The 57,671-nt window shown below is 71.6% G+C and carries 45 protein-coding genes (2 of these 45 only partly in view); 26 read left to right on the top strand and 19 right to left on the bottom strand.

The annotated features are described in order from the left end of the window. Nucleotides 1-166 carry the end of a DUF998 domain-containing protein gene (locus ACQRWP_RS26135; RefSeq protein ID WP_430498469.1) on the top strand. 506 nt of this gene lie to the left of the window's left edge, so only the last 166 of its 672 coding nucleotides appear in the window; the start codon falls outside the window, past its left edge; it ends in the stop codon at nt 164-166. A 67-nt stretch (nt 167-233) separates the two neighbouring features. Next, nucleotides 234-878 (top strand): histidine phosphatase family protein, encoded by a 645-nt coding sequence (locus ACQRWP_RS26130; protein ID WP_430498467.1) that lies wholly within the window; start codon nt 234-236, stop codon nt 876-878. Here the strand turns inward: ACQRWP_RS26130 and ACQRWP_RS26125 are convergent. Further along, entirely contained in the window at nt 866-1,417 is a 552-nt protein-coding gene (locus tag ACQRWP_RS26125) for a hypothetical protein (protein ID WP_430498465.1), read from the bottom strand. The two genes, ACQRWP_RS26130 and ACQRWP_RS26125, sit on opposite strands and share 13 nt — an antisense overlap. A gap of 100 nt (nt 1,418-1,517) precedes the next feature. After that, nucleotides 1,518-2,543 carry an IS30 family transposase gene (locus ACQRWP_RS26120; RefSeq protein ID WP_430498463.1) on the bottom strand — a complete coding sequence of 342 codons (1,026 nt, stop codon included), beginning with the start codon at nt 2,541-2,543 and terminating at the stop codon, nt 1,518-1,520. A 254-nt stretch (nt 2,544-2,797) separates the two neighbouring features. Between ACQRWP_RS26120 and ACQRWP_RS26115 the strand changes: the two genes are divergently transcribed. The 3 genes from ACQRWP_RS26115 to ACQRWP_RS26105 all read left to right on the top strand — a co-directional run bounded on the left by ACQRWP_RS26115 (nt 2,798) and on the right by ACQRWP_RS26105 (nt 6,074). Next, the gene (locus tag ACQRWP_RS26115; RefSeq protein ID WP_430503294.1) at nt 2,798-3,511 is read left to right on the top strand and encodes an enoyl-CoA hydratase/isomerase family protein; all 714 of its coding nucleotides are present in this window, start codon (nt 2,798-2,800) and stop codon (nt 3,509-3,511) included. 89 nt (nt 3,512-3,600) lie between these two features. Next, the gene (locus tag ACQRWP_RS26110) at nt 3,601-4,218 is read left to right on the top strand and encodes a hypothetical protein (protein ID WP_430498461.1); all 618 of its coding nucleotides are present in this window, start codon (nt 3,601-3,603) and stop codon (nt 4,216-4,218) included. Between the two features lie 236 nt (nt 4,219-4,454). After that, nucleotides 4,455-6,074, top strand: a complete 1,620-nt coding sequence (locus tag ACQRWP_RS26105; protein ID WP_430498459.1) for a protein kinase domain-containing protein — start codon at nt 4,455-4,457, stop codon at nt 6,072-6,074. Between the two features lie 71 nt (nt 6,075-6,145). On the opposite strand, the gene ACQRWP_RS26100 is transcribed toward ACQRWP_RS26105, so the two are convergent. The 4 genes from ACQRWP_RS26100 to ACQRWP_RS26085 form a co-directional block, all read right to left on the bottom strand. After that, entirely contained in the window at nt 6,146-6,589 is a 444-nt protein-coding gene (locus tag ACQRWP_RS26100) for an HNH endonuclease (protein WP_091403053.1), read from the bottom strand. Nucleotides 6,590-6,852: 263 nt separating this feature from the next. Beyond that, nucleotides 6,853-8,061: a hypothetical protein gene (locus ACQRWP_RS26095; RefSeq protein WP_430498457.1), complete on the bottom strand. Its 1,209-nt coding sequence runs from the start codon at nt 8,059-8,061 to the stop codon at nt 6,853-6,855. Nucleotides 8,062-8,128: 67 nt separating this feature from the next. Then, nucleotides 8,129-9,682, bottom strand: a complete 1,554-nt coding sequence (locus ACQRWP_RS26090) for an FAD-dependent oxidoreductase (RefSeq protein ID WP_430498455.1) — start codon at nt 9,680-9,682, stop codon at nt 8,129-8,131. A 24-nt stretch (nt 9,683-9,706) separates the two neighbouring features. Next, complete coding sequence (locus tag ACQRWP_RS26085; protein WP_393219469.1) at nt 9,707-10,195, bottom strand: MSMEG_6728 family protein; 489 nt, start codon at nt 10,193-10,195, stop codon at nt 9,707-9,709. Nucleotides 10,196-10,290: 95 nt separating this feature from the next. On the opposite strand from ACQRWP_RS26085, the gene ACQRWP_RS26080 reads away from it, so the two are divergent. From ACQRWP_RS26080 to ACQRWP_RS26040, 9 genes are all read left to right on the top strand, one after another. Then, the gene (locus ACQRWP_RS26080; protein ID WP_430498453.1) at nt 10,291-12,261 is read left to right on the top strand and encodes a potassium channel family protein; all 1,971 of its coding nucleotides are present in this window, start codon (nt 10,291-10,293) and stop codon (nt 12,259-12,261) included. Nucleotides 12,262-12,321: 60 nt separating this feature from the next. Next, complete coding sequence (locus ACQRWP_RS26075; RefSeq protein WP_430498451.1) at nt 12,322-12,897, top strand: hypothetical protein; 576 nt, start codon at nt 12,322-12,324, stop codon at nt 12,895-12,897. Nucleotides 12,898-13,006: 109 nt separating this feature from the next. Next, nucleotides 13,007-24,610: a LamG-like jellyroll fold domain-containing protein gene (locus ACQRWP_RS26070; protein ID WP_430498449.1), complete on the top strand. Its 11,604-nt coding sequence runs from the start codon at nt 13,007-13,009 to the stop codon at nt 24,608-24,610. Further along, nucleotides 24,611-25,468: a hypothetical protein gene (locus tag ACQRWP_RS26065; protein WP_430498447.1), complete on the top strand. Its 858-nt coding sequence runs from the start codon at nt 24,611-24,613 to the stop codon at nt 25,466-25,468. It begins immediately after the preceding gene. 358 nt (nt 25,469-25,826) lie between these two features. After that, nucleotides 25,827-26,117 carry a DUF1778 domain-containing protein gene (locus ACQRWP_RS26060; RefSeq protein ID WP_430498445.1) on the top strand — a complete coding sequence of 97 codons (291 nt, stop codon included), beginning with the start codon at nt 25,827-25,829 and terminating at the stop codon, nt 26,115-26,117. Next, nucleotides 26,114-26,635 carry a GNAT family N-acetyltransferase gene (locus ACQRWP_RS26055; RefSeq protein ID WP_430498443.1) on the top strand — a complete coding sequence of 174 codons (522 nt, stop codon included), beginning with the start codon at nt 26,114-26,116 and terminating at the stop codon, nt 26,633-26,635. Before ACQRWP_RS26060 ends, ACQRWP_RS26055 begins: the two co-directional genes overlap by 4 nt. Nucleotides 26,636-26,704: 69 nt before the next feature. After that, complete coding sequence (locus tag ACQRWP_RS26050) at nt 26,705-29,557, top strand: BTAD domain-containing putative transcriptional regulator (RefSeq protein ID WP_430498441.1); 2,853 nt, start codon at nt 26,705-26,707, stop codon at nt 29,555-29,557. A 30-nt stretch (nt 29,558-29,587) separates the two neighbouring features. Next, nucleotides 29,588-30,577: an ATP-binding cassette domain-containing protein gene (locus tag ACQRWP_RS26045; protein ID WP_430498439.1), complete on the top strand. Its 990-nt coding sequence runs from the start codon at nt 29,588-29,590 to the stop codon at nt 30,575-30,577. Continuing rightward, nucleotides 30,574-31,359: an ABC transporter permease gene (locus ACQRWP_RS26040; protein ID WP_430498437.1), complete on the top strand. Its 786-nt coding sequence runs from the start codon at nt 30,574-30,576 to the stop codon at nt 31,357-31,359. The genes ACQRWP_RS26045 and ACQRWP_RS26040 overlap by 4 nt, the downstream gene beginning before the upstream one ends. Before the next feature lie 19 nt (nt 31,360-31,378). Here the strand turns inward: ACQRWP_RS26040 and ACQRWP_RS26035 are convergent, their stop codons facing one another. Continuing rightward, complete coding sequence (locus ACQRWP_RS26035; protein WP_430498435.1) at nt 31,379-32,614, bottom strand: APC family permease; 1,236 nt, start codon at nt 32,612-32,614, stop codon at nt 31,379-31,381. Nucleotides 32,615-32,624: 10 nt separating this feature from the next. Beyond that, a complete protein-coding gene (locus tag ACQRWP_RS26030; protein WP_430503293.1) occupies nt 32,625-33,362 on the bottom strand; it encodes a phosphatase PAP2 family protein in 738 nt (245 codons plus the stop codon). 119 nt (nt 33,363-33,481) lie between these two features. On the opposite strand from ACQRWP_RS26030, the gene ACQRWP_RS26025 reads away from it, so the two are divergent. Next, nucleotides 33,482-34,705, top strand: coding sequence for a DUF4032 domain-containing protein (locus ACQRWP_RS26025; protein WP_430498433.1), 1,224 nt, complete (start codon nt 33,482-33,484; stop codon nt 34,703-34,705). A gap of 6 nt (nt 34,706-34,711) precedes the next feature. Here ACQRWP_RS26025 and nagA read toward each other — a convergent pair whose 3' ends face one another. Genes nagA through ACQRWP_RS26010 form a run of 3 tightly spaced genes read right to left on the bottom strand, consistent with a single transcriptional unit; the run spans nt 34,712 to nt 37,753 of the window. Continuing rightward, nucleotides 34,712-35,821: an N-acetylglucosamine-6-phosphate deacetylase gene (nagA, locus tag ACQRWP_RS26020; RefSeq protein ID WP_430498431.1), complete on the bottom strand. Its 1,110-nt coding sequence runs from the start codon at nt 35,819-35,821 to the stop codon at nt 34,712-34,714. After that, a complete protein-coding gene (locus tag ACQRWP_RS26015) occupies nt 35,818-36,768 on the bottom strand; it encodes an ROK family protein (protein WP_430498429.1) in 951 nt (316 codons plus the stop codon). Before ACQRWP_RS26015 ends, nagA begins: the two co-directional genes overlap by 4 nt. Before the next feature lie 55 nt (nt 36,769-36,823). Next, nucleotides 36,824-37,753, bottom strand: coding sequence for an SIS domain-containing protein (locus ACQRWP_RS26010; protein ID WP_430498427.1), 930 nt, complete (start codon nt 37,751-37,753; stop codon nt 36,824-36,826). A 201-nt stretch (nt 37,754-37,954) separates the two neighbouring features. Between ACQRWP_RS26010 and ACQRWP_RS26005 the strand changes: the two genes are divergently transcribed. From ACQRWP_RS26005 to ACQRWP_RS25965, 9 genes are all read left to right on the top strand, one after another. After that, on the top strand, nt 37,955-38,740 hold the full coding sequence (locus tag ACQRWP_RS26005) for a DeoR/GlpR family DNA-binding transcription regulator (RefSeq protein WP_285796959.1): 786 nt from the start codon (nt 37,955-37,957) through the stop codon (nt 38,738-38,740). A gap of 121 nt (nt 38,741-38,861) precedes the next feature. Then, on the top strand, nt 38,862-39,872 hold the full coding sequence (locus ACQRWP_RS26000; RefSeq protein ID WP_430498425.1) for an ABC transporter ATP-binding protein: 1,011 nt from the start codon (nt 38,862-38,864) through the stop codon (nt 39,870-39,872). Next, complete coding sequence (locus ACQRWP_RS25995) at nt 39,869-40,885, top strand: ABC transporter permease subunit (RefSeq protein WP_410822390.1); 1,017 nt, start codon at nt 39,869-39,871, stop codon at nt 40,883-40,885. Before ACQRWP_RS26000 ends, ACQRWP_RS25995 begins: the two co-directional genes overlap by 4 nt. 110 nt (nt 40,886-40,995) lie before the next feature. After that, a complete protein-coding gene (locus tag ACQRWP_RS25990) occupies nt 40,996-41,394 on the top strand; it encodes a DUF3263 domain-containing protein (protein WP_430498423.1) in 399 nt (132 codons plus the stop codon). Nucleotides 41,395-41,587: 193 nt separating this feature from the next. Continuing rightward, nucleotides 41,588-42,226, top strand: a complete 639-nt coding sequence (locus ACQRWP_RS25985; protein ID WP_430498421.1) for a hypothetical protein — start codon at nt 41,588-41,590, stop codon at nt 42,224-42,226. Continuing rightward, nucleotides 42,223-42,618, top strand: a complete 396-nt coding sequence (locus ACQRWP_RS25980) for a phage holin family protein (protein WP_354940370.1) — start codon at nt 42,223-42,225, stop codon at nt 42,616-42,618. Before ACQRWP_RS25985 ends, ACQRWP_RS25980 begins: the two co-directional genes overlap by 4 nt. A 22-nt stretch (nt 42,619-42,640) precedes the next feature. Further along, on the top strand, nt 42,641-43,240 hold the full coding sequence (locus ACQRWP_RS25975) for a DUF3618 domain-containing protein (protein WP_410822393.1): 600 nt from the start codon (nt 42,641-42,643) through the stop codon (nt 43,238-43,240). Next, nucleotides 43,209-44,096 (top strand): hypothetical protein, encoded by an 888-nt coding sequence (locus ACQRWP_RS25970; protein ID WP_430498419.1) that lies wholly within the window; start codon nt 43,209-43,211, stop codon nt 44,094-44,096. The genes ACQRWP_RS25975 and ACQRWP_RS25970 overlap by 32 nt, the downstream gene beginning before the upstream one ends. Nucleotides 44,097-44,245: 149 nt before the next feature. Further along, nucleotides 44,246-44,755: a GNAT family N-acetyltransferase gene (locus ACQRWP_RS25965; protein WP_430498417.1), complete on the top strand. Its 510-nt coding sequence runs from the start codon at nt 44,246-44,248 to the stop codon at nt 44,753-44,755. A 52-nt stretch (nt 44,756-44,807) separates the two neighbouring features. On the opposite strand, the gene ACQRWP_RS25960 is transcribed toward ACQRWP_RS25965, so the two are convergent. From ACQRWP_RS25960 to ACQRWP_RS25925, 8 genes are all read right to left on the bottom strand, one after another. Beyond that, nucleotides 44,808-45,704, bottom strand: coding sequence for an SMP-30/gluconolactonase/LRE family protein (locus ACQRWP_RS25960; RefSeq protein ID WP_430498415.1), 897 nt, complete (start codon nt 45,702-45,704; stop codon nt 44,808-44,810). A 129-nt stretch (nt 45,705-45,833) separates the two neighbouring features. Then, nucleotides 45,834-48,047: an AAA family ATPase gene (locus tag ACQRWP_RS25955; RefSeq protein WP_430498413.1), complete on the bottom strand. Its 2,214-nt coding sequence runs from the start codon at nt 48,045-48,047 to the stop codon at nt 45,834-45,836. A 36-nt stretch (nt 48,048-48,083) separates the two neighbouring features. Further along, entirely contained in the window at nt 48,084-48,584 is a 501-nt protein-coding gene (locus ACQRWP_RS25950; protein ID WP_430498411.1) for a hypothetical protein, read from the bottom strand. 38 nt (nt 48,585-48,622) lie between these two features. Next, a complete protein-coding gene (locus tag ACQRWP_RS25945) occupies nt 48,623-49,378 on the bottom strand; it encodes a GTP-binding protein (RefSeq protein ID WP_430498409.1) in 756 nt (251 codons plus the stop codon). Beyond that, the gene (locus tag ACQRWP_RS25940) at nt 49,356-49,844 is read right to left on the bottom strand and encodes a DUF742 domain-containing protein (protein WP_430498407.1); all 489 of its coding nucleotides are present in this window, start codon (nt 49,842-49,844) and stop codon (nt 49,356-49,358) included. Before ACQRWP_RS25940 ends, ACQRWP_RS25945 begins: the two co-directional genes overlap by 23 nt. Then, complete coding sequence (locus ACQRWP_RS25935) at nt 49,841-50,314, bottom strand: roadblock/LC7 domain-containing protein (RefSeq protein ID WP_091402960.1); 474 nt, start codon at nt 50,312-50,314, stop codon at nt 49,841-49,843. Before ACQRWP_RS25935 ends, ACQRWP_RS25940 begins: the two co-directional genes overlap by 4 nt. After that, complete coding sequence (locus ACQRWP_RS25930; protein WP_430498405.1) at nt 50,311-52,929, bottom strand: nitrate- and nitrite sensing domain-containing protein; 2,619 nt, start codon at nt 52,927-52,929, stop codon at nt 50,311-50,313. Before ACQRWP_RS25930 ends, ACQRWP_RS25935 begins: the two co-directional genes overlap by 4 nt. Then, entirely contained in the window at nt 52,916-54,094 is a 1,179-nt protein-coding gene (locus ACQRWP_RS25925; RefSeq protein WP_430498404.1) for a hypothetical protein, read from the bottom strand. Before ACQRWP_RS25925 ends, ACQRWP_RS25930 begins: the two co-directional genes overlap by 14 nt. A 372-nt stretch (nt 54,095-54,466) precedes the next feature. On the opposite strand from ACQRWP_RS25925, the gene ACQRWP_RS25920 reads away from it, so the two are divergent. Next, the gene (locus tag ACQRWP_RS25920) at nt 54,467-57,331 is read left to right on the top strand and encodes an alpha/beta fold hydrolase (protein WP_430498402.1); all 2,865 of its coding nucleotides are present in this window, start codon (nt 54,467-54,469) and stop codon (nt 57,329-57,331) included. After that, nucleotides 57,331-57,671, top strand: partial view of an ABC transporter permease gene (locus ACQRWP_RS25915; protein ID WP_357279966.1) — the 5' portion only. It continues 526 nt past the right edge of the window; only the first 341 of its 867 coding nucleotides appear in the window; its start codon is at nt 57,331-57,333; its stop codon lies off the right edge, out of view. Before ACQRWP_RS25920 ends, ACQRWP_RS25915 begins: the two co-directional genes overlap by 1 nt.

Raw genomic sequence — 57,671 nt, 5'->3', positions numbered from 1 at the left:
AGCCGCGTACAGCCTGGTGACCGGGATGTTCTTCGCGGTGGCCTGGGTGACGCTGATCGTCCGGCCGGCACCGGCCGTGATGGTGGCGTTCGGCCTGGCGGTGACGGCCGGCTGGCTGTGGGTGTCGGTCACCTTCGCGCGGGCGGCGTCCGGTCGGGCCGACTGAGCCGACGGCCGCAGGACCGGGAGGTACGGGTCGAACTCGTACCTCCCGGTGTGTTGAGGTGAGGGCCATGGTTACCCGATTGCTGTACCTGACCCGACACGCCGAACAGGATCTGTCCGAGCCGAGTGGACCGGACGCCGGCGAACCGGATACCGGCCTGTCGGAGCGCGGCCGTCGGCAGGCCACCCTGCTGGGCGAACGCCTGCGAGCCCAGCGGTTCGCCGCCATCCATCACGGGCCGCTGCGCCGGGCCGCGCAGACCGCCGAGCTGGTCGCCAAGTCGCTGCCCGACGTTCCGGTGTACGAGACGGAGCTGGCCGGCGACCACCTCCCACACGACACCGATCCGGCTGGCCTGCCGCCCGCGTACGCGGAATTCCTGACGCAGTTCTCGGCGGCCGAGCGGGTCGACGGGCCGCGAGTGACGGCGGACGCGGTGCGGCGCTTCGCCGGCCCGGTCGCCGAGGGGCCCGCCGGCGGCGAACCGGTCCGCGAGCTGGTCGTGACGCACAGCTTCCTGATCGCCTGGCTGGTGCGGCACGCCCTCGACGCGCCGGAGTGGCGGTGGCTGGGCTTGAACACGCACAACGCGGGGTTGACCGTCATCCGGTACAGCGCGGCCGGCCCGCCGAATCTGGTCGCCGTCAACGACGTGGCCCACCTACCGCCGGAGCTGCGGGGTACCGGCCTGCCCCCGGACTATCTGACGTAAGTCTCGGTGGTCCGCAGGAGCAGCTTGACCACCGACTGGGTGGCCGGCGGCGGGGTCCCGTCGTCCGGGCAGGTGGTGTACCCGGTGTCGTTGCTGGCAACGGTGAGGCGGTAGAGCATCACGTCCGAGCAGTTGGTCGCGGTGGTCGGCCGCCGCGCCTCGGTGGCGAGCCGGGGGTCGGAGGCCAGCCCCGCCAGGATGCCCTGATCGGCAGGGGTGAGCCGACCGTTGCGCCGGCCACCGGCCCGGTCCGTCACTGTCCACTGACCGTCGGGCTCGACGACGATGGATTCACCGCGCCCGGCGAAGCCACCTGAGATTCGCAACGTCACTCGGGGGGCCACACCGCTGGCCCCGGCGCTGACCGTGGGGGCGGTGGTCGGCTGCGCGGTGTCGCTGGCCGGGGCGGCCGGGTTGGTAGCGGTGGTGGCCGAGGGCTGGGTCGGAGTGGTGGTGGGGGCTCGGTCGACGCCTGTGCAACCGGTCAGGAGCGCGGCCAGGAGCGCGACCGTGACGGCGGTCGTCGATGCGGGTCTCATCTCCGTCGGACGCGCGACCCCAACCGTTGGTTCCCGATCCGACCGGAAGCGGTCCGCGCCGTTCTGGCAATCTTGGACAGTTTCCGTTCCGTGGGCGGGCTCAACCGGTGGTTGCAACACCTAGAAGTTGGGTCATCTTCTCACCTGGGGTGGCCCAGCCCAGGGTCATGCGGGGGCGGTCGTTGAGTTCGTCGGCGACGTGGTCGAGGCCGGTTTGGTCGATGGTGGTGAAGTCGAATTGGCCTTTGGGGAAGTACTGGCGGAGCAGCCCGTTGGTGTTCTCGTTGCTGCCACGCTGCCAGGGGCTGTGTGGGTCGCAGAAGTAGACCGGGCAGTCGGTGGCGATGGTGAAGTCACGGTGCCGAGCCATCTCGACGCCCTGGTCCCAGGTCAGCGAGGCCCTCAACCGCTGCGGGAGCCAGCTCATCGCCGCGGCCAACTGGGACACGACGTGGTCGGAGACCTTGCCCTCAGGCAGTCCGACCAGGATCACGAACCGGGTAGCGCGTTCGACCAGCGTGGCGATCGCGGAACCACCGCGCCCACCCCGACGGACGCCCTCGAGGAGATCACCCTCCCAATGACCGGGCACCGCCCGGTCAGCGACCTCAGCCGGCCGGTCAGCGATACGCAGGTCGACCCACGGCCGAGCCGAGCGCACCGCCCCGCCCGGCGCGGCCCGACGGCGACGAGCGGCCCGCCCCGATCGCAACGCCACCTGCCGCGTCAACTCCGCGCGGAGGTTGCCCCGCGCCTGCAAGTAGATCGCCTGGTAAATCGTCTCGTGCGACACCCACATCTCCGGCGTGTCCGGGAACTGCACCCGCAGCCGAGCACTGACCTGCTGCGGCGAACGGCGTCGCCGCAGCATATCCAGCACCACCTGACGCAACGGCCCGCCGTCAGCCAACCGCGGCACCCGCCCGGACCGGTTATGCCGCAGAAACGACGCCCACTGCGCCATCAACGGCTGATACCGCTGCCCATAACGCTCGAACCGACCCACCTCCCGCGAGATCGTCGACGCCGACCGCTCCAACCTTCGCGCGATCGACCGCAACGACTCACCCGCAGCCCGACCCAACCCGATCTGCTCCCGCTCCAGCGGACTCAACCTCGACGCCATAGCCACCCCAACGAAAATCACCGAAGGGTGTTGCAACCACCGGTTGAGCCCGCCGTGCTGACGGAAACTGTCCAAGATTGCTTCAGTGGTGCGCCTGCGCCGGGCCTGACCGGTCGTCTTCGCTATGGTCGCCGCACCGGCGCGCGACGCCGGCGGGCAGATTGGCGGCGTCGCTCCAGGTGGCGCGGGAAGGAGCGGACGTGTCGGACGCGGAGTTGACCGTCGAGGTGGCCGGGCCGGTCGCCACCGTGGTGATGCACAATCCGGCTCGGCGCAACGCGATGACCGCGGCCATGTGGCGTCAGCTCCCCGAACTGCTCGACCGGCTGGAGCCCGACCCCGACGTACGGGCGTTGGTGCTCACCGGCGCAGGCGACGCCTTCTGCGCGGGTGCCGACCTCGGTGACCTGGCCGATCTGCTGGACGCCGGTGACGCCAGCATCGCGGTGGCCGCCGAGGAACGGCTGGCCCGGTTCGCCAAGCCGACGATCGCGGCCATCCGGGGCGCCTGCGTCGGCGGTGGGGCTCAACTCGCGGTCGCCTGCGACCTGCGGATCGCTGCGGACGACGCCCGTTTCGGCGTACCGCCGGCCCGACTCGGGCTGGTCTATCCGGCACCGACGACGCGCCGGCTCGCCCGGCTGGTCGGCCCGTCCGTCGCCAAGCTTCTGCTGTTCACCGCCGAGCTGATCGACGCCGAGCGCGCCCTGCGGATCGGCCTGGTCGACGAGGTGCTGCCGGCCGACCGGCTCGCCGCACGGGTGGACGAACTGACCGCGACCATCGCCCAGCGTTCGCCACTGAGCATCGCCGCTGCGAAGGAGATCATCGACGATCGGGCCGAGCCCGCGCGGATCGCCTGGTGGCACCGGAAGGTGGCGACCACCGGCGAAGCCCGGGAGGGAGTCGCGGCGATCGCCGAACGCCGACAGCCCCGCTTCGCCTGGCGGCCACCGACCGACGCCTGAGCGCCTCGGCTGCTGCGGGCCAGAGCCACCCGAAATCCTGCCGGGCCCGAGGCGCCCGGCAGCTGATCGCGTTTGTCGTACGACCATCGATGGGTATCCCGGGACCAAACAGGGGCGGGGGCCTACATGGAGATGTCGACTGCACCGCGAAGCCCGATCGTCGGCGGCTGATGCTCGTAGTGCTGCTGTCGATTCTGGCGGCAGCCATCATCGTCGGTGCGGTCGTGGTTGGCCGCGACACCGGCATCGTCGACGGCGACCCGCCGGCCTGGGCGACCGCTATCGGCGGCGTCCTGCAACTCGCCGGGCTCGCCCTGACGATCGCCACCATCGTCTGGCTGGTGCGCAGCGGCCGGTTCCGCGCCGACCGCGAGTCGCCGCTGCGGCGGCTGCACCCGTCGGACACCCGAAGCCTGCAGCAACAGGTCAGGCGGGGCGCGCCGCAGGACGATGCGGACTTCGGACTACTCCGGGCCGCCGCGCGGACGATGATCAACCAAAGTTGGTATTCACTGATGCTCGTCGGCTTCGTGATCTCGAGCTTTGGTCAGGTGCTGCTGAAGTTCACACCGCTGTTCGCCGGTCTCTTCGCCGTCATGGCGACGCTGGGCGTCGGTGCCGTCGCGTTCTCCTTCCGTGATGCCCGTCGGGCCAAGGCATTCCTCTGCGCCCACCCGGAGCCGGAAGGGCAGGAGTCGCACGACTGACGCGACTCATCGCAGCATTCGGCAATCCCGATACCCGACCGGCGGTTGGCAAGCGTTTTGGCCGCCATCGTCGATGGGTAGATTCCGCTCCACGCGGTGATCGGGGGAGCCGGGGCGAGGCGTTCCTGCGCGCGCACCCGGATCTGAGCGGACGGTAGCCGCAAGCCGGTCCCACTCATCGCGATATCTCGATCCCGGGTGCCCGGTTCTCAGGCCGGTACGGCAGGCTGTCCGTCGTGCAGCGTGATCAGTTGCTTGCGGGCCGCTACCGGCTCCTGGAGCGCCTCGGCAGTGGCGGCATGTCGGCGGTGCACCGGGCGTACGACGAGGTGCTCGAACGGGACGTGGCGGTGAAGGTGCTGGTCGCCTCGGACACCAACGCCCGACAGCGGATCCGGGGCGAGGCCAAGGCCGCCGCCCGGCTGTCGCATCCGCACGTCACAGGCGTCTACGACTACGGCGAGTCGGTGCTGGACGGCGCCGAGGTCCCGTTCGTGGTGATGGAGTTGCTCGGCGGTCACACCCTCGAACACCGGTTGGTGGTCGGGCCGTTGCCACCGCGCGCCGGTCTGCGGGTGTGCGCCGAGGTGGCTTCGGCGCTCGCCGCCGCGCACGAGCAGGGGTTGGTGCACCGCGACATCAAGCCGGGCAACGTGATGCTCACACCGACCGGCGCGAAGGTGCTCGACTTCGGCATCGCGGCAGCCGCCGGCGCGCCGGAGATCGACTTCGAGGGGCGGCTGCTGGGTACGCCGGCTTACCTGGCGCCGGAGCGGTTGCAGGCCGGCGAGGTGCTGCCGGCCAGCGACGTGTACGCCCTCGGCCTGCTGCTGTACCGGGTGCTCACCAGCCGGTTGCCGTGGCCCGCCGAAGCGCAGAGCGGGATGCTCCGCGCGCACACGCACGTCGAGCCGGATCCGCTGCCCCCGATCGACGGCGTACCGCCGGAGGTGCACCGGCTCTACCGCTGGTGCCTGGCCGGCGACCCCGCCGACCGGCCGTCGGCCGCCGACGCGACCCGCATATTGCTCGCCGCAGCCAGTGGGGCCGCCCCTGAGGCGGCTGCCGTTGCCGCCGACCCGGCGGCAAACGTCGCCGAGCCGACTGGCACCGAGCCGACTGGCACCGAGCCGACTGGCACCGGGTCGACCGGCAACGGGCATACCGGCACCGAGCCGACCGACAAAGAATTAGTCGGCGCCGGGTCGACCGGCAAGGGACCGACCGGCAAGGGGCCGACCGGCACCGGGCCGGCCGGCGATTCGGCGGGGCCGATGAGGCGCGGGCAGTGGCGTCGGGGGCGGGCCATTCTGACGGTCGGCGGTGCCGTGATCGCCGCGGTGGCGCTGGCCGGGTCGCTCGGCGACTTCAGCAATCGTCGACAAGGACAGAGCGCCGTTCCGACCGGTAGCGGCCCGGGCACCACCACGGTGGGGATGCCCCGCGCCGAGGAGCCGACCGACGCGGCCGATGCCGGACCGTCCGCCGTACCGCCGACCAGGAACACGGCGCCCGCTACCCGGACCAGCCCTCCGACCGGTCCGGGCGGGGCAGAGACCCCGGGCCCGACAACCACCACTGCAAGGCCGACCCCGACCGGGGCCGCGCCGACTGCCACCTCTGCCGCCGGCGTACCCGTCGACGCGCGCGGCGGGACGGTCACCGCTCGCTGCGTGGGGAAGTCGGTCCAAGTGCTCACGGTGGTGCTCGCGCCCGACTTCCGGGCCGAGGATTACGACCCGGGGCCGGCGCAGCAGATCGTGGTCGAGCTGACCTCCGCGGAGCACAGCAGCGAGATCCGGGTGCAGTGCCCCAACGGCCAACTGAAGTCGAAGGTCAAGGAACGCGCCGCCTGATCGGGGGCCGGCGGGTGCCGCGCCCGGGACGTACCCGGGACGCGGCCCCCCGTTCCCGCCGGCCCGGTCCGTCACCGCCCGGCCAGCGCCGCCCAGCCGGGGTTCACCGGCTCCCGGCGCAGCGGCATGCCCGCCTCCGCCGGCGTCCGGTCCCCCTTGCGCTGGTTGCAGGCGTAGCAGGCGGCGGTGGTGTTTCGCCAGGTGTTCCGGCCGCCGCGCGAGCGGGGCAGGATGTGGTCGATGGTGGAGGCCGGGCCGCCGCAGTACGCGCAGCACCTGTCGTCGCGGCGCAGCACACCGGCCCGCGACCAGGCCGGCCCGGAGTTGAACCTCCACCGGGTGACCACGAAGCGGACCAGCCGCACCACCCGGGGCATCGGGAAGACCCCGATCACCCGGTCCGGCTCGGCCTCATGGATTTCGGCCACCCGACGGCAGAGCATGCGGACGGCGTGTTGAACGGTGACCCGGTGCAGCGGGCCGAGGTCGGCGTTGATGACGAGGACGGCGTCCACCGGGATCTCCCTCCGTGCTGATGACGAACAAGGCGACGACGAACAAAGGCGATGACGAACAAGGCGATGGGGGACGGACAGCAAGAAGCCGCCCGGTCCGGCTGTCGGACGGGGCGGCTCAGCGCGTACGGGTACGCGTCAGTCGGGCCGGCCCGCCCGGGGACCTTCCGCTCGGTAACCGTCACCGGGCAGCGTCGACAGCACGGTGCTGACGTGCCACATCGTCATGAGCTGCTCCCGCGGTGGTGGTTGACCTTGCGCGCTCACGGTAGGTCGACGCGGGAGACACGGGCAACGTATTTCGATCGGCCAGCCTCCTCGGGACGCCGCTGGCGGCGTGTGCGGGGAGCTGATTTCGCCGAGACCTGGGCGGTGGTCAGCGGCCGGTTCAGCCGCAGAGCCATCCGCGCGGTGAGTTCGCTGTCCAGCAGCGGCCGGTTGACCTCACCGGCGACGGCCAGCGCGGGCCCGGAGACCGACCGCCAGATCGCGGCCAGCCCGGCGCCGAGGCCCACCAGGGCGACGGTGGCCCGGGTGGTCGGTGAGCCGGCGGCTGCGGCGGCACTCACCCCGACGACCGCGAAGAGCACCAACAGCAGGGGTACGAGCACCGGCCAGAAGATCCCCCGGGCTGCCTGCGCCACCAGTCGTCGGTCCCGGATGATCAGGTTCTTGGCGATCACCGCGTAGTCCTCCTCGTCGAGCAGGTCGCGCGGGTGCAGGCCGCCGGTGAGCACGTCGCGCCAGAGGTCACCCTGGCCGCGCAGCGCCCGGCTCAGGGTGGCGGGCGTCGGCTCGGTCGGGTCCCCGTGGCCGGCGCGGTCGACAGCGCTCGCCCAGGCGGCCAGGGAGCGCCGCACCACTGCGGCCGAGTACGGCGGCAGCACGCTGGCCAGCTCGTCCAACCACCTGCTGATCTGGACCTGCCGGCCGCCGAACTGCCGCAGCAACTGCGTGACGTCGCCGGCCCGGACGGTGTCGGCCACTGATCGGCCCAGTCGGTAGGCCAGCCCGACCCGGTGGTTGGCGGCCATCGCCCAGCGCAGCACCTCCACGTTGAGGTCGTCGAGGGCGAGCAGCAACGGCACCGGGTCGGCGGGGTCGGGCTGACCCAGGTCGGGGAGCAGGGCTCGGGCGGCCGACGTGTCGGGTACCGGCCTGGTGTGCCGGGTGAGGTCGGCGATCTGGGCCAGGGCGACGTCCACCCCGTCGAGGTACATCCGCATCCGCCGGTGGGCGGACATCTCGGTGAGGTTGGAGAGTTTGGCCGGCGGTACGGCCGGGCGGGCCTCGACGAAGGCGCGGGGCTCCGCGTGCTGCCCGTGGTGGTAGGCGTCCGCCATCCACCAACCCAGCCGGAGCGCGGTGACGATGCAGGCGCGCTCGTCGCGGATCAGCGGGTACGCGTCGTCGTGGCCGATCTCGTCGATCGACGGACCGTTCTCCGCGCCGGCGCGGTGCAGTGGTGACATCTCCCGCTGCCCTCCCGCCCGGCCGATCGACGGTTGATCATTCGAGCGTACGGCAGCGTACCGTGGCTTATGTTGTGTTTTGTCGATTTGGCCTGGCGCGACCGGCCAGCAGCCCGCGCGGTCGGACCGAGCGCACCGGCTCGGCCGCGCCACCCTCGGCGCGCAGGATGTGGTTCGCGGCGATGATCCCGGTCGCGGCCGAGCGTTCCATCAACGCGCTCGGGAAGTCCGTGGCGATGCCGTCGCCGGCCAGGTAGAGGCCGTTCGCGTCGGTGCGTACCCCCGGTCGCCAGGCGTGGCTGCCCGGCGTGAACGCCGGCGCCTGCGCCTCCACCCGGGCCCGCAGCTCGCGGACCCGCAGGTCGCCGGCCTCCGGCCAGAGCGCGACCAGCTCGCGGCGCATCCGCTCGGCCAGCTCCTCGGCCGGCACGCCGGGCTCGCAGGCGTACGCGTGCAGCTCGATGACCGACCCGCCGGTCTGCCGCGCCCAGCGCCGCGGCTCGTTCTCCAACCGGTGGTAGAGCGTCACCGAGTCCAGCGTGGGCTGGCGGGACACGCCGCTGAACACCGCCCGCTCGGCGGCCACGTCCCCGTCACACCAGTACCGCGCCACCGCGTACGGCGGGCCGGGGGTGCCGAAGGCCGGCATCCGTGCGGCCAGCTCGGGTGCCTGCTCGGCCAGGTCCGGGGAGGCCGCGACCAGCGCGGCGAGCGCCGGCGGGTCGACGGCGAGCACGACGTGACCCGCCGGATGGCTACCGCCGTCGGTGGTCGTCACCCGCCAGCCCTCGGCGTCGCGGTGCACCCCGGTGGCGGCGCAGCTGGTCAGGACCCGGCCGCCGTGCTTCTCCACGTGCCGGGTCAGCGGCTCCCAGATCGCCGTGGCGTAGTCCTCGTCGGGGCAGTCGAAGGCCAGCCCTTCCGGGTTGCCGAGCAGGTAGAAGTGGAACTGGGCGACCATCTCGGCGGCCGACATCTCCGCCTCGTGGTTGAAGAACGAGTGCGAGAAGACCTCGAACAGCATCGCCCGCGCCCGGTCCGGCAGTCGCAGCGACGCCAGCAACTCGTCGGCGGTGGTGTCGTCCAGGTCGGCGTAGGTGCGCACCGGGTCGTAGCTGAGCAGCGGCAGCGCCGCGTCCCGGTCCATCAGTCGCAGATCGGCAAGGCGCAGGCTGGGGCTGCGCAGCAGCAGCGCCAGCAGGTTCGCCGGCGGCGCCGGCGGCAACTTGCCGAACTCCTCGGTCGGCCACTGCTCACTGAGGATCGGGTAGCCCGGAATAGGCTTGAGGAAACCCAGTTCAGGGTCGATCCGGCGGAGGATGGACCGCCAGTTGTAGTACTGCCGGAAGAACGCGTGGAACCCGTGCTCGTTCTGCTGGCTGCCGTCGGCGAGCGCCTCCGGCCAGGCGCCCAGCCGACCGCCGAGGGTGGGTGCCGCCTCCAGCACCGTGACCGCCACGCCCCGCTCGGCCAGCACCACCGCCGCCGACATCCCGGCGATGCCGCCACCCACCACCAGCGCCGTGGTCGGTCGCGGCACCCGGTCGGCGCCACCGCCGCCCGGGTCCACCTGGTGCTGCCGTACGCCGATCAGCCGACCTACCACTTGCGACAGCGCCATGGGCTCAGTCTGCCCCAGCTCGGCTCAGTCGGCCGGTAGGCAGCGGCGGGGGCGGTCGGAGGCCGGCCAGACGTACTCCAGGTCCTCCGGCACGTCGTCGCCGAACAGCGGGCGGTAGTGCGCCGGGTCCTTGCGCAGCAGCGACGAGCGGTGGCTCAGGTGCAGGTCGTCGCGGCCCAACCACGGTGGCAGCTCACCGGCTCGGGCCAGCTCGTCCTGGGTCCGTACGACGCCGGCCCCGCAGGCGTCGGCGAGGTCGACGGTCATCGTGGTGGCGCAGGTGTCGGCCCGCCCCGGTTCGGTCCAGACCGCGCACATGTCCAACCCGTAACGGACGAGCGCCTCCTCGTACCCGGCCCACATCTTCACGGCCGGGTGGTTGCGCCAGCCGTACCCGGGTCGGGTGAGCCCGCGCAGCACCTGGATGGCCTCCACCCGCTGCTTGCCCAGCCGCTTCTGATCCAGCGTGCGGGCGCTGGCCAGAAAGCCCGGGTACGGGAGGAACGTCTGCATGCCGCTGCTCTACCCGTCGTCGGGGCGGACATACCTGGTCACGGGATGATCCGGACGGGGTCGCCCACCGTGGCCGTGCTGATTACGATCCGGGCATGGCGGAGCCGTGGCGGGACCGGGCGCGACGGGCGGTCGAGTGGAACTGGCGGCTGCGGTCCGTCGGTGATCCGCGCCCGCACTACGTGATCTGCGGGAAGGACGCGCTCGCCTACTACGTGGCCCGGGCGATGCTCGAATCCGAGCTGCCGGCGGTTGGGGCCCGGGTGACAGTCGTGGTGCCGGAGCGTTACCGCAGCAACGGGCCGGACGTGGCCGGGCTGCGCGGGGTCCGGGTGGTCCGCTCGGACCGGCTGGACGTGGCCACCTTCGAGGCCGCCGGGCTGGCCGGCGCGACCGGGCTGGCCCTGCTGCACCAGGACGACGTGGGCAACCTGCACGCCGCGCTCTGCGCCCAGGCCGTCGACCAGCGGGTCCGTCAGGTGCTGCGGATGTTCAACGGCACCCTCGCCGACGGCGTACGCAAGCTGCTCAAGGCCCCGGTCGAGGTGCTCTCCGACGCCGAGATGGCCGCGCCGGCCTTCGTGGCCGCCGCACTCAACGAGGTCGACCCGAGTTCCTTCCAACATCGGGACAAGACGCTGCGGGTGGCGCGGCGGGCCGACGTCCGACCGCAGGACGTGGTCTGCGCGTTGGCGCACCTCAGCGAGGCACAGGGGGTTGAGCTGCTGCCGGCCGATCAGGCCGGCGCCGACCTGGTGCTCGCTGAGGCGACCGGTCAGCCACCGGGCACCGAGGTCGCCGCCCGTCGGTTGGTCCGGGCGCGTCGTAGGCGTCGTCCGGTAGCGGTGGTGATGGGGGCGGTACGCGGCTTCGCCACCCGCAAGATCGGCATTGCGGTGATGGCGGTGCTCGCGCTGATAGCGGTGCTGGGGGCGCTGATCTCCCGGGCCGAGGACGTCTCTCCGCTGGAGGCGCTGTACCTGACGCTGGTCACCACGCTCAGCGGCGCCGACCCGGACACCACCAAGGCGGCGGACGCCCAGATCATGCAGGTGGTGCTCAACCTGGCCGGGTTGGCGTTGATCCCGCTGATCACCGCCGTCGTGGTGGACGGCATCGTCAACGCCCGGCTGGCCCTGCACACCGGCCGCCTGCAACCCCCGCGGGTCGGGCACGTGGTGGTGATCGGCCTGGGCAACGTCGGCACCCGGGTAATGGCGCAACTGCGCGAGTACGACGTCGAGGTGGTCGCGATCGACAAGGATCCGGAGCCGCGCGGCGCCGCCCTGGCCCGCCAACTGGAGGTGCCGCTGATCGTCGGCGACGCCGCGCTGCCGGAGACGCTGGTCGCCGCCTCGGTGGCCGACTGCCAGGCGCTGGTGGTGGCGTCCACCGACGACGTGGCCAACCTGGAGGCGGCGCTCGCTGCCCGCGACCTCCGCGCCGACCTGCGCGTCGTGCTTCGGCTCTTCGACGGTGACTTCGCCGAACGGGTGGAGGAGACCTTCGCGCTCGGGGTGTCCCGCTCGGTCTCCTACCTGGCCGCCCCGGCCTTCATCGGGGCGCTCACCGAACGCGCCGTGATCAGCACCATCCCGGTCGACCGGCACGCGCTGCCGGTCGCCGAGGTGCCGGTCGCCGCCGGCTCCGAGCTGGACGGCCGACCGCTGGACGTGGTCAACCGGGACGGGCAGGTCCGGCTGATCGCCCGCACCCCGGCGGGCGGTGCCAGGACGATCTGGTGGAAGGACCTCGACCCCCGGCAGGTGATCTTCGCCGGTGACCGGCTGACCGTGGTCGCCCGGCGGCGTGGGTTGGACTGGCTGACGCGGCAGTGCGCCCCGCCGGCCCATCCGGGCCCGGTCCTCCGGCCGGCCGGGTCGGTCCACGACGGAGTGCACGCCCCAGCGGCGGCGCCCCCGCCGGTGCCGGGCCAGACGGGTTCGGGAGTTGGCGCGGCACATCCCGTTCCGCCCGCCGGAGGCGTGCCCTCGACTACCAACGGCGGCCAACCTGACGAACTCGAGCTGACCCGCCGGCATGACGGGCCTGGCGAGGTGAGCTGACGCCACCTGGGGCGGCCGGTGCGGCACCCACCGGTGGAGACGGCCGAGTATGGTGCGCCCGTGCTTGGTGGTGGGGTGGGTCGACGAGCCCGCGACGCGCAACGACCGCGACGCGACGCGGCGGTCGTACGGTGGCTGCGGGCTCGGCCCAGGTGGTGGCCGCTCGCGGCGGCCGGTCTGATCGTGGTGGTGGTCGTCGGCTGGGCGCTGTGGCCCAAGGCCGAGCCGGAGCCGCGCCAGCGTGAGTACCGGGCCGAGACGGCGTGCCTGCTCACCGGCACAGCGGGCGTGGCGGCTCCCGAGGCCCGTCCGGTGTGGACGGGGATGCAGGAAGCCTCACTCGCGACGCAGGTCAAGGTGCAGTTCCTTGAGGTCGACGGCCCCCAGACCGGCGAGAACGCCGAAACCTTCCTCGCCAGCCTGGTGCAGAGCCGCTGTGGGGTGATCCTCGCCGTCGGCGAGGCGCCGGTGCGGGGAGTGGGCCCCACCGCCGCGCGGTTCCCCGCCGCGAAATTCGTCGCCTTCGGTGCCGCGACCCCGGGGCCCAATGTGGTCGTCGAGGACGCCACCGACCCGGAAACGGTGCAGCGTAAGGCACGCGACCTCGTTGCCGCGCTCGCCTCCGTCAAGGACTGACGCTCCAAGGTTTCTCTCAGGATTGGCCGTTCGGACAGCTTGTGCCGAAGATCGACGAGCCCTCACACTCCGCGTTGGTAATTTCACTTCACGGGGGAGGGGACCGGCCATGCGCCGATCCGTTACCACTGGCGCGCGCCGCGCGGCATTCGTGGTCGCCGTTGTCTTCGGGCTGACGGTCTCCATACCGGCCGACGTGGTGCGGCCGGGCGGCGAGTTTCCACTGACGTGGCTGACCTGGTTCGCGCAGCGTCCCGCCTGGTCGGCGACCGCGGCGTTCGTGGGCCTCCCCGTGCAGCAGAAGGGGAAGCCGGTCACGGTCGACCCGCACGTGCCGGCTTCGGCGACCGATGCCGGCACGGGTGCGGGCCGCGCACCCCAGCCCGCGCCCGGCACCCTGGAGGCGTACCAGCCGCACCAGCTGGCCACCACCCCCGAGGTCACGGATGTGGCCGAGCCGGGTTTCGACGCCCGGACCAGCACCCGGGACGCCCGCAAGTCGAGTGCGCGCTCGGACATCTTCGCGAACGCCGACGGCTCGTTCACCAAGCGCACCTACAACCGCCCGGTCAACTACCGCGCGACGGACGGCAGCTGGCAGAAGATCAACTCGAACCTCACCCGCCGCTCCGACGGCCGTCTGCACGTCACGGCGAACCGGCTCGGTGTGTCGGTGGCCGATGGCACCCCGGGTGCGACCGGGCGCGCCACCACCTCGGCCCCCGCCGGCGACCTGGCCCAGCTCACCCTGCCCGGCGGCGAGAGCGTCGGTTACCGGCTCGAGGGTGGCACCGTCAACGCGCCCGAGGTGACCGGGCCGACCGCTCGCTACCGGGACGTTCTCCCGCACACCGACCTGGAGCTGACCACCTTCGACGCCGGCATCAAGGAAACTCTGGTGCTGCGCTCACCGGAGGCGGCATCGACCTGGGTGTTCCCGCTGCGGCTCACCGGCCTGACCCCACGACTCACCACCGCGGGCTCGGTGGAACTGCTCAACGCCGACGGCAAGGCCGTGGCCTGGTTCCCGCACGGCTCGATGCAGGACTCGAAGGTCGACCCCCGCTCCGGAGCCCCGGCCGAGTCCGACGCCGTCACGTTCGAGATCGTCACGGTCGACGGCGCGCCCGCGCTGAAGGTCGTGGCCGACCCGGCCTGGCTGCGGGACCCGGCCCGCCAGTACCCGGTGCGGGTGGACCCCACCACGACCACCGGCACCACCGGCGACGTCTACGTCGACAGCGACAGCGAGACCACCGACCAGAACGGTGACAACCTGCCGGTCGGCACGTACAACGGTGGTGACGTCAAGGCGCGCTCGTTCATCCACTTCGACGAGTTCACCAGCGACGGCCTCGCCGGCAAGCGGTTCAGCGCGGCCAAGCTGCGCCTGTACCACACCTGGTCGTTCAACTGCACCTCGCACAAGGCGTTCGACGTGCACCGGGTGACGCAGGCGTGGACGGTCGCCGGCCTGACCGCCGGTGCGCACCCCGGGCCGACCATCTCCCCCTCGATCGGCTCGCTGACCATCACCGACAACTACCCGGCCTGCACCAACAACCCACCCAACCGGAGCACCGGCAAATGGGTCACCGTGCCCCTCGCCGTCGACACGTTCAACGACTGGTCGACCGGTGGCATGAACGAGGGTCTGGCGCTGACCGCCTCGGAGACGGACTCGACGGCCTGGAAGCGGTTCACCGCGGCCAACTACTCGGACGGCAGCTACAAGCCGTACCTGGAGCTGACGTACACCAACAACGTCGCGCCGCAGGTCAACGTCCGCTACCCGACGAACAACGCGGTCGTGCAGACCCTCACCCCGGAGCTGCACTCCCGGGCGGTCGACCCGGACAAGTGGCCGAACAAGGGATTCACCTACAACTACGTGGTGGCGGACGCCGGGACCGGCGCGGTGGTGGCCAACTCGGGCTGGGTCGCGACGGCGAGTTGGACCGTCCCGGCAGGCAAGCTGACCTGGAACAAGAGCTACCTCTACACCGTCCAGGTCAACGACAAGGCCGGCTCCAGCGCGGTCTATCCGGCGTACGCGTTCACCACGTCGGTGCCGCAGCCGCTGCTCACCGGGAGCCTGACGCAGAACTCCGGCAAGGGCTACGACCCCGGCATCGGCAACTACACCACCTCGGCCACCGACGCCAGCGTTGCCACTGTCGGCCCGTCGCTGGCGATCACCCGTAGCTACAACAGCCTGGATGCCCGGCGCAACAACGCCTTCGGCGCCGGCTGGTCCAGCATGCTCGACACCCGCGCCACCCAGGTGCGCGACGTGGCGGGTCAGGTGCAGTCGGTCCTCATCACGTACCCGACCGGCCAGGACGTGGCACTCGGCCGCAACGCCGACGGAACGTTCACCCCGGCCTCCGGCCGATTCTCCATCCTGAAGGAGAACAAGGACGTCAGCGGTGCCGTCACCGGTTACACACTGACCGACAAGGACGCCTCTCTCTACGTCTTCGCCCAGTCCGCCGGTAGCGGAGTCTTCAAGATCACCAGTGTCACCGACGCCAACGGTCGGACGATGACGTTCACGTACGACTCCAGCTCGAACGTGACGAAGGTGACCTCCGCCTCCGGCCGGTCCCTGTACGTCACCTGGTCGACCCCGGCCGGCTCGACGTACGTCCACCCGGCGACGGTGTCGACCGACCCGGCCGTCCCGGGCGACGCGAGCACCTCGACGACCTGGCAGTACACCTACGGCACGAACGACCAACTGGCGAAGGTGTGCCCTCCGACGAGCGCCACGGCCTGCACCACCTACCAGCACGACACCACCTCGCAGTACGCCAACGCGACGCTGAACGCCGCGCCGTACTCGTACTGGCGGCTGACCGAGGCTGCCGGCGCCACCACGGCGGCGAGTTCGGTGCTGGGCAACGCGGGCGTGGACAACGCCCGTTACAACAACGTCGCGCTGGGCCAGGCGGCGGCGCTGCCCGGCTCCACAGCGACCACCGCCGGCTTCAACGGCACCAGTTCCCACGTGCAGCTACCGGGCAACCTGGTCAGCGACGGCCAGTACCAGTCGGTCAGCATGTGGTTCAAGACCACCACCCCGAACGGGGTGCTGTTCAGCTACCAGGCCGACGCGATCACCAAGGGCACCACTGCCGCCAACTACACCCCGTCGATCTACATCGGCAATGACGGCAAGCTGCGTGGCTCGTTCTGGAACGGCTTCCCGTCCCCGATCAACACGAACGTGACGGTCACCGACGGCGCGTGGCACCACGTGGTGCTGGCCGGTGCCGGGGACACCCAGAAGATCTACCTGGACGGGGTCGACCGGGGAACCCTCGACGGCACCGTCGCCCAGGTCCCAGGCGGGTCGGCGAACGTGCTGGTCGGTGCCGGGTTCGTGGGCGGTGGCTGGCCGAGCCACGTCAACAGCGGCGTCACGCCCGCCCGGGCCACCTACTTCACCGGCTCGATCGCCGAGGTGTCGTTCTTCAACCAGGCGCTCACCGGCACCACGGTCACCGCGCTGCACAACTCCGGCCGAACCGCTCACCCGGTGCTCACCAAGGTGGTCCGCCCCTCCGGCGGGGTCACCGCCCAGGTCGGCTACGACAAGGGCTCCGGTCGGGTGTCCGCCGTCACCGACGAGAACGGCGGCGTCTGGACGATGGGCGCGCCCACCGTCTCGGGCAGCAGTGACGTCTACGCGGCCTCGGTGCTCGGCGGCAAGCCGGCCGACTACTGGCGGCTCGGCGATGTCGAGGCGACGGACGCCGCCAATGAGGTGCAGGGAGGCGTCGCCACCTACAGTTCCGCCACCCTGGGCGTCGCCGGCCCGTTCACCGACAGTCGAGCCGCGTCGTTCAACGGCACGACGTCGTACCTCCAACTCCCGCCCGAGGACATACCGACTACCGGGCCCAACTCGATCGAGTTGTGGTTCAAGATGCCGGCGGGCAACACCGCGGGCGGTGTGCTCTACGGCTACCAGGCCAGCCCGCTGGCGGATCCGGCCGTCGCCGGTACCTGGACCCCGGCGCTCTACGTCGGCACGGACGGCAAGCTGCGGGGCGGGTTCTGGACCGGTAGCGCCACCCGGGTCATCACCAGCGCGGGCGCGGTCAACGACAACAAGTGGCACCACGTGGTGCTCTCGGCGGCTACCACCACCCAGTCGCTCTACCTGGACGGCGCCGCCGTCGGCAAGCTCGACAACGCGCTGGTCGCCACCGACGGAGTGAACGCGTACGTCGGCGCGGGCAAGTGGGCCGGCGCCTGGCCGATGCACGGCACCCGCGATGTCGGGTACTTCCCGGGATCGATCGCCGAGGTCGCCTTCTACCGTTCGCAGCTCTCCGCCGACCAGGTCGGCGCGCACTTCCAGGCGTCGAAGCAGACCGCACCGGTCGCGGTAACCATGGTCAACGGTGTCGCCAGCGCAATCGCGATGCCCGTCTCCACCGTCGCGGTGACCGGGCCGTCGGGTGAGAAGATCTCCTACAGCTACGACCTGGTCAACGGCAGCCGGATGGTCGCCCAGACCGATGGGCTGGGCAACACCACCAAGTTCGGGTACGACGTGGGCGGCTACGGCAACCTGACGTACGACCCGCGCGGGGTCTGGTCCCAGGAACTCCAGGACGCCCGGGGCAACACGAAACAGGTCATCACCTGTCAGGACCAGTCGGCCAGCAAGTGCTCGTCGGTCTACTACACCTACTACGCCAACTCGGCCGAGCCCCTGAATTGGGCGGCCGCCGCGCTGCCGACGATGTTCGAGGACTTCAGCGGTGACGGGGCCCCGGACGTGGTCTACCGGGCCGCCGACAACACCATCCAGATGGTGCAGGGCAACGGTGCCGGCGGTTGGCTGACCAGCCTGCCGACCCCGACCGGGGCCAGCCTGGCCGCGGCGAACATGGCAGTGGCGGCGAAGGACTTCTCCGGCGACGGCAAGCCTGACCTCCTGTGGCGCAACGCCTCCGACGGCAACCTCTACATGCTCAACGGCAACGGAGCGGGCGGCTGGGTGTCGAGCACCCCGGTCAAGATCGGCCCGATTGTCAGCGCCGCGGACCTGATGGTCTACTCCAAGGACTTCAGCGGTGACGGCAAACCCGACATCATCTACCGCAACTCCACCGACAAGAACCTCTACCTGCTGAAGGGCAACGGCTCGGGTGGCTGGTTGAGCGCCACCCCGACCCTCATCGGCCCGAACGTGAGCGCCGCGAACCTGCTCGTCTCGCCGGGCGACTTCGACGGCGACGGCAAGGCCGACGTGATCTACCGCAGCAGCGCGGACAACAACCTCTACATGCTGCGGGGCAACGGCTCGGGTGGCTGGTTGAGCACCACCGCCACCCGGATCGTCACCGGGTGGAGCAGCGCCAAGGCCCTGCTCAGCGCGGGGGACTTCGACGGCGACAAGTTGGCCGACCTCCTCTACCTCAAGAGCACCGACAACGACATGTACCTGGTGTCGGGCAACGGGACCGGTGGTTGGGCGACCGGCAGCTCCATCAAGATCGGTGGTACGCCCGACCCACGCAACGACGTCATCCTGACCATGCGAGACGGCCGATCGTCATCGGCCACTGACAACCGGTACCTGACCAGCTACGGCTACGACGGCAAGGGCAACCAGACCAGCATCACGGACCCGCTGGGCCGGGTCACCCGTACCACCTTCACAGACGGCACCACCGTCGCGGCGAAGGACGGCGGGTTCGCCCCGGCCGGCCTGCCCGCGGCGGTGACCACCCCCGGTGGGCAGACGCAGACCATCACCTACTACGCCAGCGGCGACGTCGCCGAGATGGTCGAGCCGGGCGGCAAGGTCACCCGCTACACGTACGACGGGCTGGGTCGCCTGCTCACCGAGAGCGAGCTGACCACCAGCTACCCCGCAGGGCTCACCACCCGTCACGAGTACGACCGGCTGGGCCGCGAGATCGCCGAGACCGAGCCGGGAGTCACCAACCGGGTCACCGGCGCGATCCACACCGCCCGCACCACCACCGTCCACGACGACGACGGCAACATCACCGAGGTCACGGTCAGCGACCTGACCGGCGGCGACGCGTCCCGGACCGAGCGGCACACCTACAACTCGTACGGGCAGGAGTCGACGACCACCAACGGCGTCAACGAGACCACCGCCTTCGAGTACGACCGGTACGGCCGGGTGGTGAAGGAGACCGCCCAAGACGGAGGGGTGACCACCAGCACCTACGACGTCGAGGGCAACCTGCTCACGTCGACGGTGCAGGGCTACACGGGTGACCCGAACAACCCGTCCGCCCCCCGCGACCTGGTGACCACCGCCCGGGCGTACGACCCGGCGGGCCGGCTGGCCAGCGAGACCGACGCGATGGGCTGGACCACCAGCTACACGTACACCGACAACGGTCTGGAGGCGAAGGTCAGCCGGACCGACGGCACCCGGACCTTCGTGGTGGAGGAGAACCTCTACGACGCCGCCGGCAACGCGGTCAGCGAGATCACCAACAACGGTCACACAGTCACCGCCACGGAGTACGACGCGGCGGGCCGGACGACGGCGTCGGTCGTCGACCCCAACGGCCTGAAGCGCCGCACCGCGTTGACCTACGATGCCGACGACAATGTCATCTCCACCGTGTCGTCCGGGCCGGACGGCACCGTCACCAGCGTCTCCGACGCGCTCTACGACAGCGCCGGCCGCGCCATCGCCGAGACGGAGTACCCGTCGGCGTCACTGACCCCGGTCGCGCGCTGGAAGCTCGACGAGACCAGCGGCACGAAGGCCGCCGACGCCACCGGCAACAGCCCGGCCACCGCGATCGGCAACGTCACCTGGTCCACCGACCGGGGCGGCTCGGCTGCTCTCGATGGCGCGGGCGCGTACCTGAAGACCGGCCCGGTCGTGGACACCAAGCGTGCGTTCACGGTCTCTGCCTGGGTCAAGCTCAAGTCCGGCGGCCCGGATACCGACCAACTCGTCATCGCGGCGCCCGGCTCGAACGGCAGCTCCGCTCTGAAGTTGTACTACGCGCCGGCCCAGAGCCGCTGGTTCTTCGCGATGGCAGTGCGTAAGGCCGATGGCACCGTCACCTGGCTCGGGGGCGGCGGTCCGACCGGCTCCGCGGTCGTCGACGCGTGGACTCACCTGTCGCTCGTCATGGACCCGGTCGCGAAGACGGGCAAGCTCTACGCCGATGGCAGCCTCCAGGCCACGGTGGCCACCACCGAGGCCTTCAACAACACCGCGACCGGCTTCACCATCGGCGGTGCGGACGGCTTCGGCTGGTTCCCTGGCGGCATCGACGACGTGCAGGTCTACCAAAAGGCCTTGACCGACGCGGAGGTCTCGCAGGTCAAGGCGGGAACCGCCCCGGCGGCGGACGCGCACGTCATCCGTACCTCGCAGGTGCTGGACTCCGACGATCTGCCCACCTCGGTCACCGACCCGAACGGCAACACCACCCACTACGGGTACGACGAGGAGGGCAGGGCGGTGAAGACCACCGCCCCCGCGGCGATGACCGAACAGCCCGGTCAGGTTCCGGCCCTGGCCAACGCGGTGAGCCTGGTCGGGTTCAACACCTTCGACGAGCCGACCGACACCCGGGACGCGAACGGCAACTGGTCGGTGGTGGAGTACGACGCGGTCGGCCGGACGGTGTCGGAGAAGGCACCCGCGTACACCCCGCCCGGAACGGCGACGCCGATCGTGCCGGAGACCCGGCAGAGCTACGACGAGAGCGGCCAACTGGAGGCGGTCACCGACCCGCTGGGCAAGGTGACCCGCTACGAGTACGACCAGCTCGGCCGGGTGTCAAAGGAGATCGCGCCGAACGACGGCGCCACCACCTACACCTACGACGACGCGGGCAACGTGTTGTCGTCGACCGACCCGACCGGTGCGGTGAGCGCCGCGACCTACGACTACCTGGGCCGCACGCTCACCTCGACGGAGGTGGTGCGGCAGGAGGGCAAGAGCCACACCACCAACTACACGTACAACGCGCAGGGCTGGCCGTCGCAGGTCACCACGGCCGCCGGCGTGAACGGCTCGACGACGTACAACGTGCTCGGTGATCCGCTGACGGTCACCGACGGCGCCAACAACGTGAGCCGCTACGAGTACGACTCCGAGGGTCGGACCACGAAGACGATCCGCCCGGACGGCTCGTACGCCTCGGTCACCTACGACAGGGCGGATCGGGCCACCCGCACCGCCGAGTACAGCCCGACCGGGACGTTGCTGTCGGAGCAGTCGGCCCGCTACGACCGGGCCGGCAACATGGTGGCCAGCACCGACGCCCGCCGCACCACCGTGACCTACGAGTACGACGCGACAGGTGTGGTCACCAAGGAGACGCAGCCGATCTCCGCGTCGGACTCCATCGTCACCACGTTCGGCTACGACCTGGAGGGCAACCGCACGCGGTTCACCGACGGTCGGGGCAACGCCTTCCACACCAGGTACAACTCGTGGGGGCTGCCGGAGGCGATGATCGAACCGGCAACCGCCGCGCACCCGGACCCGGCGGACCGGACCTTCACCCTGTCGTACGACAAGTCCGGTCGCCCGGCTAAGCAGACCATGCCGGGCGGGGTCGCGGTCACCAACGAGTACGACGATCTGGGTCAACTGGTCCGGCAGTCGGGCGCGGGGGCCGAGGTCGCCACGGAGGACCGGACCTTCGGCTACGACGTCGCCGGCCGGATGACCTCACTGTCCGGCTCGGGTGGCACGAACACCATCGCGTACGACGACCGGGGCCTGCCGAGGTCGGTGACCGGCCCGTCGGGGAACTCGACGTTCGGCTACGACCCGGACGGCCGGCTGGCCTCCCGGCAGGACGCGGCCGGCACGACCTCCTACGCCTACGACGGCGCGGGTCGGCTCTCGACGCTGGCCAACTCGTCGGCCGGTGTGCAGATGGCCTACACCTACAACACGCTCTCCCAGGTCAAGAAGATCACGTACGGGTCGAACGGCAACACCCGCGACTTCACCTTCGACCCGCTGCGGCGGCTCACCGGCGACGAGTTGAAGTCGTCCGCGGGGGCGTCGCTCGCGAAGATCACGTACGGCTGGGACGAGAACAGCAACATCACCTCGAAGTCGACGACGGGCTTCGCCGGTTCGGCCGCGAACACCTACACCTACGACCTGGCCGACCGGCTGACGTCCTGGAACAACGGCACCAACACCACGGCGTACGCCTACGACAAGTCCGGCAACCGCGTGCAGAACGGCTCCAAGCTGTTCACCTACGACCAGCGGAGCCGGCTGCTCACCGCCGACGGAGCGAGCTACACCTACACGGCCCGGGGCACCCTGGCCGACGCCGGCGGCAACATCACCCGCACCGACGCCTTCGGGCAGGTGGTGTCGCAGCAGTCGGCGGGCGGTACGCAGACCTACACGTACGACGGTCTGGGTCGGGCGATCCGCCCCGGCCACTCGTACACCGGTCTGGGTAACGACCTGGCGGCGGACTCCAGCGCAAGCTACGTGCGGGGGCCGTCCGGCGAGGTGGTCGGGACCACCGGCGGCGGTAACCAGCGGATGGTCTGGACGGACCTGCACTCCGACGTGGTCGGGCAGTTCACCCCGACCGGGACGGCGCTGGCCGGCTCGGTGACCTACGACCCGCTGGGCAAGGCGCTCAACACCAGCGGGCTGCTCGGTCAGCTCGGCTACCAGTCGGAGTGGACCGACGCGCTGACCAACCGGGTGAACATGCACGCCCGCTGGTACAACACGGACACCGGCCAGTTCGACACCCGGGACCCGGCGAGCAACAGCCCGCTGCCGGACTCGATCAACGCCAACCGTTACCAGTACGGCGACGCGAACCCGCTGACCGTCACCGACCCGAGCGGACACTTCGGCCTGGGCAGTCTGAAGAGGTCCTTCTCCCGCGCGGTCAGCTCGGTCACCTCAAGCGTCCGCTCGTACGCGTCGTCCGCCTACTCGTATGCGTCGTCGGCCTACTCGTACGCGTCTTCGGCCTACAGCGCCGCGAAGTCGACCGTGAAGAAGACCGCCTCGCGGGCGAAGGCGGCGGTGAAAAAGAAGTATCACCAGGCCAAGAAGAAGTACAACCAGGTCAAAAAGCAGGTCAAGAAGAAGTACAACCAGGCCAAACGGGCGGTCAAGAAGAAGTACAACCAGGCCAAGAAATACGTCGCCAAGAAGGTGGCGGCGGTCAAGAAACGCGCCAAACAGGCCGCGGCGAAACTGAAGCAGGCCGGTAAGAAGATCGCCGCCAAGGCACATCGGGTGGTCAAGAAGGCCACCACCGCCGTACGCGACGCGGCGAACGCGACGACCAAGTGGGTCAAGGAACACAAGGACGTCCTGCTGGAAGTCGCCGCGATCGGCGGCGCGATCCTCGCGGGTATCGCCTGCACGGCGGTGACCGCCGGTGTGGGTGCGATCGCCTGCATGGCCGGTGCCGGTGCGCTGATCAGCCTGGCCAAGGACGCCGCGCAGGGCGACATCCACAGCATCGGCGACGCGCTGGGCTCTTTGGGCACCGGTGCGGTCACCGGACTGATCGGCGGTGCGGGCGGTGCCGTCGCGGCGCGGGTCGGTGCGGCAGTGGCGAAGAAGGTCGGCACCGGCCTGGTGGGTCGCCTGGCGACCGAGGCCGCCGAGAACGGAATCGAGGACGCGGTCGGGCAGCTGGCCACGTCGGGCACCTACAACCCGCGGGCTGCCGCGGAGAACATGGTGCCGGGGCTCGGTGGGTTGAGCCGCAAGGGCGGTGGGGGCGCGCGTTCCGGTGGGGCTTCTTCGGGAGGCTCTGGTGGTGGTGGGTTCAACCCGCTCGGACTTGCGGTCGGTGGCGGTGGTGGCGGCTGTAAGGGCAGTCGGCACAGCTTCGATCCGAAAACCCGGGTCCTCATGGCGGACGGCAGCAGCCGGCCGATCGAGGACGTCAACGTCGGCGACAAGGTCATGGCCACCGACCCGGTGGCGGGTAAGTCGGAGCCGAAGCAGGTCACCCAACTGCACCGGAACACCGACAAGGACCTGACCGACCTGACCGTCCGCGACCAGGACGGCAAGGTGACGAAGGTTGAGACGACCTGGCACCACCCGTTCTGGAACAACTCAGAGCGCAAGTGGGACGACGCCAAGGACCTGAAGCCGGGGACCAAGCTGCTGGTCAAGGGCAAGGGCGCCGTCACCGTCGTCGCGGTGCTCAACAAGCTCGGCGTCGAGGAGATGCGCGACCTCACCGTCGCTGACATCCACACGTACTACGTGTACGCGAACGATGACGCCGTTCTGGTACACAATGTCAACGGACCGCCCGTTACGGGTGCCTGCGCTGTCACCGGCGGGCCGTACCGGGGTGGCCAGCATAAGGACCTGCACGCCAAGGAAGGGGTAATCGAGCGCAACCACATCCCTGCCAATCAGGCGATGCAGGAGGTGTTCGGCATCTCTGAGGGCCAGGGCCTGGCGATCCAGATGGACAAGGCCGATCATCACAATACTGACAGCTGGGGAAGTAGTCATGCCGGCAAGCAGCATCGGGCGCACCAGATGTACTTGTTGAATCAGGGCAACCTGACCGCAGCTATGGATCTCGACATCAATCAAATTAAGCGAGATTTCCCAGGGCGGTATGATAATGCGATTGAAGAGATGCGCGGCTCGATGCCCCAACTTCTTGGGGCAATAGCGAGGGCGGGAAAGTTTAAGAGAGGGATTGTTTAGATGATCTCGGAGGACTTGGAGATCGTCCCGCTCGTTCGTGTTAGCCAGATCAGGTTTGGCGCCAGTCGAGCGGAGGTTCGCTCGTTGGCAGGCGGAGCCTCAGGAGTTGGACGCCGCAGCGAATGGGCTCGCAGCCTGATGGACGAATTCGAATACCGATGGCTTCGCGTGGACTACTCGGACGAGGACCGAGTCGAGTTCGTCGAGGTAATCGATGGCAGGTCGCGAGTCCACCTGAACGGAGTGCAGTTGATGCCGTCTCCGGTACGGGAGGCACTGCAACGGCTTGATGAAGCTGGCATGACCTATCACGCGGTTGACGGTGGCTTCGCAATCGACGGAACAGGGGTTGAGCTGTACGCTCCCGGAACCACTCCTGACTCGTCCGTCGAAGCGGTCTCAGCCTGGCCATATATCGAAACCGACCCCGAGATCACGTTCTTCGAGGGGGCGGCTGAGCCGCTCGCGGAGTGGAATGTTGAATCTGGCGCGATCGCTGGAATTGGGATCGGTGAATCACGCGCTTCGGTGCGCGATCGTCTAGGTTCAGGTATGGCAAGCACTCTCGGTCCCGACGAAAGCATGGATCGCTACTGGGGTGAGGGACTGATCGTCAGGTATGATTCGGCGGGTAGGTCTTCGGAGGTTGTAGCCGTCGATCCGGCACTACCGTCATTGAACGGGATTGGTCTGCTAGGGCGAACCTATGCAGACGTGCGAGCGGATTTGACCAATGCCAGTATTCATTACGAAGCGAGAGCGGCAGAGATCAGGATTCCGGGGTTGAAGGCCCACGTCCTGTGGAAGAAGCCTGCCGAATCAGCGTTGGCTGTTGCTGTTTCTGTGCGGGCGTCCTAAGCAACGTGTCGCGTTCGCGGCAAGTTGCGTTGAGGTTCTGGTGTCCTCAGCGGCCCGAGACCAGGACCACGGATTGCTCGACGCCGACGACCGAGGCTCTGCTTGGGTCGCCGCCAATCCAGGCTGAGCTACGGCGCCAGGCGGAGGCGCTCAGAATTCTGACAGACTCGTCCGCCGACCGGTCAGTCGTTGTTGAGCTGCGCGCCGCTGCTCAACGAACTCCGCTCGGTGGAGCGCGGTAATGGCTGGAGTTGCACCTCGAAGGGCGGTCGCCAGCTTGTGCTGAGCGGAGGGCGTACCAGACGGCGCAATCAGGTAGTCCGCTTGTGGCGGCGTACGTTGTGCGTACACTTGGGCTGTGAGTGCGAAGGCGGAGCGGCTGCACCTGCGGGTGGATGAGCAGCAGAAGGCGTTGCTGGAGGCGGCCAGTCAAGCGGCCGGGGACAGCGTCTCGACGTTCGTGTTGAAGGCGGCGACCGAAGCAGCGGCGGATGTGCTCGCCGACCGGCGGGCGTTCCTGCTGGACGAGGACGCCTGGCGGGTCTTCGACGAGGCGTTGCAGGGGCCGGCGCAGGACGTCGCCGGGCTGCGGGAACTGCTGCTGGGTCCGACGGTGCTCGACCCGCCGACTGATGGTGCGCCACTGTGAGTTCCCGCTTCTCCGTCGTCGAGCCGCTGTCGGCCGAGTTCGCGGTGACGGGGTTCGACTGCGGCTCCCGCGCACAGTCGGTGTGGCTGGCCGAGCATGCCCTGCAAGCCCACCGGGCGGGCTTGTCCCGGGTGTACGTGGTGCGGGACAACGAGCACCCCGATCAGCGCGTGGCCGGCTATTACGCCCTGGCTGCCGGTAGCGTCGCCCCCGCCGATGCCTCGCCTCGCCTGCAGCAGGGGGCTGGCCGCTACCACCAACCGGTGGTGATCCTGACTCGGCTCGGGGTCGACCGTAGCGCCCAAGGCGTCGGGCTGGGCCGAGCCCTGGTGGTCGACGCACTGCGGCGGATAGCCGCCGCCTCCGAGGTCATCGGCGTACGCGCGGTGCTCATTCACTGCGAGACGGAAGCCGCCCGCGACTTCTACCAGCGGCTGGCTAAGTTCGAGGCCAGCCCGACCGACCCCATGCACCTGTTGCTGTTGATGAAGGACCTTCGCCGCGCGCTCAGCGGCTGACCCTCCAGATCAGCAAGGTCGGCGGATCGGTGCGCAGGAACCGGCCGGCAGTGGGCGACAATCCATGGCATGCGTTTCCGCATCCTGGGTCCGACCCAGGTCGTGCTGGCCGACGGGCGAGAGGTCCCCGTGGGCGGTCCGCGGCTGCGCGCCCTGCTGGCGCTGCTCCTACTCGACGCGGGTCGGGTGGTCTCCGCCGAGCGGCTGATCGACGGCCTGTACGGCGAGCATCCGCCCGGGGGAGCGGCCAACGCGCTCCAGTCCCAGGTGTCGCGGCTGCGCCAGGCCCTGCCCGCCGAGCACGACCCGGTCGAGTTTCACCCGGCCGGTTATCGCCTGGCGGTAGATCCCGACGATGTCGACGCGTACCGGTTTGAACGGCTCGCCGAGGCGGGGCGACGCGCGCTCGTCGACGGTGACTGGCCCCGGGCGGCGGTGGTGTTGCGCGAGGCGCTGGAGCTGTGGCGGGGTCCCGCCCTGGCCGATGCCATCGGCGCAGCCGGCGCGCCCGCGCAGGCGGCCCGGCTGGACGAGCTGCGGTTGGCCGCCATCGAGGATCGGGTCGAGGCGGACCTGGCGTTGGGCGCACAGAGCGCGCTGATCGCGGAGCTGCGGGAGTTGGTCGTCGCGCATCCGTTGCGGGAGCGCGCGCGGGGCCAGCTCATGCGTGCGCTGGCGGCACTGGGTCGGCCGGCGGAGGCGCTGGCCGAGTTCGAGGACGCCCGGCACACGCTGGCCGAGCAACTCGGCGTCGACCCGTCGGCGGAGCTGGCCGCGGTCCACTTGGCGGTGTTGCGCGGTGAGGAACGCGGGTCGGTCGAACCGGTGCTGCCGAGTCAACTCACCACGTTCGTCGGGCGGGAGGAGGAGCTCAAGCGCGTCGGGGACCTGCTCGTCGAGCGGCGGCTCGTCACCCTCACCGGCCCCGGGGGCGCGGGTAAGACGCGCCTGGCGATCGAGGCTGCGGGCCGGGTCGACGGGGAGGTCCGTTTCGTCGAGCTGGCCGGGCTGGCCGACGGTTCGGACGTTCCGCAGGCGGTGCTGAGCGCGCTCGGCCTGCGCGACGCGGGCCTTCGTGCCCCGGCCGAGCCGGGCTGGCAGACCACCGATCGGTTGGTAGAGGCGCTCGCCGAGCGGCGACTGCTGCTGGTGCTCGACAACTGCGAGCACGTCCTCGTCGACGCGGCCCGGCTGGCGGCCCGGTTGCTGAGCGCGTGCTCGGCGTTGCGCGTCCTGGCCACGAGTCGCGAGCCGCTGGGGCTGGCCGGTGAGGCGCTGTGCCCGCTGTCCGGGCTCACCCTGCCACCGCTCGGCGCGTCCGCGCTGGACGCCGACGACTACGCGGCGGTCGGCCTCTTCGCCCAGCGGGCCGCCGACGTCGCGCCCGACTTCACCGTCACGCCGGCCAACGTCGAGATGGTGTTGCGGATCTGCCGCAGCCTGGACGGCCTGCCGCTGGCGATCGAGTTGGCCGCCGCGCGACTGCGGGCGCTGTCCGTCGCCGAGGTGGCCGCCCGCCTCGACGACCGGTTCCGGCTGCTGTCGACGGGCAACCGGGCCGCGTCGCCGCGACACCGCACCCTCCGGGCCGTGGTCGAGTGGAGTTGGGATCTACTCGACGACGCCGAACGGAAAGTGGCCCGACGGCTGACCGTCTTCGCCGGTGGGGCGACGCTGGAGGCGGCCGAGCGGGTCTGCGGCCTGCCCACCTTCGAGTTCGTCGACGCGCTCACCGGTCTGGTCGACAAGTCCTTCGTGGAGATGACCGGCGGCCGGTACCGGATGCTCGAAACGGTGCGTGCCTTCTGCGCCGAGCGTCTCGCCGAGGCCGGCGAGGCCGACCAGCTCCGTCGCGCGCACACCGCGTACTTCCTGGAATTCGCCTGGACCGCCAGCGACCACCTCCGCTGCGCGGAGCAGCTGCACTGGCTACGACGGCTCGACGCGGAGCGGGACAACCTGCACGCGGCGTTGCGGCGGGCCACCGCCGCCGGTGACACGTCCGACGCGGCCGGGATGGTCGCGGCCCTGTCGTTCTACTGGTGGCTGCGTGGCATGCGCGGAGAAGGGGCGCGGCTCGCCGCCGACGTCCTCGAACTGCTCGGCGCCGAAGCGCCACCGGGGCTGAGCGAGGAGTTCGCCCTCTGCGTCTACAACGCCTCGCTCGCCGGCTCCGGCCCTTTGCCGTCCCTCGGGACGCAGTCGGCCGTGATCCGCAGTCTGGACCGGGCGCCCCGACAGCCGTTCCTGCTGTACCTGTCGGGGATCTCGACCGGGCCGCCGTCCGGCGGCGTCGAGGATGTCGACGAGCTGATGGGGGAGCTGCGGCGGCTGGTCGGCCCGGACCCGTGGATCAACGCGCTCGGCGCGATGGGCAGCGGCTCGGCGCTGATGTGGAGCGACCAATGGGACCGGGCCGAGGCCGCGCTGGCCACCGCGCTCGACGGCTTCCGCGGCACCGGGGACCGGTGGGGCACCATGATCACGCTCGGTGCGCTCGGCGAACTGGCCGCCTGGCAGGGCGATCCGGAGACGGCGGGTGCCCACATGGACGAGGCCATGGGACTGGTCGAGGCGCTCGGGTCGGCCGTCGACCAGGCCGACATGCTGCGTACCCGGGGCGAGATAAGGCTGCGCGCCGGTGACCTCGCGGCGGCGCACGACGACTTCGCCGGTGCGCTGCTCCTCGCGCAGCGCAGCGGCGCGCCCGAGTTCGTGGCCAGCGCCCGGCTCGGCCTCGCCCAGGTGGCCCGGGTGCGTGGGGACCTGGCCGCCGCGAGGCGGTTCTGCGAGGAGGCGTTGGCCGGTGGGCTCACCGGCTGGTACGTCGGCGAGGCCGCCCGTGCGGAGATCATTGTCGTTCTGAAGGAGATCACCGAGGCCGAGAAGGCCGGTGCGCCGCCGTCAGCGGACGGTGCGTGATCCGTCAGCGCCCGGCCGCACCGTGGGGGCATGACGACATTCGAGGTGGTCGCCGAGGGGCTGGGCAAGCGGTACGGCCCGACCCGCGCGCTCGACACGTTTGACCTGACCGTGCCGCCCGGCACGGTCCACGGACTGCTGGGACCGAACGGCGCGGGCAAGACGACGGCCGTACGGATCCTCACCACGCTGCTGCGCTTCGACACGGGGAGGGCCACCGTCGCCGGGTACGACGTGCTGCGCCGGCCGGACGAGGTGCGCGCCCGGATCGGGCTGACCGGGCAGTACGCCGCGGTCGACGAGATCCTCAGCGGCCGGCAGAACCTGGAGCTGTTCGGCCGGCTGTTCCGGCTCAGCCCACGGGAGGCCCGCCGACGCGCCGCTGACCTGCTAGAACGGTTCGGGCTCGACGAGGCGGCGGGTCGGTCCGCCGGTGAGTACTCGGGTGGGATGCGTCGCCGACTGGACCTCGCCGCCAGCCTGATCCGCACGCCGCGCGTGCTCTTCCTGGACGAGCCGACGACCGGCCTGGACCCGCGCAGTCGCAACCAGGTGTGGGACCTGGTTCGCGGTCTCGTGGCGGACGGGACGACGGTGCTGCTCACCACGCAGTACCTGGAGGAGGCCGATCAGCTCGCCGACCGGATCTCAGTGATCGACGCTGGTCGGGTGGTGGCGGAGGGCTCACCGGACCAGCTGAAGGCGATGACCGGAGGTGACCGGATCGAGGTGGTGGTCCGCGACGCGGCCGAGCTGAGCCACGCGGCCCGCCTCGTCGCGCCGATCTGCGGTGCGGAGCCCGAACTCGACCCGGAGGTTCGACGGCTCAGCGTGCCGGTGGTCGATCGCGTCGCCGGCCTGGTCGACGTGGTGCGCGCGCTGGACGACGCCGGGATCGCGGTCGAGGACATCGGCCTGCGGCGCGCGACGTTGGACGAGGCTTTTCTGCACCTGACCGGGCACCGGCCGGACGAGGCCCGCGAGCCCGTCGCCGCGGGACGAAAGGCGGACGTGGCATGACCACAGCTATCGCTGACGGCTGGACGATGACCAGGCGGAACATGACCCATGTGATCCGCGCGCCGGAGGAGCTGATCCTCTACTTCTCGCTGCCGATCATGTTCGTGCTGGTCTTCGGGTACGTGTTCGGCAGCGGCATGCAGGTAGCGGGCGGTGGCGACTACCGCGAGTTCCTGCTGCCGGGGGTCTTCGTGATGACGATGCTGTACGGGCTGGGGGCCACCGCGACCGGCGTGGCGCTGGACCTCAGCCGGGGCGTGGTCGACCGGTTCCGGTCGATGCCGATGGCACGGTCCGCCCTGATGACCGGTCGCAGCGCCGCCGACCTGCTGCGCGCCCTGCTGGAGATGTCCACCCTCCTGGTGTGTGGCCTGCTCGTCGGGTGGCAGTGGCGACAGGGCGTCGGCAAGGCGTTGCTCGCCGTCGGCCTCCTCCTGCTGCTGCGAATCGCGATCACCTGGGTCGGGATCTACCTGGCGTTGCTGGTCCGCAACCCGGATACGGTCGGCGTGATTGTCTTTCCGGCGGCGTTCCCGTTCACCGCGATCTCCAACGTCTTCGTGTCGCCCGAGCTGATGCCGTCGGTCATCGGGACGATCTCGGAGTGGAACCCGTTGTCGGCCACCGTCGCGGCGATCCGCGAACTGTTCGGCAACCCGGGCCTGGGCGGCGACTCCTGGCCGGCGGAGCACGCGATGCTGTTGGCGGTGCTGTGGCCGGTGCTGCTGATCGCGACGTTCGCCCCGCTGGCCGTGCGCCGCTACCAGCGGTTGAGCCGTTGACTCCGGCCGCCTGCCAGGGTCAGCGGCGAGCCCGCAGGGCGTAGAAGGCGGCGCCGACGGCGAGCACACCGAAGCCGGCGAGGACGCTGCCCAGCGGCAGGTTGACCGCCAACAGCAGACAACCGAAGAGCCCCAGACCGGCGAGCACCCGGACCGGCAACCGCCGGTCCGGGTCCCGGCCCAGGGTGAGCGCCGCCGCGTTGGTGATCGCGTAGTAGACGAGGACCGTGCAGCTGGAGAAGCCGATCGCGTCGCGTACGTCGCCGAGCAGCACCACCACGATCACCACGGCGGCGACCGCCAGTTCGGCGCGGTGCGGCACCTGGTGCACCTGGTGTACGGCGGCCAGCGCGCCGGGCAGTTCACGGCGCCGGGCCATGGCGAGGGTGGTCCGACCGACCCCGGCGACCAGGGACAGCAGCACCCCGACGACCGCGATGGTGGCACCCGCGCGGACCACCCACGCCAGGCCGGGCAGCCCGGCGGCGGTCACCACGTCGACCAGGGGTGCGGCGGAATCGGCCAGCCGGTCGGCACCGAGCACGCCGAGGGCGACCACGGCCAGCACCAGGTAGATCACGAGCACCACCCCGAGCGCCAGCGGCACCGCGCGCGGGATGGTCCGCTGCGGGTCGCGGACCTCCTCGCCGAGCGTGGCGATCCGGGCGTACCCGGCGAAGGCGAAGAACAGCAACCCGGCGGCGGTGAGCACACCTCGAGCCGAACCGCCGGGCTCGCCGAGCCGGTCCAGGTGCACCGGCCCACCGACCAGGCCGACGACCGTGACGAGGGCCAGCACCGCGAGCACCAGCGCGACCAACGCCCTGGTCACGGCGGCGGTCTTGCCGATACCGCGCAGGTTCACGGCGGTCACCGCGAGCACCGCGCCGACGGCGACCAGCCGGGCCTGACCCGGCCAGAGGTACGCCCCGACGGTCAACGCCATCGCCGCACAGCTCGCCGTCTTGCCGACCACGAAGCCCCAACCGGCCAGAAACCCGGCGAACGGTCCGAGGCGCTCCCGGCCGTAGACGTAGGTGCCGCCGGACTCCGGGTAACGGGCCGCAAGCCGCGCCGAGCTGGTCGCGTTGCAGAAGGCGACGAAGCCGGCCAGCGCCAGCGCGGGCAGCAGGCCGGCGCCGCCGGCCGCCGCAGCGGCCGGGCCGAAGACCACGAAGACGCCCGCGCCGAGCATCGAGCCCAACCCGATGACAACCGCATCGGGTACGCCCAGCCGCCGCGCCAGTTGATCCACGGACCGAACCCTAGGGGTACGACGTGAACGGCCGATCCCACCCGCGTAAGCGGCCGGGGAGCGGCACGCCGTCCCAGGGTGCCCGGTGCAGCAGCCGGTCCAGGAGCAGGCCCAGCAGCAGCCCGGCCACCGAGTCGGTCAGCCAGTGCCAGCCGAGGTACGTGGTGGTGGTGAGGACGACCAGCGGCGGCACGACGCGGATCACTGTGACGAGCCGGGCCGGTAGTTGGCGGCCGAAGCTGCGGGCCAGCGGGGCGAGCAGCAGCGCGATGACCCCGTACCAGACGATGGCGTTGGCGACGTGCCCCGACGGGTAGGACTGGGCGAATCGGACCGGCAGGTCGTCGTGGAACAGCGGCAGGGTCTGCTCGGGCGTCAGGAAGGGCTCCTTGACGCTGGCGCTCGGTGCCGCCCGCGCCGTCCAGATCTTGAGCGGGCCGATCGTCAGGTTGGTCAGCACGAACGCGACCACCGGCGGCAGGATCGGTCGCACCGACCGCAGCCGGACGGCCAGCAGCACGCCCAGCCCGGCGGCGATCAACGTGAGCGGGGTGCCCTGCCCGAGGAAGTTCAGCACCCGGGCGACCCAGTACGCGGCGGCTGGCCGGTGCCCGTCGGCCCAGTCGGCGACCGCCCGGTCCAACCCGAACAACTGGTCGGCGGCGAGCGCCACCGTCAACCCGACCAGACCGACCAGGAGGAGCGCGTCGAACCACCAGCCGGCCGGGCGGACGGGCCGTAGCCGCAGGTCACGTCGTACCGCTGTGGGTTTGAGCACGCGACCACGCTACCGGCCCGGCGCGAGGCCGGGGTGTGCGGCGCTGTGGGCCCAACCACGAACAGAGGCGGATGCGGGGGCGACCAGTCATGCTTGTGCCCGTGCGGATCACGTCTGCCCTCGTGGACCCGGCGCTGCTCGACCTGCCCTGGTCGACACCGCTGGAGGAGTGGCCTGCCCAACACCTGGTGGCGCTGCCGCAGGGCATCTCCCGGCACATCGTCCGGTTCGTCCGGTTGGGCGACTACGTGTACGCGTTCAAGGAGACCCGCGAGCGGATCGCCGAGCGGGAGTACGACCTGCTCCGGGCCCTGGAACGGATCGACTTTCCCTCGGTCGAGGCGGTGGCGGTCGTCGCCGACCGGCAGACCGAGGACGGGGAGCCGCTCGAATCGGTGCTGATCACCCGGCACCTGCAGTTCTCGCTGCCGTACCGGGCGCTCTTCTCGCACACCCTCCGGCCGGAGACGATGAGCCGGCTGCTCGACGCGCTCGCCGCCCTGATCGTGCGGATGCACCTGACCGGCTTCTTCTGGGGCGACTGCTCCCTGTCGAACACGCTGTTCCGGCGGGACGCGGGCGCCTTCGCCGCCTACCTGGTGGACGCGGAGACGGGCGCCCTGCACAACGCGCTCTCCAACGGTCAGCGCGGCGAGGACCTGGAGATCGCCCGGGTGAACATCTTCGGTGAGGCGCTGGACCTGCAGGCGGCCGGCCTGCTGCACGAGTCCATCGACCCGGAGATGGTCTGCGAGGAGGTCGTGCAGCGCTACGAGCGGCTCTGGCACGAGATCACCTATGAGCAGGCGATCGAGCGGGAGGCCCGGCACGACATCGAGGGCCGGATCCGCCGCCTCAACGAGCTGGGCTTCGACGTCGCCGAGGTGGCCATGTCGTCCATCGACGGTGGGCGTTTCCTGGTGCGACCGAAGGTCGTCGACGCTGGTTACCACACCCGGCGGCTGCTGCGGCTGACCGGGTTGGACGCCGAGGAGAACCAGGCCCGCAAGCTGCTCAACGACCTGGACGCCTATCGCGCGGAGAGCGACCTGATCGACGAGCAGCAGGCCGCCCACCGCTGGCTCACCGAGGTCTTCGAGCCGGTGGTCCGGGCCGTCCCCGCGCACCTGCGCCGCAAGCTGGAGCCGCAGGAGCTGTTCGCCCAGATCATCGAGCACAAGTGGCTGCTCTCCGAGCAGGCCGGCCGGGACGTCGGGATGCGCCACGCGGTCCAGTCGTACCTGTCCGACGTTCTGGTGCACCGCCCCGACGAGCAGGCCGTACTCGGCGTGGACGTCCCCAGCCTCAGCTGAGGCCGGTCACTCCACCCAGGAGCCTGCGCGCAGCACCCGCACCACGTTGAGGTCGTCGTCGAGCACCACCAGGTCGGCGCGGAGGCCCACCTGGAGGGACCCGACCCGGTCACCCAGGCCGATGGCCCGCGCCGGGGTGGTGGCCACCATCCGTGCGGCGTCGGCGATCGGGATTCCGGCGTTAACGGCGTGCCGCAGCGCGGCGTCCATGGTCAGCGTGCTGCCGGCGATCGCGCCGTCGCGGGCGAGCCGGGCCACCCCGTCGGCGACGGTGACGGCCTGGCCGCCCAACTCGTACTCGCCGTCGGGCATGCCGGCCGCGGCCATCGCGTCGGTGATCAGCGCGGCGCGGTCCGGGCCGGCGGTCGCGGTGGCGAAGGTCAGCATGCCGTCGTGCAGGTGCACCCCGTCGGCGACCAGCTCGCAGATCACTGTGGGCGCGTCGAGCAGGGCCACCACCGGCCCCGGCTCACGGTGGTGCACCGGCCGCATCCCGTTGAACAGGTGGGTGCCGACACTGGCGCCGGCGGCGACCGCGGCGCGGGTCTGCTCGTACGTGGCGTCGGTGTGGCCCACCGCAGCCACCACCCGCTTCGCGGTGAGCAGCTTGATCGCCTCCAGCGCGCCGTCGCGCTCCGGGGCGAGGGTGACCATCCGGATCGCGCCCCGACCCAGCTCGATCAGCTCGGTCAGCTCGTCGGTCGACGGGTCGCGCAGGTACTCCGGGTTCTGCGCGCCGCAGCGGGCGGCCGACAGGTACGGCCCCTCGAAGTGGATTCCCGCCAACACGCCCTCGTCGACCAGGGGGGCGAACGCCTCGGTGGCAGTACGCATCAGCGGAAAGGGCGCGCTGACCAGGCTGGCCAGCAGCGTGGTGGTGCCGTGCGAGAGGTGGAAGTCGGCCGCCGCGCGGGCCTCGTCGGCGTCGCCGGTGGTGAAGGTGTGCCCGCCACCGCCGTGCGTGTGCATGTCGACGAACCCGGGCAGGATCCAGTGCCCGTCGCGCACCGACGGGTACTCGGCCACCGCTGTGATCCGATCGCCGTCCCACTCGACGCAGCCCTGTCGGACGACTCCGGTCGGGGTCACCACTCGGCCGTTCACCCGTACGGTCATCGCTTCTCCTGATGGTCACGGACACCCACGGCGTCCAGGGCGAGCAGGGCGGCACCGAGGCAACCGGCCTCGTCGCCGAGGGCTGCCGCGACCAGCTGCGGCTCCCGGTGGAAGGTCATTCGCTCGTGCAGCGCCGCCCGCAGCGGGGTCAGCAGCCGGTCCCCGGCCTGGGCCAGGCCGCCACCGAGCACGATCGTCGCCACGTCGAACAGCGCCTGGCCGCTGGCGAGGCCATCGGCGAGCGCCTCGACCGCCTCCTGCCAGACCTGGCCGGCGAGCTGTTCGCCGGTCGCGGCCCGCTCGGCGACCTCGGCCGCCGTCACCGGGGCGTCGGCGGTCTCGCCGGTGAGTTCGGCGTAGCGGCGGCCGATCGCGGCGGCCGACGCCATCGCCTCCAGGCAGCCGGGGCGGCCGCAGCCGCAGCGCGGACCGTCGGGCCGGACCAGGATGTGGCCGATCTCCCCGGCGGCGCCGTGGGCCCCCACGGCTGCCGTGCCGTCCACGACGTGCGCGGCGGCGATGCCGGTGCCGATGGCCACGAACAGCACGTGCCCGGTGCCGCGTCCGGCGCCGAGCCGGGCCTCGGCGAGACCACCGACCCGCACGTCGTGACCGAGCGCCGTCGGCAGGCCGAGCCGCTTCACCGTCAGGTCCCGCAGGGGTACGTCCCGGAAGCCCACGTTCGCCGACCAGACCGCGACGCCGCGCGCCTCGTCCACCACCCCGGGCACGGCGATGCCGACCGCGATCGGGGTGAGCCCGTCAGCGCGGGCCTTGTCGGCCAGACCGCCAGCCACGTCCAGGATGGTGCCGACCACTGCGGCCGGCCCGCGTGCGGCGTCGGTGGGGTGCCGTTCGGTGCGCACCACGACGCCGTCCGGGCGGACCAGGGCGCACTTCATGCCGGTGCCGCCGACGTCCAGCGCAACGACCACGCGGTCGCTCACGGTGCCAGCTCGGTTCGCGACTGCGGGGCTCGCAAACCCGGCTCACTCCTCGCGCTCACGCCAACACCACGGACCGGGTGAGGTGGCGGGGCGCGTCCGGGTCGAGACCCCGGCTGGTGGCCAGCGCGACCGCGAAGCGCTGGGCCAGGATCAGGTCGGCCATCGGGTCGACCGGGGTACGGCCGGCGGACCAGCTGCCCAGCACCGTGCGCCAGCCGTGCGTGCGGCTGTGCACGAAGGCCGCGCCGGTGGCGGCCACGTCCTCGGGCAGCCCGTCGGGCAGCTCACCGAACGCCCAGACCAGCCGGCCCGGCGCGGCGACCGAGATGGGCCCGTGCCGGTAGTCCATCGCCGGGTACGCCTCGGCCCAGAAGGTGGCCGCCTCGCGGCACTTCAGCGCGGCCTCCTGGGCCAGCCCGATCGTCCACCCCCGACCGAGGAAGGTGGCCTGCTCGATGGTGGCCGGGTCGATCGGCAGCGGGGATCGCACCGCCACCTCCGCGTCGGCGGCGAGCGCGGTCACCGGGTCGCCGAGCTGGGCCCGGAGCAGGGCCAACGCGGTGGTCGCGAAGCGGGTCTGCACCACCGACCGTTCGTCGGCGAAGGGCAGGGCCACGGTGGCGGAGGCCAGCTCGATCACCGGGGATGCCGGGTCACCGACGATGACTGTGGTGGGTGTCTGTCCGCGCAGCGCGGCGAGCAGTTCCAGCACCTCGGTGGTGGTGCCGGAACGGGTGATCGCGATCAGCCGGTCGTAGCGGCGGCCGGCGGGGAACTCGGACGCCTGGAACGCGTCGGTCTCACCCTGGCCGGCCTGCTCGCGGCGGGCCGCGTACGCCATCGCCATGAACCACGACGTGCCGCAACCGACGACGGCGACCCGCTCCCCGGGACGCGGCAGGTCGCCGCGAACCTCCTCGGCCAGCCTGGCCGCCTCCCGCCAGCAGTCGGGTTGGCTCGCGATCTCCGCGTCCACGTACGCCATGGGAAACTCCTCGCAGGGCCGATCGGTGCGCAATACGGCTCGTTAGACCCGCATTTCGCGCGTTATTCTGCGCGAACGCGGGTGACCATGGCAACCGGCCGGCCGATCGCGCAGGTCGGTCTTTTGCGCCAGCCTAGTTTCGCGCACTAGTGTGCACGCAATCAATCACCGTCCGTGCAAGTTGCTGGGAGGGCCCCCGCGGTGGACCGGTACGCCAGATGGAACGCCCTGCTCGAAATGCTGACCGACAACGGCCGGGTCAGCGTCGAGGCGGCAGCCGAGCGGCTGGACGTCTCCCAGGCCACCATCCGGCGTGACTTCGACCAGCTCGCGCAGCAGCAAATGATCACGAGGACCCGGGGCGGGGCGGTCGCCAACGGCGTGTCGTACGACCTGCCGTTGCGCTACAAGACGGCCAAGCACTCGGCCGAGAAGCAGCGGATCGGGGCGGCCGCCGCCGCGCTCGTCACGCCGGGCACCGTGGTCGGCCTGAACGGCGGCACCACCAGCACCGAGGTGGCCAGGGCGCTCGCCGTACGACCGGATTTGAACACCAGCGCCGAGGGTGCCCAGCTCACAGTGGTGACCAACGCGCTGAACATCGCCAACGAGCTGCTGGTCCGATCCCGGATGAAGGTCGTGGTGGCCGGCGGCGTGGTGCGCCCGAAGTCGTTCGAGCTGGTCGGCCCGCTGGGCGGGGCGCTGCTGCGCGAGGTCACCCTGGACGTCGCCCTGCTCGGTGTGGACGCGATCGACCCGCAGCTCGGCGCCGCCGCCCACCACGAGGGAGAGGCGGCGATGAACAACCTGATGGTGGCCCGCGCCAAGCGCGTAGTGATCATCGCGGACTCGTCCAAGCTGGGCGGTCACGCCTTCGCCCGGATCTGCCCAGTCGAGCGGGTGGAGACGCTGGTGACCGACTCCGGCGCCGCGCCGGAGGTGGTGGACGCGTTCCGCACTGCCGGCGTGCAGGTCATCTGCGCCTGAGAGGTCACGCTCCGTCGATGAACTAGCCTGATCGGCGCGTCGATGCATACCGCGTATTGCGCGCTCCTGCATACCGCGTATGGTGTCGGCTGTCACGCCCACCCATCGGGGGAGGTGCAGCTTGCCAGCTGTCCTGGAGATCGAAGGTCTACGTAAGACGTACAAGAGTCGTCGACGCGGTGCCCGCAACGCGCTCGACGGCTTCGACATGCGGGTCGACGCGGGGCAGGTGCACGGCTTCCTGGGTCCCAACGGGTCCGGCAAGACGACCACGCTGCGTACCCTGCTCGGCCTGATCCGACCCGACGGTGGCCGGATGGCGCTGCTCGGGCACGAGGTTCCCGACGCGCTGCCCACTGTCGCCGGCCAGGTCGGCGCGATCGTGGAGAGCCCGCAGTTCTTCCCGCACTTCACGGCCCGGGACACGCTGTCCCTGCTCGCGGGGGCGGGCGAGGTGCCGGCCGTCCGGGTCGACGAGGTGCTGGAACTAGTCGGGCTGCGCGACCGGTCCGGCGAGCGGGTCAAGACGTACTCGTTGGGCATGAAGCAGCGGCTCGCCGTGGCCTCGGCCCTGCTGAAGAACCCGAGGCTGCTCATCCTCGACGAGCCGGCCAACGGCCTCGACCCGGGCGGCATCCGGGAGATGCGCACGCTGATGCGCACCCTCGCCGAGTCCGGAATGACAGTGGTGCTGTCCAGCCACATCCTCGGTGAGATCCAGCTGATCTGCGACTCGGTCACCATCATCTCGCTGGGCCGGCGGGTCGCGTTCGGCCCGGTCGACGAGGTGCTCGCGCAGCACTCGTCCGGTGCGGTCCGGATCCGGCTGGAGGCGGTCAGCGACCTGCCGGTGGCCACCGAGGCGCTCACCCAGGCCGGGATCCGGGTCACCGGTCACCCGGACCACCTGATGCTGGCCGGCGTCGACAAGCCGGCGTCGGTGACCCGGCTGCTCGCCGAGAAGAACCTCTACGTCAGTGAGTTGGCGCCGATCGCCGTCGACCTGGAGAGCGTCTTCCTCGAACTGACCGCCACCGCGCCGGTACCCGGTCAGCACCGGCAGGTCGACGAGTCCATGAAGGTCGGCGGGACGGGTCAGCCCGGTCCCGCCGGGGGAGGGTGGGGCGCGTGAGCCTCTTTCGTACCGAGCTTCGCCGGCTCAGCAAGCGGCGTTTCACCCGCTACATGACACTGCTCGGCCTGCTGGTGCTGGCCGCGGTGGTGGTCGGAGTGTTCTTCACCAACCAGAAGATCGACGCCGGCCAGCTCGCCCAGGCCGAGCGTCAGGCCGACCAGCAGTACCAGGAGCAGGTGCGCTGGAGCGAGCAGGAGCGCGCCGCGTGTGAGCAGGCCAAGACGGCCGGCACGGCGACCGACGGTCGCTACCCGCCCGACTGCTCGATGATCACGGCCCCGTCCCGGGACCAGATCGAGGCGAGTTGGTTCCTGCCGTCGACGTTCGACTTCAAGGAGACGTTCGACGAGACCCTGATTCCGTTCGCGGCGATCCTCGCCCTGGTCGGGTTCGTCATCGGCGCGTCCTTCGTCGGCGCCGAGTGGAGCACCGGCGGCATGATGAACCTGCTGCTCTGGCGGCCGAAGCGGCTCACCGTGCTGCTCACCAAGCTGGCCGCGCTGCTCACCGGCATCCTGGCGGTGACGCTTCCTGCCGCGGTGCTGTGGTTTGCCGGGTTCTGGGCGGTCGCCAACTTCCGGGGCAGCACCGAGAAGATGACCTCGGGGGTCTGGCAGTCGTTCATGCTCACCGGCGTACGCGGCGTGGTGCTGGTGTTGGTGCTCACCACCATCGGCTTCGCCCTCGCCTCGCTCGGTCGGCACACCGCGATGGCCCTCGGTGGCGTGGTGGCGGTGATGGTGGTCGGCCAGTTCGGCCTGGGCATCCTGCTGTCCATGGCGAGCGTGCGGTTCGCCGAGGCCTGGCTGCTGCCCACGTACGCGCTGGCCTGGATGACGAAGACGGTCACACTGCAGGACTGGAACTCCTGCAACGCGACCTACTACGGGGAGTGCAAGCCGGCCACGATGGACATCACCTGGCAGCAGTCCTCCGTCCTACTCTCGGTCGGGGTGGTGGTGATCCTCGGGGCGGCGCTCTGGGCGATGCGTCGCCGCGACATCTCCTGACCTGACCGAAGTGACGCGGCGCGGTCGGCCCGGCCGTCGGGGTTCCCGGCGGTACGGACCGGCCGCGCCGCTTGCTGCGTCCCTGGTCGCCGCTGACTAGGCTGAACGACATGTCCGCCGACACCACCCCGGCCGCCCCCGAGCCGTCCATCGACGCTCGTCCGGGTGAGGTCACGGGTGCTGCCGGGCCGACCGTCCCGAATCCCCGACCGGCGCCGCCCATCGAGACCGCCGACGCGCCACCTGCCGACGAGGCGGCGCAGCCCACCGATCCCGCGCCGGGGCTGACCGAGCGGGAGCGGGCCATCCTTGCCTTCGAGCAGCAGTGGTGGCGGCACGCCGGCGCCAAGGAGCAGGCCGTCCGGGACACCTTCGGGATCTCGTCGACCCGGTACTACCAGCTGCTCAATGGTCTGCTGGACAATCCGGCCGCCCTCGCCGCCGACCCCGTGCTGATCAGCCGACTCCGCCGGTTGCGCTCGTCGCGCGCCCGTAACCGCCGCCGCTGACCGCTCGCTCCGCGATCTTGCACTTTCTGTAGCCGTTTCGCGGGCTTTTGCACGTCTTTGTCGGGACACAAAGTGCAAGATCGACCCGCCGGTCGCCGGTTTGCCGGGCCAGCCGCATGGCGGCTGGGCAGGCGGGTAGGCGGGAGGCGCGCCGAGGTTGCTTGCGACCTTGGGCTCAGGAAGGGAGCGGGGTATGACGGCAACGAACCAGAGCGGCAGAGGACAGCAGGCCCGCGAGGAGGCCTCGCGCGTCGGCCAGCAGGCCGCGCAGGCCGGGGGTCAGGTCGCCCACACCGCAGCTGAGCAGGGCGGGCAGGTGGCTGCAGAGGCGCGGCGACAGGCCCAGCAGTTGACCGGGGAGGCCACCGGGCAGCTTCGGGATCAGGCACAGACGCAGCAGCGGCGGGCCGCTGCGGGCCTGCGCGACCTGGGTCAGAACCTCAGTTCGATGGCCGAACGGGACGGCGATTCCGGGCTGGCCGGTCAAGTGGTACGCAAGGCGGCCGACGCCGCCCAGCAGGCCGCCGGTTGGCTCGACGAGCGCGAACCCGGCGAGGTGCTCGACGAGGTTCGCACCTACGCGCGGCACCATCCGACGACGTTCCTCGCGGGTGCGGCGGTGGCCGGGCTGCTGGTCGGGCGGCTCACCCGTGGCCTGACCGCGCCGGCCTCGGGCAACGGTCAGGGTGGCAGCGCGTCAGGTGCTCCGTCACCCGCGCAGGGCGCACCGGCGGGCGGCGGTCAGCAGCCGTACGTGGGGACGGCACGGGCGCAGAACGTCTCGCCCGCCGGTGAATCAGCGCGGGACCTGCCCGGCGGGGTGGCACCGTGAGCGCCCCGGAGAAGGAGCGGACCCAGGCCTCGGTCGGCGAGCTGATCGGCGAGGTGACCCGGGACATGTCCACTTTGGTGCGCAAGGAGGTCGAGCTGGCCAAGGCCGAGTTGCGCGAGGAGGTCAGCCAGGCGGGCAAGGCCGGCGGTATGTTCGGCGGTGCCGGGCTGGCCGGGTTCCTGGCGGTGCTCTTCGTGTCGTACGCCCTCTGGTGGGGGCTGTCCAACACGATGGACCAGGGGTGGGCGGCGCTGATCGTCGCGGTCCTGTGGGCCGCCGTGGCCGGTGGTCTCTTCATCAACGCCCGGACCCAGCTGAAGCGGGCTCGTGCGGTTCTGCCCCGGACGAAGCAGACTGCCCGGGAGCTGCCGGACGCCCTGCGGGGTCGGTGAACGAGTCGGGAGGGAACAGGTCATGTCCAGTGATCCGGATCGGATCCGGCGGGAGATCGAGACCACCCGCAACGAGTTGAGCAGTGACGTCGACGCGCTGACCGACAAGGTCAACCCGCGTCGGATCGCCGGTGACCGCGTCGGGCAGGCCCGCGGGGCGTTCACCCGAGCGAAGGAGAAGATGATGGGCAGCTCGAGTCACATGGGGCAAGAGGCCAGCCAGCGGATGTCGCACATGGCCGGATCGGTTCGCGACGAGACCCGATCCCTCGGGCACCAGTCTCGGGAGCAGGCTCAGGGCAACCCGATGGCCGCCGGCCTGGTCGCCTTCGGAGTCGGTCTGCTGGCCGCCTCCCTGATCCCGCCGAGCGGGCGTGAGCGGCAACTCGCCGGACGCGCGCGGGGCATGGTGAGTGAGCACTCCGATCAGCTGCGCGAGCAGGCGAGCCAGGTTGGCCATCAGATGCAGGACAATCTGCGGGAGCCTGCGCAGCAGGCGGCGCAGTCGGTCCGGTCCAGCGCCCAGCAGGGCGTGTCCGCGGTACGCGACCAGGGTCGTTCGGCCGCCGGTCAGGTGCAGGGAGAGACGCATGCGGCCGTCGACGACCTTCGACAGCGCTGACCCGACCGGTGTGCCGGGGCCGGCGCCGGTGATGCGGGTACGCTCCGCGTCCGCGCCGGCCCCGGGGCGGCCGGTCAACGAGGACCTGGTCTTCCGGTTCGGCCCGCTGGTCGGTGTCCTGGACGGCGCGACGGTGCCGGACGGCTTCGACACCGGCTGCGTGCACGGGCCCGAGTGGTACGTCCGGCACCTGGCGGCCCGGATCGGCGTCGCCGAGGCGGTGCGCCCGGCCGCCCGGTTGACCAGCAACCTGGCCGCGGCCATCCTCGCTGTGCGCGCCGACCACGGCGGGCAGTGCGACCTCGACCATCCGGGCACCCCGTCCAGCACGGTCTGCCTCCTGCGGGACTGCGGCGACCAGGTGGACTATCTGGTGCTCTGCGACAGCCCGCTGGTCCTCGACGCCGGCGGGCAGGTCAGTGTGGTCACCGACAACCGGCTGGACGCGGCGATGGTGGAACTGCGGGAGACCGTGGCCGTCTTGCCGGCCGGCGCGGCGGACCCGGTGACCCGGTTCCGGCACGCCGTGACCGTCCAGCGGGAGCGGATGAACCGCACCCACGGCTACTGGGTGGCGGCCTCCGACCCGGACGCGGCCTTCCACGCGGTGACCGGGACCGCACCCCGGCACGGTCCGGGGGCGCTACGGCGGGCGGCGCTGCTCAGTGACGGCGCGTCCAGCGCGGTGGAGCAGTTCGGGCTGACCGACTGGGCCGGTCTGCTGGACCTGCTGACCGCGGACGGCCCGGGCGCGTTGATCGACCGGGTGCGGGACGCCGAGCGCGACCACCCCGACCGACTGCGCCGACACAAGTCCACCGACGACGCTTCGGTGGTGTTCTGCGAGTTCGGGTAGGCGTTTTGGTCCCTTGACACCCGGTCGGGTGACAACAGAGCGTGATGTGGAACACCCGGACCGCCCGACCGGCCGGTACCGCTGTCCGGACCGCCAGTGGATGGCCAATGGGGTGGACTTCGGCCGATGAGGGCGGCAGACTGCGGCACGTGGCGGGTGCGGTCCGGCTGGAGCCGGTGGACGAACGGAACCTGGAGCCGTTGCTCTCCGTAGCGGCGGCGGAGGCGGAGCCGGGTGACGTGATGCCCCCGGTCGAGGCGCCCGCCGGCTGGTCGCTCGCGCGTCGCGAAGCGTTTCGCGAATTCCACCGGGCGAGCTTCGGCGGGCTGGACGGCCGGACCGGTTCGCAGATGTACGCCATCCTCGTCGGCGGCGAGGTGATGGGCATGGTCCGGATGACGCGCTGTGACGAGCCCGGCACTGTGGAAACCGGGATGTGGCTCGGCCGGTCGGCGCGCGGGCAGGGGATCGGTGCGGCCGCCCTGCGGGAGCTGCTGAACGCCGCCGCTCGGGCGGGCATGCGGGCGGTGGTCGCCGAGACGACCCCGGACAACATCGGCGCGGTATCGGTCCTGCGGAAGTGCGGCGCGAAACTGCGCGAGGACGACGGCAAGGTACGCGCCGAGATCTGCCTCGATTCGACGCCGCCCGCCTTCTGAGCTGCCCGTCGGGGCCGGCGGCGACCGCAGGGGCCGCCGCCGACCGCCTGGGTCAGGCCGGCAGCCGAACGATGTCGTAGTCGGTGCTCGGCGTGGACTCCACGTCGAACCGGCCGTTCACCACGTACAACGCCGAGCCGAGCAGGTCGCCGGTGGCCGGCGAACGCAGCTGCGGACCGGTGATCTCCCGCTGCACCACCCCGGCGGTGTATCCGGCGTTCATCCGGACCACCGCGATGACGTTGGTCAGGTTCCGGATCACGTAGAGGGTGCGTCCGCGCAGTACCAGCCCGTCGGCCCGCTCCACCGAGTAACCACCGAGGTCGACGAGGCGGCTGCCGCCGGTGCGCGGGTCGATGCGGACCAGTCGGCCGGGCAGCATCTGCGCGACCAGCAGATCGCCGTCCGGCAGCGCCACGATCCCGTTGTGGTAGACGTCCGGCGTGGCGGCCGGACCGCTGAGCGGCAGCACCCGGAAGGCGGTGGGGGCCGGAAGGCGGCCACCCGGGCCCAGCGGCACCACGTACAGCACCTGCCGCGCGGAGTCGGTGAAGTAGACCGCCCGCTGGGTGATCACCAGGTCGTTGACGTAGCTGCCCGGCACATCGCTGAACTGGTAGTGGGCCAGCTTGGCGCCGGTGCCCGCGTCGTACACGCTCGCGCCGCCGCCGGAGAAGTCGGCGGTCCAGAGCCGGCCCTGCGGGTCGAGCTTGAGGCCTGCTTTGTCGGTGCCGGGTGTGCCCGGGATCAGCACCGAGCCACGGCCGGTGCGTAAGTCACCCCGCCACACCGCACCGTCCAAGATGGACCCCACAAACACGGTGGTGCCCCGACCGATCGTCAGTCCTTCCGGGGTGAACCCGTCCGGCAGCGCGATCCGGGCGGGGAACGGCTTTGCCGGATGAGCCGTCGCCGGTGCACCGACCGAGACCAGGGTTGCCGCTGCCACGAGGGGGACGAGGAGGAGAGAGAGCCGCTTGCGCAAGGAACACCACCTGACGTCGCAGTGGATGACTCCACTGGGGAATGTGACGTACTAGGAACGTCCCGGGCGCGGCGAAAGGTTGTCCTGCTCTGATCATTCCCGGTCGGCGGCGTACGCGGCCAGGTTGGCGACCTGGGCCGGGTTCAGCGACGGTCGCACCCGGGCCCGTGCTGTCGACACGTGCTCAGCGGTGACCGTGGCGGCGGCGAGCGACTCACGCATCGCGGCCAGCGCCGCCTCGCGGATCAGCGCCGCACAGTCCGCGGCGGAGAAGCCGGTCAGCTCGTCGCCGAGGGCGGGCAGGTCGACGTCCGGTGCCAGCGGCACCTGCCGGGACGCGGCCCGCAGGATCTCCGCGCGGGCGGGCCCGTCGGGCGGTGGCACGTAGACCAGCCGCTCCAACCGGCCCGGCCGCAGCAGCGCCGGGTCGACCAGGTCCGGTCGGTTCGTCGCACCGACCACCACCACATTGCGCAGCGTCTCCACCCCGTCCAACTCGGTGAGCAGGGCGGCGACCACCCGGTCCGTGGTGCCCCCGTCGGTGGCCTGGCCGCGTACCGGCGCCAGCGCGTCCACCTCGTCCAGGAAGATCAGCGTGGGGGCCGCCTCCCGGGCCCGACGGAACAGCTCGCGGACCGCGCGTTCGCTCTCACCGACCCACTTGGAGAGCAGTTCGGCGCCCTTGACCGACAGCACGTTGGCCCGCCCCGACCCGGCCAGCGCGGTGACCAGGTAGGTCTTGCCGCAGCCCGGTGGCCCGTAGAGCAGCACGCCGCGCGGCGGCTGCACGCCGAGCCGGGCGAAGGTGTCCGGGTAGGTCAGCGGCCACAGCACCGACTCGGTCAGCGTCTGCTTGACCTCGTCCAGGCCACCCACGTCGTCCAGGGTCACCGAGGCCAGATCCAGTGTGGACGACGCCATCGTGGTGGGCCGGACCACCTCCCGGGCGGCGGTGAAGTCGGCCATCGACACCGTCGGCGTCTCGGCGGCCTTCTGCCGCAGCGCCGCGCGTACCCCGGCCTCCCGGACCAGTGCGGCCAGGTCCGCCGCGACGAACCCGGGGGTACGCGCGGCCACCTCGTCCAGCCGCACGTCGTCGGCCAGCGGAACCTGCCGGGTCAGCACGGTGAGCTGTTCGCGGCGCAGCGCCTGATCCGGGAGCGGGACGCTGATCCGCAGCGACAGCAGGTCGGGCGCGCGCAGAGCGGGGTCGACCGCCTCCGGTCGGCCGGTGGTGCACACCACGGCGACGCCCGCGCGGATGCTCTCCGCCAGCACCTGACGGAACACCGTCGCCACCGGACCGGGCTCGTCGGCGGGCGCGAGCGCCTCGACGTCGGTGACCAGCAGTACCGCCGGCCCTTCGGCCCGGGCAGCCGATGCCGCGACCCGCAACCGCTCGGCGGCGGCCTGGTTGGCCAGCGCGGCTACCTCCGGCGCCCAGAGCGGGTGAACGCGGGCACCGACCCGGGCGGCCACGGCCCGGACCAGCGCCGACTTCCCGGAGCCCGCCGGGCCGACGAGCAACACCCCCAACGAGATGGTGGTGCCGAGTCGGCCCAGCACCTCCCGGTGGTGGAAGCCGAGGTCCAGCAGCTCGGTCAACTCCTCGGCCTGGGCCCGCAGCCCGGGCAACTCGTCCACGTCGGGCGCGTCCTCCGCCGCAACAGCGTCGGCGCTCGTACCCGGGCGGGTCGACGCGGTGCCGACCGGGGCGGGCCCGCCGTGTGTCGTAGCACCGTGTTCCCAGGCGACCGATGTGCCCATGGTGACCAGCGCGCCGGCCGCCGGCTCGACAGTGACCACGCTGAGCAGGGTGCTGGTCCAGGCGAAGCCGACGGTGTTGGCGAGGCTGCGTCGCGCCGCCTCGACCAGGCTGCGGACCGAAGCGTCCGGCAGCACATCCTGTGGCAGCAGCGACACGTCGTCGCCGGCGGTGAGCACCTTGCCCAGCAGGGCGAGCCGGAGCATCTCCGGGCTGACCGCCGCGACGACCCCCACCGGCCCGGCCAGGACGACCCGGCTCGCCGGCACCAACGGCACCGGGCTCACCCGCACCTGACCGCCGTCGCGCAGACCCAGGTTGCCCAACGTCAGGTCATCGGCGTACAGCAGGGCGCTGCTCGCGCCCGGCCCGGCCGCCGCCGCGATCCCGGCCGTCTGCCGGCGGCCGACAAGGCGGACCGGGTCGCCGGGGCGCAGCCCCAGCGCGGTCAGCGCCTCCGGGTGCAGACGCACAATGCCCCGTCGGGCGTCCAGCGCCGCCGGCCGCAGGCTCGCCGTCAAGGTCAGGTCGGGTTGCGCCACTGCCCGACCGTAGCCGCCGGCAGCCAGCCCCGCCGGTCAGCGGCGCGGATCCAGTTCGTCCAACAGCGTCGGGTCGCGTCGGATCAGCTCGGCCAACCGGGCCGCCGGGTCCGGGGTCAACCCGTCCGGACCGGGCGCCCAGGCCGGCACCGTGCGGCCGGAGAGCGGCCAGGCCGGCGGGGGTTCCGCCGGCGTCGGCGGGGGAACCGGTCCGACCGTGACGGCAGGCCCGTCCCAGGAGACCCGCATCGGGTACGTCCGCCCGGCGTGCTCCACCTGCACGGTCACCGCCAGCCCGGGGTAGGCCCCGACGACCTGGCGGATCGCCTCGGCCACCTCCTCGACCGGCCCCCACCCGGCCACCTCGCTCGGGGCCTCCACCCCCGCGTGCCGGCCCGGCCGGGCGTTGCGGGTGTCGCCGCCGAAGCCGGGCGGGCTCGACGGTGCGGTGGTGTCGTCACGGTCGGTGGCCCGACGGCGCGACGCCTCCTCACGTCGGGCCAGCCGGGCCAGCGTCTCGTCCAGGTCGCCCCTCACCAGATCACCTCTTCCCGCCACGGCCGGAGCTGGTCGGCTCAGGCCCTCCTGTCCCGGGTGGCGCGGTCCAGCGCGCGGTCCAGGACGACCAGTAGGGCGTCCCGCACCGAGAGCCGGTCGCGGGCATCGAACTGCACCAGGGGTACATGATCGCCGATGGCCAGCGCCCAGCGGATCTCGCCGAGTTCCAGGGCCAGTCGCCCGTCGAAGGCGTTGACCCCGACGACGAACGGCAGCCCGGCCCGCTCGAAGAAGTCGATGGCCGGATAGCAGTCGTCCAGCCGGGCGCTGTCCACCACCACCAGCGCGCCGAGCGCTCCCCGGGCCAGGTCGTCCCACATGAAGCCGAACCGGGTCTGCCCCGGCGTGCCGAACAGGTAGAGCTTCAGGCTGCGGTCGATCGTCACGCAGCCGAAATCCATCGCCACCGTGGTGGTGGTCTTGGTGGACCGGGCACCCGGGTCGTCCACGCCGATCCCGGCGCTGGTCATCTCGGCCTCGGTGGTCAGGGGCGCGATCTCGGAGATCGCACCCACGGTGGTGGTCTTGCCCACCCCGAACCCGCCGGCCACCAGGATCTTGACCGGGATCGGCGGTGCGGTCGGCTTGCCGGCCGACGGGACCGACCCCGTGCCGGACGAGGGCCGGTACGGCGGCGGTGCGGTCGGCGGTGGGCCGGCCCGCCCGACTATCGGCCCGGTCCCCGGGGACATGCCGTAACGGGCGGCGGCGCTGTTCGCGGCGACCCCGCCGAGCGGGGCGACCGGCCATTCAGGAGATCGCACGGAGTCCATCAATCACTCGCAGGATGAGATCGGGGTCGACAGCGTCGTCGGTGTCGGTCACGTGCACGTCGAGGTGCCCGGCGGCGCGCAGATCGCCGACCAGGACCCGCGTCACGCCGAAGTGCAGTCGGGCGCGGGCCGAGATCTCGGCCACCGAGATCGGCTCGGCGCAGAGCGCGATGATCGTCTGAAGTTCCGGTGCCAGCAGGGCGCCGGGTGGGCCGGCCCACCAGCCGCTGTCCATGCGGGCGGTCACCTGGGTCTCCAGCCCGATCGCCGGGTCGGCACCCGCAACCCGCCCGGAGGTCAGCACGAACGGACGGGGACCGGCCGGCTGGTCCCCGCCCGGCTCCGGCTCGGGCAGCGCCGGTGTCGCCGCCGCGCCGTCCCCGGTCGGGGGTGACGTGCGCAGGTACGGGCGGATCCGAACCCTGGGTTCCGGATCCGGATCCTCGCCGGCGACGTCGGGGGTCACTGCTGAACGGCGTTCTTCAACTCGACGATCAGTCGCGGGGTCAGGGCGCCACCGGCCCGCCCGGCGAAGAGCGTCATCTCGTACGCGACGGTGCCCAGGTTCGCCGAACGGTCGGCGACCACCCCGAGCACGGAACCGCTGCTGATCGCGCTGATCAGCAGGTAGCCGTCGGCCATGTCGACGATCACCCGGTTCAGGCCGCCGAGGGCGTACCAACTGGCGGCCCCACCGGCGAGGCTGGTCATTCCGGACACGACGGCGGCCAAGCGTTCCGCGTTGGACCGATCCTTGATCGCCGACATGGCCATCAGCAGACCGTCCGAGGAGACCGCGATCGCCTCCAGGACCCCGGCGGTGCTGGAGGTGAAGGAGTCCAGCAGCCAGTTGAACGTACGGGCCTCCGGGCTGAGGTCCCCATTGGCGCTGGGCTGACTCTGGTCGACATTGTCGTGCAGGAAGGGGCTGGTCACCGTGATGATCCTTCTTCGTTCCGGTGGTCGGGGCTGACTTCGCGGAGAGCGCGGGCGACGCCCGCCTCGAACTCGCTGATGAGGTCGCGGACCTCGGCCGGGTCACCGAGGTGGGTGCTGAGCGGTTGGCAGACCGGGATGGCGGTGAGGTTCGCTCCCGGCACCCGTCGGCTCAACCGGGGCCGCTCCGGTGCGGCATCGGTCGAGCCACCACCACGCGGCACCGTGGGGCCGGCGCCTCCCGGGGTGCTGGGCAGGTCGACGGTCGTGTCCAAGCCCACCATGGCCGCTCCGGCGCTGGCCGTCGGGTCGCCGGCCGTCCGAGCCGACGCGGCGTCGAGGCCCGGCGCCACGTGCAGCTCGGCGCGGCGTACCCCGGCTTGGAAGGCCTCGACCAGCGCGCGGGCGGCGGCGGGGTCCGCGCCGGTGGCGTCCACCGGCCGGCTCGTCGCGGCGGTGGCGTGCAGCGTCGCCCCGGGCACCCGCTGCCGCACCCGCGGCCCGCCCGGCTTGCCCGCCGGTTCCGGGCTCTGGGGCTCGGGAACGGCCTGCTCCGGCTGGCCCTGACCGAACGCGTTCCAGGACGGGCCGGCGTCCAGGCTGCGGGTGGCCCGGCTCAGCAGGTCCGAATCGAAGCGGGCCGGCACGGCGACGGCCACCGCGCTGGGCCGCACGTCGTGCTCGGGGTCGAGCGTCGCCGTCGTACGCCGGTCCCGATCCGGCACCGCGGCGCGGGCCACGGCGGCCCCGGCCCGGTCGGCCCGGCGCAGCACGAGCGATGTCGACGGGATCTCCAGCTGTGCGGTCACCCCACCGCCGCCGGTGGCGGCCAGGGCGACCTGCCAGCCGTGCCGACGGGCCAACCGGCCCACCACGAAGAGCCCGAGCACCTCGGTCGGGGCCAGGTCGAGCCGTTCCCGGCGGGTGAACCGAGCGTTCTCCTCGGCCAGTCGTTGCTCGTTCATGCCGATGCCGTGGTCCACAACGGTGAGCCGTGCGCCGAGGCCGGACGTCTCGGCGGCCACCAGCACCCGGGTGTGCGGCGGGGAGAAGACGGTGGCGTTCTCCATCAGCTCGGCCAGCGCCAGGACGAGGTCACCGACCACCGCCGGCGCGGCCGAGACGCCTGCCGGCACCTGCACCTCCACCCGGGTGTAGTCCTCGATCTCACCGAGCGCCAACCGGACCACGTCGGCCAGCGGCACCGGCGCGGTGTGCGCGTCGGCTCCGGCCGAGCCGGAGAGCACCACGAGGCTGCCGGCGTTGCGCCGCAACCGGCTGGAGATGTGGTCGAGTCGGTACAGGTGCTCCAGGCGGCCCGGGTCGGCCTCCTGCTGCTCCAGCCGGTCGATCAGCGCGATCTGCCGACCCACCAGGTTCTGGGTACGCCGCCCGACGTGGCCGAACATCTGCGCCACGTTGCGCCGGCCGGCGACCTGCCGCTCGACCAGTCGCGCCGCGGTGTTCTGCACCCGGTCGAAGGCCCGCGCCAGGTCACCGATCTCGTCGTTGGCGCGGATGTCCACCGGCTCCAGCCGGACCGCCTGAGGTCTCTCCGCCTCGTCGTCGGTGACCCGGACCAACTCCGCCTCGGCGACCCGGGCGACCCGGTCGGCGGAGCGGGTGAGTCGGGTCAGCGGTCGGGCAACCGTCCGCGCCACCGCCACGCTGAGCAGCACCACCAGGGTCAGGATCAACGCCGTCGCCGCACCGACCAGGTACGCGGCGGTCAGCGCGCGCTGCTGCTCGGCCGTCACGGCGGCGAGCACGTCGGCGACCAGCTTCTTCTCGACGAACTGACCGAGCCGGATCATCGTGCGGACGGCCGGGAAGAGCGCTTCCAGCGGCACGTCGCGGACCGCGGCGGCCGGGTCCCGGGCGCTCCTGACCAGGAAGTCGGGGCTGGTACGCGCGGCCACGGCGGCGTCGTTGAGCTGGGCCACCGTGAGTTGCTCGGGCGTGATCAGGCTGCGGAAGCGCGAGTTGTCGACCATGAGCGCGGCGATGCACGCCACGTACCCGGCGGTGGTGTCCGGGGTGCCGATCGCCTTGACCAGCAGGCTCAGGGTGGCGCAGGTTCCCAGGCCCTCGTCGGCGCGGAGCAGCCCGTCGAGGGCGAGCACCTGACGGCCCGGCAACGTGTCGGTGTCCACCCCGACCACCAGCCGCAGGGACTCGATGATCCCCTTGTTGACCGGGCCGAACGCGTCCATCACCTGACCCGGGTTGGCGGCCCGGGCCAGGACGGCCGTGCGCAGGTCGATGAGGCTGGACACGCCGTCGAGGGCGCGGTCGACCTGGTCGGTCAGCGCGTCGCTCCGCGCCGCCCGGAGGTCGGCCACCCGGTCGTCCACGTCGGCGGACTTGCGGACCAGCTCACTGCGTTCGACCCGGCCGAGCAGGAAGCCGACGGAGAGGATGCGTTCCTGCTGGAGGTCCTGGACCAGGCTGCCGACCCGGCTGGCGAGCCGGACCCGTTCGGCGGTGTCGCCGGCCCGCTGTGCCGCGGCGACCCGGTCGAGCATCACCGGCACGGCCAGGCCGACCATGCTGAGCAGCGGAATCACCACGAGCAGCGCGAGCTTGCCGCGGATCCGGAGCCTACCGAGCAGCATCGAACGCCCCCCACTGTGCGGTCTCCGGGTCGCGGGCCGCGCCGATCGGTTGCAGCGCACGCGCCTCGTCGGCCGGCGGTTGCCACGGGTCGCGATGTGGCGGGGTGTCGGGGCTCTCCGCGTGGGTAGCGGCCAGGGCGGCCCGACGCTGGGCCCGGCGACCGGCGGCGACCAGCAACGCGGCGAGCCAGCCCAGCAGCAGCACGGCGACGACACCCGCCCCGGCGATTAGCCAGCGGTCCCGGTTGAGCCGGTCGATGCGCTCGGCCAGCAGCGCGTCCAACTCGGTGAGGATGACCGGCTGAAGTTGGCGGGCCGAGCGGTGCGAGTTGAGCGCGGCGGCACTCAACTGGCCCGGGTTGACCACGCCGGTGTCCTTGCCCGGTACGGAGTACGCGGCAAGCGCCTCCACCGAACGCTGGTAGGTGTCCAGCGGGGTCAGCACGTTCGCACCGAGGTCGGTGCTCTCCGAGCCGTCCACGGCCGAGCGAAGGTTGTCGACGAGGTCGGCGGCGGGTGCCAGGGCGGACACCCGCAGGCCGGTCAGCTCCAGCAGGCCGCGCGGTTGCTCGGCGGCCGGCCGGCGGGAGACCAGCGTGGCGAGGTCGGCCAGCCGGCCGGCGGCGATCACCGCCTCGGGCAGTTCCTGGCCGGCGCTGTCCTGGAGGAAGAACGAGTCGGCCTCGGGGTCGCGGACCAGCCCGGAGCTCTCCCGGACCTTCCGGTGCAGGGCCAGCAGCAGGTCGGAGACTTCACCGTAGGCCGTGTAGGCGGCCTCGGGGTCGGCGGCGCCCCGGCCGCGCAGCGCCTCCAACTTGGCCCGTACGCCGGCCCAGCGTTCCTGGCTGAGCAGCTCCCCGCCGATGCGGGCGTCCACCGCGGCGGCCTCCTCGACCGCCCCGTTCAACGCCTCCCGGGCGACGGGGCGACCGTTGACCGCGTTGGACTGGGCCTCCACGAGGGCGTCGGTGACCGCCGCCAGCGCGGTGAGGTACTGCACGCCGAGCCGTTCCCGGGCGGCGAGGTCCCGGTCGTCGGTGACCTGCCGCCAGTTCGACGTGACGAGCAGGCCCAACGGTGCCAGCAGTGCTCCGATGAGCAGCAGAGGCAGTAGCCGGCCCAGCGTGGACGGCCGTCGACGGGCCCGCGGCGCGGGGACTGTCATGTATGTCTCCTCCGGCGTGGGGCGCTGATCGGCGCGGCGTCGGGCTGGCCGACAAGTCCCGTGCACCGGACCGGAAAACTAATCGAACCCTCGCCTGGTCAGACCTCACTCGGCGAGTCAGGTTCGCGTCACTTCGAGCCATGTCACCATTTGTCCGCGTTACCGGCACGCTCTGTGTCAGCTGTGGGTGTGACATGGAGGGATCGAGGTGGATATCCGCGGAAGATCGGAATTCACGGGATCCGAACTCAACTCACTGTGCCGCGTCGGACGTTGCGCGCTCGCACCCCACCGCGCACCGATCGGGGCAACCGGACGGACGTACGGCGGATCTCAGCCAACGCTCAGGCTGCGGGCCGTACCGTGTGCCGCATGACATCGCCGTCGCCGGCCGCGTGGTTCCGGCGTGCCCTGCCCACCCGCCGCCGGGCGACCGCCGCCGCGGTGGTCGTCGTGCTGTTGGCCGCCGCCGTGACCTGGGCGGTGTGGCCACAGGGACCGGGTGTACGCACCGAGAGCGCGATGCTCACCGTCCGCTCCGGACCGTCCGGTGACCAACCGGTGAACCTGGACACCACCCTCTACCTACCGGACGACGCCTCGTCCGGTCGGAAGGTGCCGGCGGTGCTGCTGGCGCACGGGTTCGGCGGCACGAAGGAGTCGGTGCGCTCCGACGCGGAGGAGTTCGCCGGGCGCGGCTACGCGGTGCTCACCTGGACCGCGCGGGGCTTCGGTCGCAGCGGCGGTGAGATCCACCTGGACAACCCGGACTACGAGGTACGCGACGCTGAGCGGCTGCTGGACTGGCTGGCCGCTCGGCCAGAGGTGCGCACCGACGCCGCCGGCGACCCGAAGGTCGGCGTGGTCGGCGGCTCGTACGGCGGTGGGTTGGCGTTGCTGCTGGCCGCCCAGGACCGTCGGGTCGACGCGATCGTGCCCATGATCACCTGGAACGACCTGTCCCGCGCGTTCCTGCCGGAGAGCACCGGCGGAGCGCCGACCGAGGGCGTGTTCAAGAAGGGCTGGGCCGGTCTCTTCTTCGGCGGGGGCGGCAACGTGGGCTCCGGCCCGGCCGGGCTCTCCGGCGCGACCGCCGCCCAGCCGCAGGGCGCACCGGCGTCGGCCGGCCCGCCCAGCCCCGGGCCGGGCGCCGGCCCCGGCACCGGTCCCGGTGGCGCCCCGGCCGGTGCCGCCGACCCGTCCTGCGGTCGCTTCGCCGCCGACGTCTGCGCCGCGTACCTCCGGATCGCCACCACCGGCCGCGCCGACCAGGCCGCCGTGGACCTGCTGCGCCGCTCCAGCCCGGCCGGTGTGCTGGACCGGATCAAGGCGCCCACCCTGCTGGTGCAGGGCGAGGCGGACACCCTCTTCCCGCTCGGTGAGGCGGACGCGAACGCGCGCGGCATCGCCGCCACCGGCACCCCGGTACGGGTCGCCTGGTTCACCGGCGGGCACGACGGTGGCAGTGGACCCCGCTCGGACGAAGACCGGGTGAAGTTCCTGACCGTCCAGTGGCTCGACCACTACGTCAAGGGCGAGGGCGACGCACCCGGCGACGACTTCACCTGGTCGCGGATCGCCGGCTTCGACGCGCTCGACCGGGGTCTCGTCGCCACCGGATTCCGCCGCGCCGACTACCCGGGCCTCGCCGGCAACGCCCGCCGGGAGGTGACGGTCGCCGGTCCGGCACAGCCGATCGCGAACCCGCCGAACGGCAACCCGGCCGCCATCTCCTCGATCCCGTTCGCCGGCGGGCTGGCCTCGCTGCTGGACGGCGTGGCCGGTGACGTGCCCGGCCAGCACGCCCAGTTCGAGTCCACCCCGCTGACCGAGGCGGTGGACGTGGCCGGTGCGCCCACTGTCACCCTGCGGGCCGCGTCATCGACCGGCGAGGCGGTGCTCTTCGTCAAGCTCTACGACGTCGACCCGGACGGCGCGGCCACCCTGCCGAACGGCCTGGTCGCCCCGATCCGGCTCACCGGTCTACCGCAGCAGGTGCAGGACGCCCGCCCGGTCACCGTGACGCTGCCCGGGATCGTCCGCCGGGTGGAGGCCGGGCACCGGCTGCGACTGGTGGTGGCCACCTCCGACCAGGCGTACACCACGCCCGCCGCGCCGACCGTCTACACGGTGGCCGCGGACGGCGCGGTCAGCCTGCCCACGGTCAGCGGTGAGCCGATCCCCACCGCGGCGACGATCTGGCGCTGGGTGCTCGCCGGCCTGCTCGCCGCCATCGTGATCGGGCTCGTCGTGGTCGTCGCCCTGGTCCGCCGCCGGCACCGCCGCCAGGACCGGTCGGTTCATCCGGAGTACGCGGACACCCCGCTGGCCGTGCGAGCGCTGCGCAAGGAGTACGCGGACGGCTTCGTCGCCGTGTCGAACGTGGACTTCGAGGTGCACCCCGGTCAGGTGGTGGGTCTGCTCGGGCCGAACGGCGCCGGCAAGACCACCACCCTGCGGGTGCTGATGGGGCTGACCCAGCCGACCGCCGGGGAGATCTACGTCTTCGGTCGTCGGCTGGTGCCCGGCTCGCCGGTGCTGTCCCGGATCGGGGCGCTGGTGGAGGGGCCGGGCTTCCTGCCGCACCTGTCGGGTCTGGACAATCTGAAGGCGTACTGGCGGGCCACCGGGCGGCCGTGGGAGGACGCACAGTTCGACGCGGCGCTGGAGATCGCCGGGTTGGGTGACTCCGTGCACCGGAGGATCAAGAACTACAGCCATGGGATGCGCCAGCGGCTCGCCATCGCCCAGGCCATGCTCGGCCTCCCCGAACTGCTGGTGTTGGACGAGCCGACCGACGGGCTGGACCCGCCGCAGATCGCCGAGATGCGCCGGGTGCTCCAGCGGTACGCCACGGACGGCCGAGCGGTGCTGGTCTCCAGTCACCTGCTGGCCGAGGTGGAGCAGACGTGCACGCACGCGGTGGTGGTGAACAAGGGCCGGATCGTGGCGTCCGGGCCGGTGGAGGAGATCGTGGGCGAGTCGCCGAGCGTGCTCTTCGACGTCACCGACCCGGTGGCGGCGCGAGCAGTGCTGGACCGGCTGCACGGGGTCCGTGTGTTGCCGGAGAGCGACGGCCAACTGGTGGTCGACACGAACGGCACGGCCCGCAGTGAGGTGGTGGCGGAGCTGGTGCGCGCCGGCATCGGGGTGGACCGGGTGGTGCCTCGGCGGCGCCTGGAGGACGCGTTCCTCGCCCTGGTGGGCGAGAACTCTCGGGGAAGCGGTGACCGGTGATGGCTGTTACTGACGCGGGTGAGGCCCGCGGTTATCGGCCGTCGGCCACCATGCCGTTCGTGGCAGAGTTCCGTCGGCAGGCGTCCCGGCGGCGGACCCAGCTGGCGCTCGGGTTCATGGTGCTGCTGCCGCTGATCATCCTGATCGCGTTCCAGTTCGACTCGGGCGGCGACGACGACAACGGTCGCAACGAGTTCGCCAGCCTGGTCGAACTGGCCACCTCGGGCGGGCTCAACTTCACCCTGTTCTCGATCTTCGTCTCGGCGTCGTTCCTGCTGGTGGTGGTCGTCGCGCTGTTCTGCGGCGACACGGTGGCCAGCGAGGCGAGCTGGGGCAGCCT

Origin of the sequence: Micromonospora trifolii (genome assembly GCF_050516465.1) — a bacterium.
In the GTDB taxonomy this organism is placed as follows: domain Bacteria; phylum Actinomycetota; class Actinomycetes; order Mycobacteriales; family Micromonosporaceae; genus Micromonospora; species Micromonospora trifolii.
The sequence above is the reverse complement of the archived record's forward strand: the minus strand, read 5'-3'. Positions and strand labels throughout refer to the sequence as shown.

Coding starts and splice junctions, on each gene's coding strand:
- ACQRWP_RS26040 (WP_430498437.1), top strand. CDS start 30,574: ATGACCACAGCTATCGCTGACGGCTGGACGATGACCAGGCGGAACATG.
- ACQRWP_RS25945 (WP_430498409.1), bottom strand. CDS start 49,378: ATGGACTCCGTGCGATCTCCTGAATGGCCGGTCGCCCCGCTCGGCGGG.
- ACQRWP_RS25990 (WP_430498423.1), top strand. CDS start 40,996: ATGTCCGCCGACACCACCCCGGCCGCCCCCGAGCCGTCCATCGACGCT.
- ACQRWP_RS25970 (WP_430498419.1), top strand. CDS start 43,209: ATGCGGCCGTCGACGACCTTCGACAGCGCTGACCCGACCGGTGTGCCG.
- nagA (WP_430498431.1), bottom strand. CDS start 35,821: ATGACCGTACGGGTGAACGGCCGAGTGGTGACCCCGACCGGAGTCGTC.
- ACQRWP_RS26090 (WP_430498455.1), bottom strand. CDS start 9,682: ATGGCGCTGTCGCAAGTGGTAGGTCGGCTGATCGGCGTACGGCAGCAC.
- ACQRWP_RS26070 (WP_430498449.1), top strand. CDS start 13,007: ATGCGCCGATCCGTTACCACTGGCGCGCGCCGCGCGGCATTCGTGGTC.
- ACQRWP_RS26130 (WP_430498467.1), top strand. CDS start 234: ATGGTTACCCGATTGCTGTACCTGACCCGACACGCCGAACAGGATCTG.
- ACQRWP_RS25930 (WP_430498405.1), bottom strand. CDS start 52,929: ATGCTGCTCGGTAGGCTCCGGATCCGCGGCAAGCTCGCGCTGCTCGTG.
- ACQRWP_RS26050 (WP_430498441.1), top strand. CDS start 26,705: ATGCGTTTCCGCATCCTGGGTCCGACCCAGGTCGTGCTGGCCGACGGG.
- ACQRWP_RS26065 (WP_430498447.1), top strand. CDS start 24,611: ATGATCTCGGAGGACTTGGAGATCGTCCCGCTCGTTCGTGTTAGCCAG.
- ACQRWP_RS26045 (WP_430498439.1), top strand. CDS start 29,588: ATGACGACATTCGAGGTGGTCGCCGAGGGGCTGGGCAAGCGGTACGGC.
- ACQRWP_RS25920 (WP_430498402.1), top strand. CDS start 54,467: ATGACATCGCCGTCGCCGGCCGCGTGGTTCCGGCGTGCCCTGCCCACC.
- ACQRWP_RS25975 (WP_410822393.1), top strand. CDS start 42,641: ATGTCCAGTGATCCGGATCGGATCCGGCGGGAGATCGAGACCACCCGC.
- ACQRWP_RS26120 (WP_430498463.1), bottom strand. CDS start 2,543: ATGGCGTCGAGGTTGAGTCCGCTGGAGCGGGAGCAGATCGGGTTGGGT.
- ACQRWP_RS26025 (WP_430498433.1), top strand. CDS start 33,482: ATGCTTGTGCCCGTGCGGATCACGTCTGCCCTCGTGGACCCGGCGCTG.
- ACQRWP_RS26115 (WP_430503294.1), top strand. CDS start 2,798: ATGCACAATCCGGCTCGGCGCAACGCGATGACCGCGGCCATGTGGCGT.
- ACQRWP_RS26125 (WP_430498465.1), bottom strand. CDS start 1,417: ATGAGACCCGCATCGACGACCGCCGTCACGGTCGCGCTCCTGGCCGCG.
- ACQRWP_RS26010 (WP_430498427.1), bottom strand. CDS start 37,753: ATGGCGTACGTGGACGCGGAGATCGCGAGCCAACCCGACTGCTGGCGG.
- ACQRWP_RS25985 (WP_430498421.1), top strand. CDS start 41,588: ATGACGGCAACGAACCAGAGCGGCAGAGGACAGCAGGCCCGCGAGGAG.
- ACQRWP_RS26110 (WP_430498461.1), top strand. CDS start 3,601: ATGGGTATCCCGGGACCAAACAGGGGCGGGGGCCTACATGGAGATGTC.
- ACQRWP_RS25925 (WP_430498404.1), bottom strand. CDS start 54,094: ATGACAGTCCCCGCGCCGCGGGCCCGTCGACGGCCGTCCACGCTGGGC.
- ACQRWP_RS26080 (WP_430498453.1), top strand. CDS start 10,291: ATGGCGGAGCCGTGGCGGGACCGGGCGCGACGGGCGGTCGAGTGGAAC.
- ACQRWP_RS26085 (WP_393219469.1), bottom strand. CDS start 10,195: ATGCAGACGTTCCTCCCGTACCCGGGCTTTCTGGCCAGCGCCCGCACG.
- ACQRWP_RS26095 (WP_430498457.1), bottom strand. CDS start 8,061: ATGTCACCACTGCACCGCGCCGGCGCGGAGAACGGTCCGTCGATCGAC.